Raw genomic sequence first — 57,671 nt, 5'->3', positions numbered from 1 at the left:
GCGCCAGTATTGAAACTGCCGTCCATGTTCAGAATCAGGGCGATCTGGGACCCTTTGCCATGGGCAGCGCCGCCGGTACCAGCGGCCTGGGGCTGCGGCTGGAAAATATTTGCCTGACCCTGACTAACCTGCCCGGCTATAGCCTGCGCTACAATGTCCACGTTCAGAACCAGGGCTGGCTGCGGGACGAAGCGGACCCCAGCAGCTGGTTTACCTCCGGCGAAGTAGCCGGAACGGCGGGCCAGAGTCTGCGGTTGGAAGGGATCCGGATGGTGCTGGTGGAGGATGAGTAATTGCCGCCAGTGGTGGCGGTAGTGCTTCCGCAAACGGCGACCAGTCTTGAGGCGCGCATCTTTTGTGATGACGCCGGTACCGGGACCAGAATAACCTAAAAAAATCCCCCCGCCCCAGCTGTTGCCGGGACGGGGGCACCATGGCGGCCCTTGGCCGCTATTTTTGTGCTGATTTTTTGATAAACAGAATCGGTCGGTGGCACTTTAAATCAGCGTCTCCACATTCTCCAGCAGATCGGTGCGGCTGTAGGGAATCAGCAGTTCGACCCGACCAACCACGCCGGGGGCGACTTCGTAGGGGTTAAAGTAGACACAGACGCCGGCATTGGTGAGGTAGTAGGGGGAGTTGGCGTTGTTGGCCTGGACCCAGCTGGCTTCGAGGTTGTCATAAAAGCTGTCCAACGTATTCTTGACCGCACTGTTGTCATAAAAGATCGGCCGTTCGTAGCGGGAGCCGTAGACCCAGCGGAGGGTGTCGATGTCATAATAGTTCTGTGACTGGGTCTGGCCGATGATCACGTTGTAGGGGCCGACAAAAGGCCGGGACGTTTTTTAAAACTGTGTTTGATTGGGGTGTTCATATTTCTAACCTCGCTTTCTTTTAATGGCAGCCCGTTACCGGGTTGCGGGGATGTTCCATCAATTTTCCAGGTCGGATCGGGATGCGACAAATTGCGGATTCAGGAGGCTGTTAAGGGCGTGTTTGAGTCATCGGTCCGGCGCTCTGGGAGACGCCCGGCAAACAGCCGCCGCGTTGTTACTAAAGATATACCTATTAATGAAGGGATTACGCAAAAAGCGTTGACATTTTAATAAAAACTGGCTGGCCGGCTGGCAGCGGCTCATTTTAATTATGAAGCAAAAAAGCCGCGACGGGCTAGCTGCGCTTTACAGTTTAGCGTAATTATGATAAGATAATCAAAAAAGGAGGTGCTGGCATGGAAAAAATCAGACCCGTTTCAGATCTTCGTAATCACTTTGCTACCATTTCAAAAGAGGTTCATGAAAGCGGCGAGCCGGTTTTTCTGACCAAGAATGGTTATGGTGATATGGTTGTGATGAGTTATGAAGCTTATGAAAAATTTCAATTTGACAGCGAAGTCTATTTCAAATTAAAAGAAGCGGAATTGGAAGCAGAACAGAGCACCCAGCGTTTCTCGCATAAAGATGTATTTGCTGACTTGAAGAAAACGCTTCATGGCAAAGCTGATAATAGTGATGGTTAAGATCACTTATCTGCCAATTGCGCAAAAGGATCTGCAGGAGATCCTTTTGTACATTGCTGATCAACTCAAAGCGCCCCAGGCGGCTGTGGATTTAATGGAATCATTAGAGCAGGCCATTGCCATGCTGGATCAGTTTCCCTATGCGCATCAGATTTACCCGTTGATAAAACCACTTAAAGCGGAGTACCGCTTGCTGTCAGTAAAAAATTATGTGGTCTTGTATGTGGTGAAGGAACCTGAAAAGATCGTTGAAATTCAGCGCATTCTTTATGCCAAAATGAATTTTTCAAAGACCGTCAAATCATGAAAGGACGACAAATGGTTTTCTGTTGCGCATCGATGCTTAAAATAAAATGAGTAAAATGATAGAAAATTCTTTTTCAAAATTGCCATTGATGATATAATGTAACCATCAATATCGAAAGGGGGTTGGGACATCATGGGACTGTCTTAATAAAAACGATAAAAGGAGGGCCCATTGGATATTTTTTTTAGTGATGGGATTAACTTAATGGATATGTCGTCGGAATTGCGGGGGGAGTGCTTCAAAGATTTTGTGCGGGTGGATTGTCCCCACCGGCTAACTTGCCGGTATGCGGATCTCGAGAAGAAGAAGCATTGTGTCGGGTACCTGTTTGATTATCGTCACCACGACGGTGCCAGCATGGTCGCGCTCAAATGCGCCAGGGCAAAAAAAGTGGTCATGGTCAGGATTGATAATCATCACCATTCTTTTCTTGAGTTAGGGTCGCCGGAGCTGCTTGATTTTGAAAGCCAACGCGAAAAAATTCGTTGCCCCAATTGTGATCAACGCCTGTTTGATGCGGTTGTGGAGAACAAACTGGATTTACGCTTTAAATGTTCCCGGGATAATCGACAGTTGGTTGTGTTGCTGTCGGAGAATCACGATGCCGAACCGGAAGTAACACAAAATTAAACGTTTAGCAAAATTGTCGTTGCGACAATCAGAAAACGGTGTCATCAGGCACTGAGAAAACGTGTGAAGACACGCCAACAAAGTTTATCGTTAGAAATGTTAATTTATTGAGGAGAGAATTCACCGACTTGTTCAAAATTCAGTGAATAATATTGAAAGATCGCACTCTGGCCGCTGGTCGGCCAGGGCATACAAATAGAATCGGATGTAACCACATTTCGAGTTAAATAGGGCCGTATGCGCCACTGACCTACCGAATGTTGTTAATTAACCTGCTAGCTGCAGGTATTAACTTCATTCGGTTTTTTTTGTCAAAATTCATGTGGACAATTGGTCAGTTAATTTAATGAGAAAGAGGTAAATGATGAAGATTCAACAAACACAGTATGACCTGGTCACCGATCTGGCGGTGCTGGATGCGTATCTGGCCGGTGCCACGGTGGTGGCGTTTGATTTTGAGACAGCGCCGCAGGCAACCTGGCGGGATGATGGGACGGCGGCGCTGGATCCCCACCGCGGCGAGATTGTCGGGGTTTCACTGGCGGTTGCCCCCACTATTGATACAATTGACGGCGAAAAAGCCATTTATATTCCGCTTGGCCACCACGATGCCGACGGGGTTGGGTTTAATGCTGCGGCCGATGCGGTGCTGGCATTGCTGCAAAGCCGGGTTTTTGAGAATCCGGCGGTGACTAAAATTGCCCACAATCTCGGCTTTGAGGCCAAGTTTCTGCTGGCCCGGGGGATCACGCTGGTGCCGCCGGTTTATGACACGATGGCCGGGGCGCTGCTGATCTACAAAGAAGAAGGCCACTTCCGGCGGCTGGCCGATGTCGGCCTGAAAACCCTGGCCCGGGACTGGTTCGGGCTGGAGTTGCCGGGCTTTGTGGCGGTGGTCGGGGTCGGCAGCTTTGCCGATCTGGATCCCCGGGACCCGGCCACCATCAATTATGCCTGTCATGACGCCGCTCTGGCGCTGCGGCTGTATCGGCTGGAAAACGACTGGTTCCAAGCTAACATCCCGGCTCATCAGCCCTTGACGGGCGCGATTGAAAGCCCGGTGGCCTTGTTTACGGCGCGGATGGAAGGGCGCGGCTTTTTGGTTGATGGGCCCGGTCTGGCAGCGGCGGGGGTGGCGGCGGCAGCCCAACTGGCGCAATATTTAAGCCAGCTGGAAACGATGGGCCGGCGCCCGGTGCGGGTCGGCAAAAACGCCGCCACCAATGATCTCAAGGCCTACCTGTTTGCCGATCTGGGGCTGCCGGTGTTAAAACAGACCGACACCGGCAAAGCTTCGGTGGATGCTGAGGCGATCCTCGGGCTGCGGGACTACTGCCGTGAGCATGCCCCGGAGCAATTGCCCTATCTGGAGGCGATCAGCGCCTATCGGGGGCTGGCCAAGCTGCACAAAACCTATCTGCTGGGGTTGCTAAGTAAGATCAATCCCGTCACCGGGGCCATCCACACCCAGTTTTTTCAGCTGGGGGCCGAAACCGGGCGCTTTACCAGTGCCCATCCCAATTGCCAGAACCTGCCGGCGGGGCCGCTCTATGGCGTCACAGTCCGGGATTTTCTGATCGCCCGGCCCGGTTTTACGCTGGTGGCGGTGGATTACAGTCAGATCGAACTGCGGATCGGCGCCTGGTTTACCCAGGACCCGAATATGTTGGCGGTCTATCAGACCGGCGGCGATATCCACGCGGTGACGACGGCGGCGATCTATCGGGTCAGTCTGGATGAAGCGCAAGACAGCAGCCATCCGGACTACAAGGCCCGGCGGACGGTGGCCAAGAATATTAACTTCGGGATTATTTACGGCCTCAACCCCCGGGGCCTGCGGGACATTCTGCGGCTGAAGGCGGGCCAGACGCTGAGTCTGGAGGCTTGTGAGGCGATGATTTTTAATCTCAAACTGACCTATCCGGAGCTGGCGCCCTGGCAGGAAAGGGTCCGCCAGGACGCCCGCTACCGCGAGACGGTGGACACGGCCCTGGGCCGGCGCCGCTGTCTGCCGGGGATCAACGCCCCGGATCTGGGTCTCCAGGGCCATTTTGAGCGGGCCGCGCTGAACCACCCGATTCAGGGCACGGCGGCGGATATCTTAAAGCTGGCGATGGTCCGGCTGGAGGCGGGGCTGAGCGACCGGCCGTTTATAAAGCCGCTGCTGACGGTCCACGACGAGATCGTCTTTGAGGTCGAAACCGACCGGCTGGGGGTGGCCATCCCCTGGATCGTGGCGGTTATGGAGGCCCGGCCCTTCGCGGCCTTTGACGTGCCCCTGGCCGTCGAAGTCACGGTGGGCCAGCGCTACGGAACGATGGCGGCGTGGCTATGAACACCCCGCTGGAGATCAGTCCGGCGGATTTTCTGGCGGCGTTTGGGCCGGGGCCGTATCGGTTGCGGACGTTTTGTGATCGGGGTGGTGGACCGGGGCAGAATATGACGGTGGCGGCGGCGCCGGACCCGGCTTTTGCGGCGGGGTTGGCGGAGCTGCATCGGGTTAATCAGGGTGAGCGGCGGGGGGTCTTTTTTGTGGTCAATGCCGGCGGCCATAAGGACGCGGAGATTACCCGGGTCACGGCGCATTTTGTGGAGGCGGATGATGTGCCGCTGGAAACCCAGTGGGATCAGCTGATGGCGTTCCCACTGCCGCCGTCGATTATAGTGCGGACGCGGAAGTCGCTGCATGGTTATTGGCTGATGGCAGACACCGCGACAGCCACCACCGACCCCAACCTCCTGCAGTTTCGCGCCGTCCAGAAACAACTGGCGGCCCACTTTGGCGGTGATCCGGTGATTGCCAATCCCAGCCGGGTGATGCGGTTGCCGGGGTTTTTCCATCACAAGGCCGAACCGGTGGCGGTGGTCTGTCTGCTGTTTGAACCGGAGCGGCGCTATACCCAGGCCGAGCTGGGGTTGACGCTGGCGGTGTTGCATCCCGCGGCAGGGACCGGCCCGGGAGCCGCGGTGACCTCGCCCGTGCCGGCCGGGACCGATCTGGCGGAGCGGGACAGTCAGCTGATTCTGAAAAACTGCGAGTTTATCGGTTACTGCCGCGACCACGCCGTCAATCTGCGGGAACCGCTGTGGTATGCGATGATCACCAATCTGGCCGGGACCCGGGGTGGGGAGGCGGCGATCCACCAGCTTTCGCAAGCGGATCCCCGTTATGATCCGGCTGCCACCGCTGCCAAAATCGCCCAGGCCGGGAAATCCGGCACCGGGCCGATCAACTGTCAGACGATCCGCGACTGGGGCTTTGCCTGCTCCCGGCTGGGCAGTTGTCCGGCCAAATGCCCCCAGAGTCTCGGGCGGCCGCCGCTGCCACCCTGGTATGAACAACATCCCCGCGGGCTGCGGCTAAAACCCGGGGTCCTGGCTGATTATCTGAGCCGCGACAAGCAGTTGATCTATGCCGGGGAAGCCTATTATCAGTTTATCGGCGGGGTCTATACGATGGTCGATGAAAACCACGTCAAGCGGCTGATCCGCAAGCAGCTCCGGGTTGATCACGTCACCATGGCGCAGATCAAGGATATCCTGGGGCAGTTGACGCTGCTGATTTCGCGGTCGCTGGATAAGCTCAATGCCTGTTGCCACCGCATCAATCTGCAAAACGGCCTCTACGATTTACGGACCGGGGCCCTCAGCCCCCACGATCCCGGCTATCTGTCGACGATCCAGATCGGCACCCAGTATGATCCCGACGCGACGGCCCCGCGGTTTATGGCGTTTCTCGAACAGTGCCTGGACCCGGCCACCCAGCGGCTGGTACAGGAGCTGTTCGGTTATCTGCTGATTCCCGAAACCTGTGCCCAGAAGGCCTTTGTGCTGGTCGGCGAAGGCGGCGCCGGGAAATCGACGCTGCTGTGGGTGGCCCAGGATCTGCTGCTGGGCCGGAGCAATGTCTCCAACGTGCCCTGGCAGAGTCTCGATGACCGCTTTAAAACCGCCGAGCTGGTCGGCAAGCTGGCCAATATTTTTGCCGATCTGCCGTCCAAAAACATTGAGGACAACGGTTTGTTTAAGAGTATTACCGGGGAGGACCGGATCACCGCGGAGCGCAAGAATCGCGATCCCTTTGCCTTTGTCGCCACCGCTCGGCTGGTCTTTTCCTGCAACGCGATCCCCAAAAATCTCGGAGATCGCAGCGCCGCCTTTTACCGGCGGCTGGTGATTGTGCCCTTTTTACCGGCGCGACCGGCCGCCCAGCGGGACCCGAAGCTGAAGGAGCGCTTTGTCGCCGAAGCCCCGGGGATTTTCAACTGGGCCCTGGCGGGACTGACCCGGCTGATGGCTAACGACTACAGCTTCAGCGAATCTGCAGACAGCCACGAGGCCCTGACCCGCTACCGCATTGATGGCAGCTCGGTGCTGTCGTTTGTGGAGGAGCTGTGCGTGGTGGACGCCGCCGCTCAGGCCTCGTCGACCCAGATTTATCATGCCTATACCCAGTATTGCCGGGATGGCGGGCTGAAGCCGGTCAGCCAGAAACGGTTTTTGCCTGAGTTGGAGGCGGAGTATCCGGAGATCAAACGGATCAAAGAATGCAAGACCAGGCGAAGCATTTATCAGGGGATTATGTTAAACGAGGAAGAGCTTTGCGATTATGCGTGATATTTATCACTAAAAAGAGAAGGGCTACACAAAAAGAGAAGCCTTTGAGAAGCCGAAGAGAAGGGGAAAAATCGCATTAATAAGCCAAAGGAAGGGGAAGAAGGGGTTATTTGTCTTTTGGCGAAAATCCTTGATTAGATTTTTCTAATCACGATATTACAAAAAAACACCCCTTGATCCTTTCTCCCCTTCTCTTTTTGAAAAAACCAAGGAGGTAACCCATGTCCATTAAAACCCTCAAAGCCCAGATCACCCAGCTCCAGGCCCAGATCTGGCGCAATAGCCAATATCTGCGCCACACCCAGAAACAACTGGCGCTGATCTACCGGGCCACCCCGGCCACCGGCCACCGCAGCCGCCAGCAGCTCCGCGCCCTCCGGGTCGCCATCAACCGCGACAGCCGCGCCCTGGAAGCGCTCAACCAATCCCTGCGGGCTGCCATCGACAACCAGGCCAGTCCCCAGATCCAGGAAATCCTGACCCGCCGCTACATCGGCGATGAACCCTTCGCCGCCATCGCCGCGGCCATGGACTACGACCTGCGCTGGGTCTACCGGCTGCACGCCCGGGGGCTGGCGGCGGAAAAAAAGATAACCCGGTGATAATCGCCGGGGGAAACGGGTATATATGTCATAATATTCTATTTTGATTATTAATCCTGATGAAAGAGGGAAAATCGAGATGAAAAATGAGAAGATCCGAATGGTCCGCCTGGGCGCCGCCCTGCTGGTGGGAGGGGTGCTGCTGCTGAGCGGCTGCACGGCCGCCAAGAGTCAAAAGAATGCGACGGACAGCCCGCCCGAGCCGCCCGTCACCACCACCATTAATCCGGCCACGGCGGCCGCCGCCCAGCAGGCCCTGAAATTTTATCAGTCGGTGACCCTGGATCAGCCCCGTGACCAGCTCGAAACAATGCTGGCGGTACCCGGCGAAGTCCAGGCTGACGGCCAGGTGGCTTACCGCGATCCGGTCAGCGGCTACGGCGTGCTGATCCAGTATGGCGATAATGACGCGGTCTTTGCCAAACGGCTGCTGCCGACGGTGCCAGCCCCGGAACTGGCGGCCCTCAATCCCCTGCCGGTCACCGATAAACAGGCCTATCGGATGGCTGCCGGGATGCCCTTTTATGAGGTCCAGGATGTGATGGGCAGCGACGGCATCGAAATCAGTTTAAGCAAGCCTGCCGCCGGCAACCCCAAACAGATCACCGGGCTGGGCTGGTTCAACCCCGACGGCTCCTACGCCGTGGTCTACCTCAACCTGCCCCAGGGCCAGGTGGTGGGCTCGGAATTTGTGACCGTCTAGCGGGCGTGACAGTTTTTTGAAAGTCAAGATGCCGATAAAAAAGCCGGTGGCAAGCAGACAGGTCTGCTTGCCACCGGTTATTTTTTTGCCTGCTCAAACCCCCGCCCGACACGCCATTTAAAGCCATCCCACCGCCATGCTACACTGGACTCAAAGCTAGGAAAGGAGGACAAACAATGGCAGTAAGTACCGATTTTCTGGACACTAAGATCCAGATCCGCTCCAACCACGGGATGGTTGATGGCAAGGAAAAAACCACCAGCCGGACCTACGGGGACGTGCGGGCCAGCGCCACCGACCAGGACATCTACGATGTCGCCGTGATCATTGCCGGGCTCCAGCAGCCGGTCATGGAAGAATGCATCAAACAGGAAATCAACCTGATTATGCCGGTCTAAACCGATGATTCAAATTACGTAAAGCCGTGCCGACCAATTGTTAATCTGTTGTTCGCTGCGGAATCGGACAGGCTCTGCCGTGTCCGCTCCGATGCGTACAACATGATGTAACAATTGTCGGCACTGGGGTTCGGCCGGTACAGGTTGGACTTCGCAAAGGCTGAATTTTAACTGAAAGGAGGAACCCTATGGCAGCAAATACTATTTTGCAACTGACGTTTAAGCGGTCGGATCTGAAGACCACGACGATGGCGATTACCTATCCCAAAACGGGCTTGACGGTGGATGCGGTGAATACCGCGATGGCGAATATTATCGCCAAAAACATTTTTGCCCCGGACGGTGCGGACCTGATCTCCAAGGCCAAGGCCGAACTGGTCGTCACGGACACCACCACCTTTACCATGAGCTAGGCCGGAGGGGCGGGCAACCGCCCCGGTTTAATAACGCGAAAGGATCAAAAATGAATGAATTTATTGCAAAAGTCCAGACCGCGCTGGCGGCCCGGGGCTATCATCCCGGGCCACTGGACGGGCGGGAGGGGCCGAAGACGCAAAAGGCGGTTAAGGCTTTTCAGCGGGATTCCGGGCTTAGCCCGGATGGGGTAGTGGGGACGCTGACGGCGAACCGGCTGTTTACGGAGCAGCTCAGTGTGATCTCCTTTGACAGCGACGGCTCCACCGCGCATTTTGCCCGGGCCGAGTTTGGCTGCGACTGTGGCGGGGCCTATTGCGATGGCTTCCCGGCGGAAATGAATCTGGAGTTGCTGCTCAAGCTGGAAGCGCTGCGCAATGCCTTAAACGTCCCGGTGATCATCACCTCCGGGGTCCGCTGTCAAAAGCGTAATGCCGAAGTCGGCGGGGTCGACAATTCTCAGCATCTGGTGGGCCAGGCCGCCGATCTCTACGCTCCCGGCATCGCCATTGCCACCGTCGCCGCCATCGCTGAAAGCCTGGGCCTGATGGCCATCATCTACGAGGCCGAAGGCTTTGTCCATCTGGCGATATAGCTGGGCCCTGCTCGGCGGCCTGATCGGTCAGTGGCTCGGCGGCTGGGACGGCTTCCTGCTGTGTCTGACCGCCTTTGTCGTGATCGACTACCTGACCGGGTTTCTGGCCGCGGCTCAGCAGCAGCGGTTGTCCAGCGCCCGGGGCTTTCGCGGCATCCTCAAGAAAATGCTGATCTTTATCGTTGTCGGCATGGGCCACCTGCTCGACACGGCCCTGCTCGGCGGTGCCGGTGCCCCGCTGCGCTCGGCGATGATTTTCTTCTACATCGCCAACGAAGGCCTGAGCATTTTAGAAAACCTCGCCGTCCTCGGCGTCCCGATCCCCCGGCGGCTCAAACAGGTGGTCGCCGAGCTGGGGGAAGAAGACCCGCCGGCCGGCTAGCACCGCCATCAATCCGGTCCCGAACCAACCCCTTCAACGCTTTTTTCCAGACCATCCGGCATCTCCACCGGATGGTATTTTTTATAAAAACGTTGATATTTCGTCCCTAAAACTATACAATAAATGGGACGAGGTGAATAAGATGGAAAGAACACAGGTTAAAGATATAATTGAACAAAGAATCGCTAGTTACCCAAACGGTTATTTATTTGTATCGTCAAATTTTCGGGATTGTGGAAATTATGAAGCCGTAAAACGAGCACTGGCAAGACTCGCAGAAGAAAAAAAAATAATCAGAATTATGCGTGGCATTTATAAAAAACCGAATTTTAGTGAATTTTTGCAAGAAGAAGTTGAAGCATCACCAATTGATGTGGCAAAGATTTATGGAACCGCTTATGGTTGGTCGATTGTCCCATACGGCGATACGGCCCTCAATTTATTGGGACTGTCAACCCAGGTGCCAAGTGTCTACACCTTTATCAGTGATGGACCCTATCGTAAAGTGGCGTTGGATAACGGAATTTTGCTGGAGTTCAGACATCGGGCTAACCGTGAAATTTCTGGGTTGTCTTACAAATCAGCACTTATTATTGAAGCCTTGCGGGCAATTGGTAAAGAAGGCGTGAGCGAAGAAATACGTCATACGATTCGCCATAAATCTACTGAAGAAGAATTAAAAAAACTCAAAGAAGAAAGTATTTATTCGAGAAATTGGATTATTGACGAAATAAAAAAAATTATCGGAGGTGCTGATGTTTAAAATAGCAAAAGAATCGTTAGATAATAGAAAAGAATTATTTATCAATACTGCCATAAAAAAGAAAATGAGTGAATCAATTATTGAAAAAGATTTTTGGGTTTGCTTTCTTCTGGAGTTAGTTTTTTACCAATGTGAATATGCACGATATTTTTCTTTTAAGGGCGGTACCAGTTTGTCAAAAGGTTATCATGTAATCGAACGGTTTTCAGAAGATATCGACTTAATATTAGATTGGAGAGCACTATCCTATCAACAAAATGAACCATGGATTGAACGCTCAAATTCAAAACAAGATCAGTTCAACAAGGAAATGAATCGAAAAACAGAGACGTTTTTAAAACAAGACTTGCTTCCAGTGTTAGAAGAAATTGTTGGTAATTATGTTAAAGACACCTTCGAATTTTATATAAATGACAATGATTTACAAACGATTCGATTCATTTATCCGCAGATTTTTAAAGATCAATCCATTCTTCAAGAAATCCGCCTGGAAATAGGCGCGCTAGCCGCATGGACACCAGTTACTGAAAAAATAATAACCCCTTACGTGGCGGAAGAATACCCCCATATTTTTGAAAAAAAGAACTCAAAGATTAGAATGGTAGAAGCAAAACGAACCTTTTGGGAAAAGGCGACAATCTTACATCGAGAAGGAAACCGAATAAATGGCCCCATCCCGGAACGATATTCAAGGCACTATTATGATCTTTATTTGCTGGCGAAATCCAATGTTAAAGAAGAAGCTTTCAGTGACTTGCAGTTGTTAAATAAGGTGATTGAATTTAAGATGCGTTTTTATCGTTCAAACTGGGCAAAATATCGAGAGGCAACTGAAGGAAAGCTAAAACTTTTGCCTCAAGCAAAGCATCAGGCTGAATTAGCAAAGGACTATGAAAAAATGCAAAACATGATATTTGGTGAAAAAGTTTCGTTTGAAAAAATCTTGTTAGGTTTGTCAAGCGTTGAGGAATTGGTCAATGCAAGGTTTAAACCATAAAACGAAGCTGTATCCTCAGGAAACCTCGATTATGCCGGCATCTCCAGGCCATCCGCCGTCTCCCCATCAATTAACAGCCCAATTAAAAAGCAGCTCCCACAGGGCTGCTTTTTCAATCGCTTCAACCAAACCAAATAATCCTACCGCCCCGATCCCGACCCCGGCGGCGGCGTTTGGTTTATTCCGGTGAAAAGACAAAGCCGTCATCTTTAAACAGATGCAAACAGGCATCGACAGGCGGTGGTATGTTGCACAAATGTAGGTTACACCCTTTAGTTATATCCCAAATCCCGGCACATAATCGTGACTTTCAAAAATTGACAACGATCCGGCCATAATTTCCCTGTCAATTGTTTTTCAGCAGCTGCTGGTCTGACGGTGAATGGCCCCTTTTGCTTAAGCAACCGCCCGATTGATGGCCATCGACCGGGGATTTTTTTAGCAGATGTCAAAGATTTCAGTAAAAGCATAAAAAGGCGATACTTTGCGCAAATATGATTTGAATAATTGACAAATTAGCGTATAATAAAATAATGCGTGAAAATTTACTAAAAATTCTGGGTTGAAATCGTTGACCTGAAAGGCGGATCCCATGGCTGATACCAAATTAAAATGTTTACGGATACTGGATATTTTAAATGAAACCGACATCAATAATCCCCTGACCACCGCTCAGATTGCCGACCAGCTGGCCTTGTTTGATCTCGAAGCCGGGTGCGAAGCGATCAATCGGGATATCAGCGTACTCAATGAAGCCGGCTACAACATCCGCCTCAGTCGTAACGACAAACGCGGTTATTATATGGCCAACCACCGCTTTGAAAATTGGGAACTGAAGGTGCTGATCGACGCCATCGTCAGTGCCGAATTTTTGACCGACAGCGACATCGCCGCCATCACCGCCAAAATCCGGGGCCTGGCCAGCAGCGACAGTGCCAGACTGCTGACCCGGGTCACCCCGGTAAACCAGCAGGTTAAACCCGATAACATGATGGTTAAATCCCACATCGATCACCTGCTGGAAGCGGTCCGCCGCATGAATAAGGTCGAGTTTCAGTATCAGTATACTGATGCCGAGATGAAAAAAAAGCGCCACAAAGACAGCTTCTTTTACGTGGTCAACCCCTACGCCCTGACCTGGCAGGACGACCACTACTACCTGATCGGCAATCGCGACAAATACGACAACCTCAGCTCTTACCGGTTGGATCGGATGACCAATCTGGCGATTCTGGATCAGCCCGTCACAGCCGCCGCAACCCTGCTCGGCGAAAACCCCGCCCAGCGCATTGCCGAATACGTCGCCACCACTGCTTTCAGCCACACTGACGAGCAGACCAACCGGCAGCTGGATTGATGAGCCGGAGCTGGTAAAGGCCCGGGCCGATCTCAAAAAGCGATACCAGAAGCGTTAACACCAATCCAGTTCTACCATCCACGTGATGGTGGGGCTGGATTTTTTTTACATTTGTCAATGTTTTCAGAAAAAACAGAAAAAGGCGATAATTTGCACCTGATAAGGTTTGAATAATGAGCAGGATGGCGTATAATTAAATAATGAGTTAAAATCGGCAATTCATTTAATCTATTTGGCAGTGTTTTTTGCCAAATAAACAGCAAATGCCGGGAAAGGGCCACGCCATGGACAAAAATCCCCACAAAGGCCACCGCCAACGGGTTAAGGCCCGGGTCATCAATGAGGGCATCGACAGTTTTGAGGATCATCAGATTCTCGAGCTGCTGCTGTTTTACTGTATTCCGATGAAGGATACCAACGAGCTGGCCCATGCCCTGATCCGCCATTACGGATCGCTGTCGGGGGTCCTTGACGCCGATCCCCGGGACCTCTGTGAGCTGGCCGGGGTCACCGAAAATACCGCGGTATTGCTGTCGCTGATGCCGTCGCTGGCCCGGCGCTATCAGCAGGGCAAGTTCAAGCAAAAGGCGGTCCTCGGCAGCACCACCGCCGCCGGCGAGTACACCATGGCGCTGTTTACCGGCCGCCTCAACGAGGCTTTTTATGTGATCTGCCTGGACAGTCAGAATCAGGTCAATCAGGCGACCCTGCTCCACGAGGGCACCATCAACGAAGCCCCGGTCTACCCCCGGCTGATCGTTGAAACGGCGCTGCGCCACCAGGCCGCCAGCATCATCCTGGCCCACAATCACCCCGGCGGCAGCCAGCAGCCCTCACCGGCGGATGTGGCCGTGACCAAAAAAATCAAAGCCGCCACCGAAGCCATCGCCATCACCGTGGTCGATCATATCATTGTCGCCGGAGACGGGTATTTCAGCTTTGCGGAGAACCGGATATTGTAACAAACAAAGACAGAAAGAGGAAACCATGGGTACATATCAGCTTGGCACTACTGCGTATAATCCAAATTGCGTCACCGGCGCCACCGACCATCTCTATCCGTACCTGAAGGAAGCGATGGCCGGGGCCGAGCAAATTGACATCAACGTGTCTTTTTTAATGGTGTCGGGAATCCGGCTGGTGCTGGAGGATCTTAAAACCGCGGCCGCCAGAGGGGTTGCGATCCGGATTCTGTGCGGCAATTATCTTAATATCACCCAGCCGGTCGCCCTCTATCTGCTCAAAGATGCCCTGGGGGAGCAGCTGGAGCTGCGCTTTTACGATGTCCCCAATCACTCCTTCCACGCCAAAGCCTATTTTTTCAAGTATCAGGATTACGAAGAAATCTTTGTCGGTTCCTCCAACCTGTCAAAATCAGCTCTCACCAATGGCATCGAGTGGAATTACCGCCTTAATTCCCGGGAGCAGCCCACCGATTGTGCCACTTTCCGGCAGACCTTTGACGCGCTGCTGGCCAATCATTCCCGGATCATTGATGATACTGTGCTTTTGCAATACTCCAAGCAATGGGTTCGCCCCAAAATCTACAATCAGATCGAAGCAAGTGAGGAAGCCAGCGCAGCGAACGCCGATTTGGCCGCCGCCCCCGACCGGGTCGCCCAGGGTCAGGCGCAATTCAGTGTTGATCCGGTCACCGCCAGCCCGGCACCGCTGATCGCCTTTCCGCAGCCCACCGGGGCCCAGGTGGAAGCCCTTTACGCCCTCAAAAACTTCCGCCGGGAAAACCGCGACAAGGGCCTGATCGTCGCTGCCACCGGCATTGGCAAGACCTTTCTGGCCGCCTTTGACTCCCGGGCCTTTTCCCGGATTCTGTTTGTCGCCCATCGCGACGAAATCCTCAGCCAGGCCGAGCACAGCTTCAAATGTGTGCGCTACGAACTGACCACCGGCCACTTCAACGGCACCCGCAAAGATACCGACGCCGACATTATTTTCGCCTCGGTCCAGACCCTGGGGAATCCCGCTTATCTGGAGAACGGTCCCTTTGCCCCGGATGCCTTTGACTATCTGATCATCGATGAATTCCATCACGCCGTCTCCGATTATTACCAGAACATCATCGATTATTTTAAGCCCAAGTTTCTGCTCGGCCTCACCGCCACCCCGGAACGGCTGGATAATCAGGATGTTTTTGCCCTCATCGATTACCAGCTGGTTTACGAGGTCCGCCTCAAAGAAGCCATCAATAAGGGCTGGCTGGTACCCTTCCGCTATTATGGCATCTATGATGATCTCGACTATGACCAGGTCGATATCCGCAAAGGGCAGTACGACGCCGGGCAGCTGGCCGAACTGGCCAGCGTCAATAAACGCGGCAACCTGATTTTTAAACACTACGCCAAATACGGCAGCCGCCGGGCCCTGGGCTTCTGCATCAACCGCCGCCACGCCCTCTATATGACCCGCTACTTCCGGGCCCAGGGGATCGCCTGCTGCGCCGTCATCAGCGGCACCGTCAATGACGACCAGCGCGAGCTGGTACAGGACCGGGAGACGGCCATCAGCGAGCTGAAAAGCGGGAAACTGGCGGTGCTTTTTTCGGTCGATATGTTCAACGAGGGACTGGATATTCCCGAACTGGATATGGTGATGTTTCTCCGTCCGACCCAGTCGCCGATTGTTTTTTTACAGCAACTGGGCCGGGGCCTGCGCAAGAGCCGGGGCAAAAGCTATGTCAACGTGCTGGATTTTATCGGCAACTACCAAAAAGCCAATCTGGTGCCCTTCTGGCTGAACAGCGAAACCCCGCCGGAAAACGCCGGTAAAAAGGGCTATCGGCTGCCTGTTGAGGACGACTACCCGGTCGACTGCCTGGTCGATTTTGATTTTCAGCTCATCGATCTGTTTAAAAAGATGGCCCGGGATCAGAAGAAAATTAGCGATCGGGTGGTGGATGAATTTTACCGCATCCAGGGTCAGTATGAGAAAAGACCGCTACGACTGGAAATGTATGTGCATCTGGATGACCAGATTTATAAGAATATCAAAAGCCGGCCGGAAATGAATATTTTTAAAGATTATCTGCGCTTTTTGGATGAAATAGGCGAAACGACGGCCGAGGAAAAGGAATTGCTGGGCACCGTGGCCCATGAATTTTTGAAAAATGTCGAGAATACGGATATGTCCAAAACCTATAAAATGCCGGTGCTACTGGCTTTTTATAATAACGGTAAGATGAAATTGGAAATTGATGATGACGATATTTACGAAAGTTTTAAGGCTTTTTTCGCCAAGAAGACAAATTTAATTGATATGCTCAGACACAAAAGCACCGCTGATGCTGAAAACTGGGGCAAAAAAGAATACCTCAGTCTGGCATATCGGATGCCCATAAGCGTTTTGTCTGAAACATCTAGTGATTATTTTTATCAAAAAGAAGGCTGGTTTTGCCTGATCCCGGAACTGGCCGCTTATTTTACCAACCCGGCTTTTGTTAAACATTTTAAAGACATCATCGATTACCGCACCAAGCGTTTCTACAAAGAGCAGTTGGAAAAACTGAACCCCACCGCAAATAACCAAACAGGAGTAACCCATGACAAAGAATCCCAATAAAACCCTGCAATACTATAACGAAACCGCCCAGACCTTTGTCCAGGGCACCATCGATGCCGACCTCCGCAAACTGCACCGCCGCTTTTTAAAGCTGCTGCCGATACAGGCCCACATCCTCGATCTGGGCTGCGGTTCCGGCCGGGATTCCAAAGCGTTTCTCGATGCCGGCTATCAGGTCACCGCCATCGACGGCTCAGTCGGCTGCTGCCACCTGGCCGGAGAATACATCGGCCAGCCCGTGCTCTGCCAGACTTTTGAAGAGCTGGATTTTGATGCGGCCTTTGACGGCATCTGGGCCTGCGCCTCGCTGCTTCATGTACCCTATGCCGAACTGACCGATATCCTCCGGAAAGTCGCCCGGGCCTTAAGACCCGGCGGTTATTTATACGCTTCCTTTAAATACGGCGATTTTGAAGGCGAACGCAACGGCCGCTATTTTACCGATCTGGATGAGGAACGGCTGGCGGCGCTGATTGAACCGGTTGTGGGGCTGGCGATGGTGGAGACCTTTGTGACTGGGGATGTAAGAGATGGCCGGGGCGGGGAGAAGTGGTTGAATGTGATCGGAGTAAGAGACTTGATCTGAACTTAACAGTTTCCAAGTCGCTCAGTAACCATGAAACACAACAAATTAAGAGCATTGATTACAACCATTCACACCCATATTTCACATGAACTTCCTATTGATATCAAATTCTTGTTTCGTTTTGATATCACAATAAATCATTCATATTACATTAATCCGCCAAACATCAGGTGAATAAGTGTTGATATAAAACAAAACGCGAAGGAGGACGAATTTGTGAGTCAAAGAATTCAGAAGTTATCCGTAGTATTGTTGGCGATATTGTTAATTGTGGGGGTGCTCCCCGCCAGTGTTTCAGCTGCAACAAACCCAAGTGTGCGTTATCGAACCCATGTTGAAAACATTGGATGGCAGAGTTGGAAAAGTGATGGGGAAATGAGTGGGACATCTAGCCAAGGGCTTCGTTTAGAGGGAATTGAAATTGACATGAATAACCAAGAATATGACCTCGGTGTCACTTATCAAACCCATATCCAGAACATTGGCTGGGAATCAGACACACCAAGTGGCTGGAAAAGCGACGGTATGATGAGCGGAACCGAGGGTCTTGGTTATCGTCTGGAAGCGATACAAATAAAACTAACTGGTGCTGACGCTTCAAAATTTGATATTTACTACCAGGTTCACGCCCAAAATATTGGTTGGATGGGCTGGGCTAAAAATGGAGAGAGTGCCGGTACGGCAGGTTTTGGATATCGGCTTGAAGGAATTGAAATTACAATTGTACCCAAAGACTCAGCCGCTCCAGGATCAACCGAACAACCATTTGTAAAAGATCCCAGTTTAATAACAAATGTAACCGCAATAAGTCTAAATAAATTAACCGATACGATAACAGTTGGCGGTTCAGATATGCTGGTAACAACCATCTTGCCTGAAGATGCCGATAACAAAACCGTTAAATGGTCATCATCTGATCCAAACGTCGCAACTGTTGACGCAACCGGTATCGTTACAGCCAGAAACATTGGAACCGCCACAATTACTGCGACCACCGTAGATGGCAATAAGACAGCAACTTGTGTGGTTACGGTAGATAATCCTAATATTCTTACGATTGATGATCTTTCAGCCACGGTTATGCAATATGATAGTTATAATTTACCCAAAACAGTATTAGCTAATATGAGCAATGATACAACCCGTGAAGTCGAAGTGGTCTGGAATCCGAATCAGGCGAACACAACAATAATTGGTGCATTCATATTTGAAGGTACCGTTGTGGGGTATAATGAAGTTGTTAAATTGACCTTGAATGTGCAGAAGTACCAACCCAATCTTAACATTTCTAATTATTCAGCGTTTACGATAAACAATCTCTGCAAACAATTGTCGCTTAATATACAAAATAATGGGTCAAAGCCGGTTACAATAAATAAAATCGAAGTATACGAGCAAGGCAAGCTTGCAAATACATATACGGCAAGCCAATTAACGGAAAATAATATTTCAACCAGTATTGCACCAGCACAAAATTGGGGAATGACCATTAGCTATAAGCTAGGGATATGGATTGACAATAGTTATGTGAAATATTACCTAGAAAGCGATGGCAGTCCCTACGAGTACACAGTCGATATAAAATAGCCGTATAGGTTTAATGATGATTATTTGCCGTACATAAAAAGACAGGTTCTTTTTATGTACGGCAAAACAAAACTGTAATCGTACACGTCTCGAAAGAGAAGTTCAGAAAAGTCCCCAAAGGGGAGGAAAGTGTGTATATATGAAAAAGATAATTCTAGTAACCGTATTGATTTTTGCATTGATGCTGACTGCATGTGGAAAAAGTTCAGAAACAAATTCATCAGCAAAACCACTTGATTTAACCGGAAACTGGGCACAGGAAGGAAAAGAATTTGATGATGGCTATCAGGCTGGTTATATTTCAGGTGACCGTATTGAAATCTTCTGGATGTCAGATGGCGGAAAGACCAGTTCTTTGTATTGGTCTGGTACCTATGAAGCACCAACGGAAGTAGCGGACGAATATACCTGGGATTCTAAGAATGACAAGACTCGGACAGATAAAGCGCTGCTAGCATCTGGTGATGACCAAAAAACATTTATTTTTAAAGATGGGAAAATCTCTTATGAGGCTTCAATAATGGGTAAGACGGCAACAATGCATCTAGTAAAAACTGAAACCGATTATATGAGCAATGGAAGCGGGACCGAATCAGCAGACACTTCAAATCTGCAGGAAATAAAATTAAACAACAGTGGACATAGTATACTTCAAAGTGGCGGGAGAACTACTATTCTATATGCGGTAGATATTTCAAATCCTAATGCAGAATATGCCATAAAATTTCCTAAAATTCTGATTACTGCAAAAGATGCCGATGGAAAAATATTAAAAACAGAAGAAATGGTTTTAAATGGCATTGCGGCAGGTGATCAATACACTTATGGTAGCAGTGTATCTTACGAAGGAAATATTCCGACAACGGTAGAAATATCGGTTGGTAACAGCGATGATGATTATGTAGCACAGTCCAGCTCTGAAATTATTAAGTCTAGCAGTTTATCAGTATCTAATATTTCTGATAATCCGGGAACATTTAAAACATTTACCGGAGAAGTTACTAATAATAGTACCGAAGAGCTAAGTAGTGTAGCTATAACAGTAATTTATAAATCTGGTGACCGAATTATTGGCGGTGAGACATCTTATATAAATGATTTAAAATCTGGAGAAAAGAAGCCTTTCGAAGTATCCTCATACTCCAATTTCAAAGACTACGATTCATATGAAATTCATGCGATTAAGTGGTAATGGTTATTTCAAATTAAAAGGAGGGCTGAGAAATGGCGAATTGGAATAAGATAGTAAAGAATGGAAAAGTTGTGTTTAAAATGATGGCACCGATGGCACCGAGTATTTTACCTTTTGTTGGTAAATTTGGCACTGAATTTATTGATAAGCAGAAGAAACTCATTAAAATTCCTGATTTAAAAGACGTTATTATTTCTGAAGCGTTACGGGTGCTAAAAGATGAACTTAAACTAACACCAACATCGGCTATCGCCAATCCTAGTGTAGCTTATGCTGAGGAAAGTGAAAATGAAGTGATGTATTCTGAGCCAAGATTTGGTTCGCGGGTAGAAATAGGTACGACAGTTAAGGTTTACTATCTCACGCAAGAAGTAATTGATAAGAGTAAAAAGCTTTTAGAAAATGTTGTTCAAGAATTTAAAATTCCAAGAGTCATTGGTCTTAATATCTATGAAGCACGAGAAGACTTAGAAAAAATAGGCTTGAAAGTCACTGAAAAATTAGAAAAACCGAGTTTGAGATTTGTTAGTAAAGAAGATGGACAGGTTACAAGAGTTACTTACCCTAATGATCAAAAAATTGGTTCAAAATTAAAAACCGGCGATCGAGTTTTGATTTATTATGTCAACGACGAAGTCATATTAGAGAGTAGAACTATAAAAGTTAAAAAAGATAAAGACAGACACGAAATAATAGATAAAATCGGCACAGTTACCAAAGATTTTTCAAAAAGCATTTGCGCCGAGGTTGTAGATGCCCCCCAAAAAGTTGTTAAAAAAATCGGGAAACCGTTCCCTAAGAAAAGATTAAGTTCACATAAGAGAAAAAAATACTAAAGGAATAGGCACACCGTATTAAAATACATATTTTCAGGAACAACTTTGATAACAAAAAATTTCACCGCTAAGAACATTATTTGAAGATGAAATTTTAATCCACTCACTAGCTACTTTACTGGTTAGTCACGAAACGTTTGAAACATTTAAAGGAGACCCCCTCATGCTAAAACCAGGCCTATACGAAACCGTCATCACCCAGACCTTACAAAAAGAACTCAAGATCAATGCCGGTTTTTATAGCGAAATCGGTCCCATCGATGAGGCTGAGGCAGCCAAGATCTTAACCAAGCATCTGACCGAGATCATCGAAAAAAAGCTGGAACGGGTTAAAGACCAAGGCATTAAAAGTCAAATCGCGCTGGTTAACAGAATCGCTGCAACCTTAAGTGAAGCTGAGGACGGCGTTGAAACTGATTTCGTCGACGAGACTGCTCAGCAATTATTTGGGTTGAGTGAGATCAAAAACAGTCTTCACGCCATCGATAAAAAGGTCAAGCTGATTCGTCCAGACACTTCCTTGGCCATGAGCTCTTTGTTTACCGGTGCCATCCATGAGCCCCAACTCTATACCGAGCTCAATAAGGAGATTGCCTCGAGCAATGCCATTGACCTTTTGGTGTCATTTATTAAATGGAGCGGGCTTAGACTCATCATCGATGAACTTCGCAGTTTTACCGAAAGAGGTGGGAAGCTTCGCATTGTGACGACCTCTTACATGGGCGCCACCGATGTCAAGGCCATCGAAGAATTGGAAAAATTAAATCATACCGAAATTAAAATATCCTTTGACACCAAACGAACGCGTTTGCATGCCAAAACCTATGTGTTTGTTCGGGAAACGGGTTTTACCACAGCCTATGTCGGTTCCTCAAATCTGTCCCATGCGGCGATGTCAACCGGTTTGGAATGGAATGTCAAAGTTACGGCTAAAGATTTACCAGAGACCATCGAAAAAATTAACGCCACCTTTGAAAGTTATTGGAACAGCCGAGATTTTGAAGCCTACGCAAAGACGGACCAAATCCGGCTTGAACAGGCATTGCGGGCTGAAAAATATCATGATGCCAATGAACAGCGGCTCTATCTGGTAGATATCCGCCCTTATCCCTACCAGCAGGAAATCCTCGATCGTTTGGAAGCAGAACGCACCATCCGTCAGCATTTTCGTAATTTGATCGTTGCGGCAACTGGAACTGGAAAAACAGTCATATCGGCACTGGATTATAAAAGGTTTCGGAAACAAAACCCGAAAGGCCCAAATCGTTTGTTGTTTATAGCCCATCGGGAGGAAATCTTAGACCAGAGCATCCATTGTTTTCGTAATGTTTTAAGAGATGAAAATTTCGGGGATCTTTTTGTGGGTAATCACCGACCTAGTCAAATCAGTCACTTATTTATGTCAATTCAAACATTTAACGCCCAAGCTTTTGCTGATAAAACAACGCCCGAATTTTATGATTATATCATCGTCGATGAGTTTCACCATGCAGCTGCCAAATCCTATCAACGGTTGTTAGATTACTACCAACCGAAAATTTTATTGGGTTTGACTGCCACGCCGGAGCGGATGGATGGACAAGATATTCTAAGCTTCTTTGATAACCGAATCGCTGCAGAAATTCGCCTGCCAGAAGCCATCGACCGAAAACTGCTTTCGCCGTTTCAATATTTTGGGGTGACGGACACCATCGACTTGGATACCCTAAAATGGAGTCGGGGCGGCTATGACGTTCGGGAGCTTTCTAATGTTTATACCATGGATGCGTTTGCGGCCAAACGGCGTGGGGAACTCATTGTAGCCGCGTTATTTAAATATGTTAGCGACATCAATGCGGTCAGAGGGTTGGGCTTTTGTGTTTCACAGGAGCATGTCAAGTTTATGGCTGATTTTTTCAACAAAATGGGAATTCCATCGATCTATCTCATTAGTTCATCCACTGATGAGGAACGATACACCGCAAAGACCAGGCTTTTAACCGGTGAGATCCGTTTTATTTTTGTGGTGGATCTCTATAATGAAGGGGTGGATATACCTGAGATTAACACGGTGCTGTTTCTAAGGCCGACCCAAAGTCTTACTATTTTTTTACAGCAGTTGGGAAGAGGGCTTCGACTTTCGGAAGAAAAAGACTGTTTAACAGTGCTGGATTTTATCGGTCAAGCCAATCACCATTACAATTTTGAAGATAAATTTAATGCGCTGCTTTCCAACGCCACCCGCAGCCTGACACATGAAATTAAAAACGGTTTTGTCAGTGTTCCAAAAGGCTGTTATATCCAATTGGAGCAAAAGGCCAAAAAAATGATTCTTGATAATATTGCCCAATCCTTTGGTAAAAAATCGGGGCTCATCACCAGGCTTGCAACCTTTACCGAGGATACTGGTCTGACCTTGAACATAGCGAACTTTGTGAATCATTATCATTTAGATGTCAGAAGCATTTATGTCAGAGGGAATTTTTCGCGGCTTTGTGTATTGGCAGGGGTAACGGATCACTTTGAAAGCCCCTTGGAAGTGGTACTAAATAAAGCATTTCCGCGGATCTGTGCCATCGATTCTCGTCGGTGGATTAGATTTTTGTTAGCGGCTTTGCCAAATATTGAAACACAGACGTTTACCGAAAAGCAATGGCGCTTACTCAACATGTTCCATTACACCATTTTTCAGAAATCGTATCAGGAATGTGGTTTTTCCGATCGAAAAGCGGGATTTTTGCAGTTAAAAAACAATGGTATTCTATTTGAGGAACTGCTGGCCTTGCTCCAATTGAATCTTGATAAAATTGACTTTGTGGATGAGCCGTTAAACCTAGGTTACGATTGTCCCTTAGACCTGCATTGCACCTACACCCGTGACCAGATTCTTGTGGGGTTGGATTATGACAAACCGGGCAACATTCGGGAAGGGGTAAAATACCTGCCAGATAAAAACATCGACGTCTTTTTTATAACCCTTAACAAATCGGATAAAGATTATTCACCCACCACCATGTATAAAGATTATTCCATCAACGACGTTCTTTTTCACTGGCAAAGTCAAAGCACCACCTCTGAGAGTTCGCCAACAGGACAGCGTTATCAAAAGCATCAAGAATGCGGCGGGAAGGTGCTGCTTTTTGTTAGAGAGTTCAGAAAGGATATAGGAGGGACTGCGCCTTATACCTGTTTGGGGCTTGCAAATTATGTGAACCACCAAGGTTCCAAACCGATGAACATTACTTGGCAGTTACATAAGAGTATTCCGGCCCGGTTTTTGAAGAAGACGAATAAGTTGGTGGTGGGTTAAGGTGTTTATGTTTTGGTGGAGGTTGTGAAACCGACTGTTTAGTACACAAATTTACAAATAAAAGGAGACTATCATGGGTTTAGATCTTATTCTCGAAGCAACTGAAAAGAAAAAGTTTTATGAAAACAGTGACTATTTTAATCAAGAGGCTGAAGACGAAATTCCCTTTAATGTCCGCTGCCAGATGCGTACCATCGAATCACTTAAAAACGAAGAAGAATTAATGGATGCCTTGGGTGATATGGAGGCCCGGGCGTTTAGGGAAATTGATAACTGTCACTATATTATCGTGGATAAAGCAGGTGTGCAGGAATTAATCCGCAACACAAGTCTTTCCGAAGAGGCACAGCAAGCGCTAAAGAAAGTCTTGGAAGAGGTCGATTTTGAAAAGGAAATATTTACCGTCTATCCCTGGTGGTAAGTGAGCTGATGGTGCCGGACGTTAATTTATAACGCTGGCGGTACCAGTCATCAATTTACTGTCATTTATCTGTTTTTATGTTTAATCAATTATAGTTTAGAAATATTTTGAGGTGCTGAGTGGAAGGAAACAAAGATAGTGTTAAAAAGATAGTCCTAATTTGCTTGATTTTATGGCCAATTCTGACGGTAATCATTTTTTTGATTGTAATAAACCTGGGATTATTGGATGTTGGATCGAAAAAAACAAGCGTTGCAATGCCTGTGTTTACGACGCAATTGTCAGAGGATGGAAAAACGGTCACGTTAAAAACTGATAAACCAAAGAGTGGTATTCTTTACTACACTTTAGATGGAAGCGACCCAACTGAGCAGAGTACAAAATATGAAAGAGAAATTACGGTGGATCGCAACGTGACACTAAAAAGGCTGTTTGTCGATGAGAATGGAACACATTCACGAATCGTAACGAATGTAATTTCGATAGAATCACAATCCGCAACGAATACGATTTTGACAGAGGAGAACAGTGAGAACAATAATGGCACGTCAGCTACAACTGAAAGTGCGAAGGCCAATGATCAAAAGATAATCAATGAAACAACCTATGTGCCGCTTCAGGTAATATATCAGGTGACCTATCAGGATGCCATCGTTGACCCGGACTACAATTACAAAACAGTTAACTTTTCTTATCAGCGTCCGGTTTTTCCCAAAACCAGCCAGGCTCTGGCCAAAATCAATGCGCTTTATGATGGGCTGGAAAAGGAATGGAAGGAAAAAATTCCAGAATTTACTACGAAAGCGATTAACTATTGGAATAACAACTCGGATAGCCGAAAAAACTCATTTATCAAATATGATACACGGAGTCAGATGGAGGTTGTTTGTTATGAGGTTTATAACAAAAATAACCTGTTATCAATACAGCAGGATGTTTATTCAAACTTTGTCGGTTCAACTCATGGCTATCACGAACTCACCGCCCATACCTTCAATACCAAAACCGGGGAAGAATTGCTGCTGGGGGATATTTTAAGTATTGATGAATCCCAGCTAAAGACACAACTAACCAATGAATTTGCCAATTTGAATAATAAAAATATCGACCTGAACAAGGTATACGAACTTTTAGGTGCCGATGCAAAATATTATCTGACCGATTCCGGGGTCTGCGTCTACTTCAATCAGTATGAAGTCGCCAGCTATGCAGATGGACGGATTACCATAACCATACCCTATTCCCGAACGGATTTACTCAAACCAATCGAAACAATGATCCTATAAATGGATCAGATTCCTGTGATCTGACGGTGCCTGACGTTAATTTATTACTGGCCGAAGAAGCATATGGTAGCGCCTGACATCAACTTATATTTACTGTCTATCCCTAGTGGTAAGCATAAAACAAGTTTTCAGAGATTTAGCACTAATTTAGAGGAGGTCCCGCCCATGTCCCTATTCACCCCCAACGCCACCCCCATCTTCCTGAAAGAAGATTCCGACACCACCCAACATATCGCCCGGCTCAAAGAACTTCATGAAAAAGCCACCGGCAAGGTCAAAGATGACATCGCCCGGGAAATCACCCTGGCCAGCTATGGCGAAGTCGGGGAGAAAAACATTGCCTTTGAATTGAAAAACGCCGGTATGCCGATGGTTATCATTCATGACCTGCGCCTGGAATTTGAAGACCTGACGGCACAGATCGACTATGTGGTGGTCACCCGGAAACTGATTTTTTTAATCGAATGCAAGAACCTCTACGGTAATATCGATATTGACAACCAGGGGAATTTTGTCAGGAGTTATCCCTGGAATGGTCGAACGGTTAAAGAAGGGGTATATTCGCCCATCACCCAGAACCAGCGTCATTTTCAAATTATGAAACAGCTTTATCGGGCAAGTCGCAAAAATTCGCTGTCCAGAGTATTTTCAGATAAGGCGTTTGATGACTTTTATCGCAGTATTGTCGTCCTTGCCAATCCCAAGACGGTCCTCAATGCCAAGTACGCCAAAAAAGAGGTAAAGGATCAGGTGATCCGGGCCGATCAGCTGATTACCCATATCAAGAATCAGAATAAGCTGTCAAAAGAACTGCCTAGTTCGGAAAAGATGATGAAAGAATGTGCCGAAAGAATTCTTGCGCTTCACAAACCCAATCCAACCGATTATACTCAAAAATATGCGGAACGGATCAACAAAACCCCAGAAACCATCGTTGTTGCAGCAGCCGTCCAACCAGTAACAAATGAAAAACCGACGGAATCCCACCCCGTGGCAAAACCACCATCGCCAGCCCAACCAGCCGATGCTGAATTGGTGGCAAAACTTAAAGCCTATCGCCTGGAAACCAGCCGCACAGAAAACGTGCAAGCCTATGTGGTTTTCAATAATAAGCAATTGGAAGATTTGATCAGTCAGAAACCCAGAACAATCGAAGAATTGCAGCAGATATCCGGTTTTGGGCCGATTAAGGCGGAAAAGTACGGCCCCGGCATTCTGACCGCGCTCAAATCCGGGCCGACAGTTGAACCCAGCGAAAAACAAAGCCAGAGCTGGTCGCCCGCTCAACTCATCGGCGAAAAAATCACCCATCAAAGTTTTGGCTCCGGGACAGTCAAAAGCGTCAGTCGCCATGAGATTGTCATCCAGTTTCCCGTGACGGCCAGGAGTTTTGATTTTCCGGCCGTCTTTGATACCACCATCTGGCTGTCAAACCCGGCCTTACAAAAGAAAGTGGAAGGTCTGATCAAAGCCTAAAAATCCCCCAAAAGGAGGTCCCCCCCCATGCTAACCACACCCCCAACCCCAGCCCTGATTGCCCACTGGCAGTCCGTCTTTAAAACCTACCAGTCGCGGCTGGTGCCCAATCGTAAAAGCACCGCTCAGGTGATTGCCTATCTGAGCGAACGCTATCCGCTGGAAGCGGTGGACACGGCCGCGGCGCTGGCCGTAGTCACCGGCAATATTACCGGCAATCGGCCCTTTGCCGAAAAATGTCCGCCGGGCCAGGATTTACGGCCGGTGGTCTTTCGCATCCCCCGGCAGGGTAGCGGCGTCCGGCTGTACGAACAGCGGGAGGCCCTTTATGGCGACGCCCCGATCATCGTCGGGCTGGAGCACGAAACCGCCTTTGTGATGGTGGAGGGCAGCACTGATCTGGCCGATGAACTGGTGGCCTTTGCCGGTCTGGATCAGGCCGATCTTGACAACTACTATCTGGTCGCCAACTACATTGCCTGTCTGGAAAAATTCGGTTTGTTAGCCCAGGTCGTCCCGGCGCAACCATAGCTGGTGTTGCTAAACCCGTTTCAGCCCATTAAATTTGTCGGTGCCTGTCCCTAATTTATTTAGCAAGTGGGATCAATATAGCATAGATGGCAATGATGGTTGCTAGAAAGAAATAGTGCGGCGCCGGTTTTTAACGATCTGGCCGAGGAAAGGCTGGCGGTGTTGATTGAGCCGGTAGCTGGACTTACGAACGTGGCGTCTTTAACGAGGGTAGAATATACTATATGGGGTGTCTCAATTGAAAAAACAACTAATCACCGCAGTAATTAATAATAAGGACAGGATCTCGTATATTAATTTAAACGAAGAAGCTCAATACCTGGGCTGGACTCATGATTTCAATATCATTTTTCCCGATGGGGTCAAGATGGACCTGGATTTAAAAACGGAAGAAGATCTGTTTTTGCTGTTCGTGCTGGCATCGGCCTGGTCGCGAACAGGTCAATGGGAAAATGCTGCTTATTTTGTGACCTATCTAAAAATCAAAAAAAAATACTACCGTGACCAATGGCTTGATATCGATTTTGTAAATAACGAAATGGCCGAAAAAGATAAAAATGCGGCTTGGATTGTTTCAGAATGTGGTGGCGTTGTGCCTCGGAAAAAAGTCTGCTTTCGGAAAGACGTTTATGCTAGTGTCGTCGTCATTGCGAAAAATTGGATCATGATTAAGGAAAAGCTTGAGCTGGCCGCCCGTTTAAATGATTATGCATTGTTCATTGACTACCTTGCCAGCCTTGATGGCTTGGGGACAGGTCAAAAACGGATGCGTATCAAGATTCCATTAATTCTCAGAGAACTCCGTTGTCAGGGTATTTACCCAAGTATCCCCGGTGAGTTTTGTTGCGTACCGGACGAGCGGGTCAAAACAGCATCAAAAGAGTTGGGAATCGTGCTACCAACGATTAATTCAATCGACAGTCTCTTTAAGGCTTCCGCCATTATTTATCAGCAGTTTGGTGATCTCTATGACATCCCACTCTTTGCCTATGAAGATTTGAAAGTGGTTTGGAATGCATACCGTGCCTGACATTAATTTATTAACTTATAAAAAAGCGCCATTTCGGTGGATGTAATGGAAAAACGGAACAGTCCCGCCAATTGATTGAAAAATCAGATGAATGGAATAATCGAGGTGTAAAAATGAACCAGAAAGTAACTCAACCAACGCAACCATTATCTTCTGAACCCCCGCTGTTGCTCCATCTTGAATTGACTAATCCGTGGAGCAGCCCGGCCGCAACCCGGCTGTTGATGCAACATGCCGATGCGACCAAACGGGGCACCATCACCCGGGATCTGCTGATTCCGGCGGAGATGACGCTGCATCAGCTCCATTATGCCGTTCAGCGACTATTTGGCTGGCAGAACTCACATCTCCGGGCTTTTCGTCTTGATGAAAAGGATTATGAGCGGCTGACTGATCTGCGTTTCCGGGAATGGGCGCAGCTGGCGGGGGTGCTGTTTCGGGGCATCGTCACGGATCTCAACGAGCAGTTCTGGGATGACGACTATACCGGTGGCAACATGAAAAGCTGGCTCCGGAAAAAATATACTGGTCCGTTTGTCAACGGTAACCGCAGCGAAGATTTTATAAACGCACAGGACAGCATTACAGAACTGCTGGCGCGCTTTCCGGTTATTGACGTATTGGAATCGTTTCATGATTTTTATGAACGGACCAAAGGTTTAACCGCGCTTCCCGGGGAAAAACCCAAAATTATCCGCACGGCACCGCCTCTGGATCTCAGCATCGCCGAGCTGGAGTCGACCATTTCCTTTGATTCCGGTTTTGATGAGCTGTTGGAACGTCTGGCGGTAAAAACCATTCTCGGCACCCGAAACCAACGGCTGGCGGAGTTTGATGAACTGACTCAGATCTTCGATGATGAGATCCCCCGACCGGTGACCAAAAAATTGATCTACAATTATGATTTTGGCGATAACTGGATCGTCGAAATCACCCGGCATACAACAACCAAAACCCTGCCGGAGCAGGATGGTTTAGATGAATACTGGGTTACTGAAGCGGCGGCCATCGTCACTGCCAAACACCAGCCCGTTTGCATTCAGAAAAAGGGCGGTTATGTCATGGATGATGTCGGGGGCATGGGCGGCTTTGCTGAATTGATTAACACCATCTATCAATCACCCGATCCCGCCGAACGCCAGGAATGCCGAAGCTGGGCCACTGCCATGGGCTGGAGTAATCGCAAAATCGAACTCGCCAAAATGCTGTAACGGTCGGCAGGGCATTTATCGTTGGCGATTGAAAATAACATCCTTCAATCAACTAAAATCACCATCATCATCAAAGAGAGGGTTAATTTATGGAAAAATTTCAAGCTACCGTCAATCATCAAATCCGCATCACCATCGTCGGCCTGTGCCTGCTGGGGACGATTTTTGTGGCGGTTTATTTTAATTATTTCAAGGGCATCGATGTGGTTTACACCCACCTGTTTTACGTCGTCATTGTGATGGTGGGGCTGTGGTACAAACGGTACGTGATCCAGCTGGCGATGTTTCTGGGCGCTTTCCATATCGTCATGGACTATCTCAGCAACGGTGCTTTTTTGATGGCGCCACTGCTGCGGGCCAGTATCCTGCTGTTTGTCGCGTCGGGGATCTATTTTCTGATCAATCAGTTGGAGTGCAGCCATAAGAATCTCGACCGGGTGATGAAAAGCGTCGGCGACGGCATCATCGTTGTCGATCTGGAGCAGCGGGTGACGATGCTCAATCGGGTGGCTGAAGAGCTGACCGGCTGGACTAACGATGAGGCCCGGGGCAAAAGCTTTAATCTGGTCTTTAACCTGTCCCACGAAAACGCTGAATATGAGGTCGTCAATCCGGTCGATACGGTGTTAAAAACCGATCACAGCACCGCTTCAAGCAACCATGCCATCATCACCGACCGCTATGGCAACCGCTTTCATATTGAAGACAGCGCCACTCCAGTCAAGGACGGCGAGGGCGCGACCACGGGGGTGGTGCTGATTTTTCGGGATATCTCGGAGCGCACGGCCCAAAGCGAACGGATTGCCTACTTGAGCTACCACGACCATCTGACCGGGCTTTACAACCGCCGTTATTTTGAGGAAGAACTCAAGCGCATCGACGGCCGCCGCCATTTTCCGCTGTCGATTATTATAGGTGATATCAACAACCTGAAAATGATCAACGACGCCTTTGGCCACCTGGCCGGGGACGAGGTGATTTACGCAAGCGGCAAAGTCTTCAAGAAATTCTGTCGGCCCAATGATGTGGCGGCCCGCTGGGGCGGTGATGAGTTTGTGCTGCTACTGCCCAACACTGATGCGGAAGCCACGGCGCAGATTGTTGAACGGCTGAACCAGGCGGTGGCGCTGGCCCCGGTTGACCAGGGAATCCTCTCGATCGCCTTTGGCTGGGACACCAAAAAACAACTGTCGGAAGAAGTCATGGTGGTGTTCAAAAATGCTGAAAACATGATGTACAAACATAAGCTGCGGCAAAAACCCCAGGTCCGGGAGGACACCATCCGCACGATTATGGGGTCGCTCTATCAGAAAAACGGGGCCGAGAAAAACCACGGCGACAACGTCAGCCGCTATGCCCGCCAGATCGGAGTGGCTCTGGAACTGAGCGAGGCGGAACTCGAGACCCTCAACTGGGCGGCGCGACTCCACGACATCGGCAAGGTCACTGTTGATCCGGCGCTACTGACGAAAAAAGAAGCGCTGACTGCCGCTGAGTGGGAGACCCTGCGGCGGCATCCTGAAATTGGCTATCATATTACCAATAACTCGGCCGAACTGTCAGAAATAGCGCTGGCAATTCTGGGCCACCACGAATGGTGGGATGGCAACGGTTATCCCAAGGGCCTGAGCGGCCGCAAAATTCCGCTGCTGGCACGGATTATCGGGCTGGCCGAAGCTTATGACGCACTGCTGACGGACCAGCCCTACCGCCCGGCGGTGACCACCAGCCAGGCCCTCGCTGTCATCGTCCAGGGCTCCGGCACCCAGTTCGACCCGACCATTGCGGCGGTCTTTGTCAATCGCGTGATCGGGGTTTAAGGTGGCATTAAAAGAGATGATTGAGAAAAGGAGCAGCGATGAACGATTCAACCTTTTATTTTAGTGGCACCGGCAGCATCCGCCTTAAGGGCGAGCGGTTTGTCTTTTCCACGGGCTGCACCGCCTGCATGCGCTGCTACAATTTCTGTCCCACCGGCGCCATCACCATCGACGGCGTCGTCGCTGATCCCCAGAAATTTCCGCGTTATCAGGGGCCGGAGGCGTAAGGGGAGGGGAATGGGCTCGACTAAACTAGTTTATCCAGAATCGCAGTGATGGTGTTGCAAGTGGCTTCATAGGTTATGTCTTTGGCGTAGTCAAAATCTTTCTGGTATTTCTTCCAGAAATTTTGCATTTGAGTACTGTCAAGAACCTTGGCCATTTATTCTGATACTGCGGTTATCAAAAAGAAGTGGTAAGCTATATTCAATTTCACGGGGGGTGATTTTATCACCGGTGGTGACATCGACAAATAAAGGCACACTCATCGGCGGATAATTAGCTTTTAATCCTACACGAATACCAGGATAATCGTCGGTTTCACGAATATCGGTTATATTGATAAGCTCAAAGTTAATATTATCGTCGATGTTGATCTGTAAAATCTCAGTAAAAATGTCTTGAATGGATTCATGAGTTAATGTGAGTCCTTTGATTGTTGTATCGAGGTCCATCGTCGTTCGCGTATCAAGACCGACAATCGCTTTTAACTGCATGGCATTAGTGGTGATCATAATAGTACCTCCATATAGTTTAATATCTTAGGTTTTACGCGCAGTTTTTCGGCTAGATCGATGAGTTTATTAATGTCTTTATTTTTAGATTCGGCGTAGGCCTTCATTGCCTGATTCACTATTTGAATGTCACAGGTGTTATTTCCCTTGACGATATCACACAAGGTACGTTCGATATCATAGACCCGCAGCGTATTGCCCCAGGGTGATCGCAATGCGGTGATTCCCAGATCGTAAATGTCCGAAATAACTCTTTTGATAATAACATTTTCATTTTTAAGCGAGGTAGCATGATAGCCGTGGGGGAAGGTCATATGAAATTTGATTGGGGTACGATCACTTATCCCGTGAAGATACAGGGCTGTTTCATGGGAAAAAATCCCTTTGTTATAGCGGTATTGAAGAACATACAGCTCATCTTCCCAGACATCCGGTCGCGCGTAGATACCCCGGCTGATTTTGTATAATTCGTTTTTATCCACCAATTCGGTCAGACAACGCCGGGGAATATTAGCCGCGGTGACCTGACTGGCGGTGATAAAACCATTGTTTTTATTTAATATTTCTTGAATGTTCGTGTTGCAGATCATAAATAGCACCCCCGATCTTGTACTTATACACTTCGTATTATAACACAATGATGTGTATGTGTACAAATAAACCGGGTCATTTTATCAAACATCTAAAAAATTAATCAGGAGGATTTATTATGGTAATTTATGCAAGTACCGCCATCACCCTGGCGCTGGTATTTTTTTTTGGGTGTCGTTTTAACGCCATTATGTTTAAAAAAGCTGTTAATCTACCCGGCTGATCGGGTATAATAAGACCAGCAACCCAGAAAAGGTTATAATCGAACAAACTAAGGAGAAAGTTATGAAACAAATGACCTGGTCCAGATCAACCAGCCCGGCGGGCGAAAAGCCCGTGATTGTCTCGGAATATCTGCTTAATGAGCTGGGTATTTTTGTCAAGCGTGAAAAACGGATGCCGAAAAAGCCCGGCCTGACCGCCCTGACGGGTTTTCGGGTTGGCTATGCGGCGGTGCCCGGTACCGACTACCGGGCGGCACCGCTGGATCGGACGGCGATTCTGTGGCACAAGATCACCGCCGTTAAAGAAGCTGGGCCTGACCGTTTGATTGTTTCGGGAAACCAGGAGGATCGCATCACCCTGTGCTTTGACCCGGATGACCGGGACATGGTGATGGATTATGTGGCCACCAAACGCCGAGAACACCCACCGGTTCGGGCGGCGGATTATGCTGCGGCTGCCTGGTTGTGTTGGCGGGACGACGATGACTGGGGTGATGCTCCGGGCATGTCCCTCGCGGCGATGGTCGCCCGGGAAAAGGAAACCGAGCGCTTTATTGAACCCGAAGTGCTGGCCGAAACACACCTGGCCGGGGTGCGCGAAGCACCGCTGCTGCAGCCCGCGGCAGTGGCTGATGATGGCCCGAAATGCTGTCAACACTGCGGTGCCGCGCTGATACCAGAGGGCAAGTTCTGTCCCCAGTGCGGCAGCCCCAACCCGGCGGTTTAGGCGTTACGGTAGTTTAAACAAAAACAGGCAGCGGTTAATCCCGCGGCCTGTTTTTGTTTTGTTTAATTGTCGTGTTTAATTCTCGTCCAGATCAAAGAAGCCCAGCCCATCCAGGGCGGCAATTGATTTGTGCATATAGGTTTCGTTGGTAATCGGCCAACCGTGCCCGATCCGGTACAGCACTTCGGTGGTGAAGCGGTTTTCGGGATCAATCGGGTAGATGTGGTTGGTGGTGTCGCTGGTCAGGTAGACAATCAGCCCGGAAATGGCCGGGGCCACCTCGGCATCGGCCATGCCGGCCTGAAGGGCGGCGCCGAAGTCGGCGTCAGAGACCACCTTAATGGCAAAGCCGTAGGCGTTCATTTCGGCCAGCACGTCGGCCATATAGACGGTATGGTTATTGTAGGGGTGGAACACGGTCAGCTCGCGGTTGGTCTGGGACAGCTTCAAAATGGCGTGGGCGGTGGTATCAATCGGCGAAAACTCAACCGCCTGACCCAGCGCGCTGACGGGGAACTGGCCGAGGATCTTATAGCCCTTGAGGCCCCGCATAAAGCCATTATGGAGGAAGTTGATCTGGAATTCGCCATCACTGTTGCGGCTCATCAGATTACCGACCCGCATGATCTTGGCGGCTAAGCCGGCATCGGCGACGGCAGCCAGCACCGCCCGTTCGGCCAGAAACTTGGAATGAACATAGGCGTTTTCGAGACTCTGATCAAAGTACAGCTCGTTTTCGCGGATCCGTTTGTCCTGGGGTGGGGCACCGTTGATGCCTTCCCCGGCGATGCTGACGGTGGAGACCTGAATCAGTTGCTGGCCGGTTTTGAGACACAGCGCAATCAGGTTTTCGACGCCGCGGACATTGATCTTTTCGAGGGTATCGTCGGCGACAAAATGCTTGACGCAGGCGGCGCAATTAATAACGGTATCAGCGGCCACCGCCTCCAGCGCCGTCAGGCTGTCGGGATTGGTGATATCGCCTTCGACACAGAAAATCCGGCTGCCGAACAGCTCATCATAATCGCGGTTGAAATAGTAGACCAGCATCGTTTTGATCCGCTGTTCCAGCGACCGGGCCTTGCCCTTGCGGATAAAGCAGGTCACCTTGCCGTCATAATGATCGAGGAATTCCTTTAAGATATGGGTCCCCAAAAAGCCGGTGGCGCCGGTCAGGATAATATCGCCCAGCTCACGGGTGGTCAGGCTGGCCAGGTTGCTCAGGTCGTTTTCGGCCAGCACCGGCGCCAGCTTGTTATAGTCAAAGTTTTTGACGACGTCGGCGGGGTCGATTGTTTCAGCAACGTGTTTTTCAACAAAGGCGGCTAGCTTCTGGACCGTTTTGTACTCAAACAGATCGGCATAGGCCAGTGGAATCTGCTGGCTCAGGCACTTCATCGCCACCTTGGTGGCGGAAATCGAGGTGCCGCCGATGGCAAAGAAATCGTCCAGCACCGAGACGGTTTCCAGTCCCAGGGTGGCGCCGAAGATTTCCGCCAGTTGTTTTTCCAGCGCCGTTTCCGGAGCCAGATAGTCGGCGGTCTTGATGCCGGTTTCCGGCTGGGGCAGGGCTTTTTTATCGACCTTGCCGCCGGGGGTCAGGGGCATCGTCTCGAGCAAGACATAAAAGGTCGGGATCATATACTCGGGCAGCTGCGACAGCAGCAGATGGTGCCAGACCTTAGGGTCAATGGCCGCGGCGGGCCCGGTGTAGTAGCCGATAATATACTGGTTGCCGCTCTGTTCCAGAACGGTCACGGCGGTTTCCTTAATGCCCGGGTGGGCCAGCATCGCCCCTTCAATTTCGCTCAGTTCGATCCGGTAACCGCGGATCTTGACCTGGGAATCGATCCGGCCGATGTATTCAATCAGGCCATCGCCCCGGCGTCTAACCATATCCCCGGTGCGGTACAGCAGCCCATCATCGGGCCCGCTGGCAAAGGGGTTGGGCACAAAGGCGGCGGCTGTTTTTTCGGGCAGGTTATGGTAGCCCCGGGCAATCTGGCGGCCGGCATGGCAAAGCTCGCCGGGCATCCCGATGGGCACCGGGCGCAGCTGCTCATCGACCACATAGGAGCGGACATTGATCAGCGACTTGCCAATCGGAATATTATGGTATTCCTGATCGACGTTAAAGCAGGTGGTTTCCACCGTGCTTTCGGTGGGCCCATAGGCATTGACGACGGTAAAGGGGCGGTCGTAATAATGCTTGAGTTTTTCGCCGCCGAGGATGATATGGGTCAGGTCAGACGGGCCGGTCATATTGTCGATGATGATCTCGCCCATCTGGGTCGGGAAGATGGCCACGTTAATGGCTTCGTCTTTTAAAATCTGACAAACCTTAACGGCGTCCTTGCGGTCGGCTTCGGCAAACAGATAGACCAGGGCGCCGTTGGCCAGATAGGGGAAGATCCCCAAGACTGAGGCGTCAAAGCAGAAGCTGGAATACTGGGCGCAGCGGGTCTGCTCACTGACCTGCTGATTAACGGTTTCGTTGAGGATCAGGTTGCTGAGATTAGCATGGCTGATCATTACGCCCTTGGGTTTGCCGGTGGAGCCGGAGGTGTAAATCATATAGGCCAGATCTTCGCCCTGGGGCTTACTGGCGGTCCAGCTTTGATCCGGTTGATGGCCGTCAGCGGCGGCAAAGGCATCGAGGTTGATGGTCTGGTTGGGGAAAAAGCGGGTCAGCTGTTGGTATTCGTCGACATAGAGGAGAATATCGGCGGCCGAATCTTCCAGCATATAGCGGATCCGGTCTTCCGGGTATTCGGGGTCCAGCGGCACATAGGCGGCGCCGGCTTTCATCGCAGCGATAACGCCGATGATAAAGGCCCGGGTGCGGCCGGACAGCACCCCGACAAAGTCCCCTTTCTTGACCCCGGCGGCCAGCAGCTGCACGGCCAGGGCGTCGGAAGCGGCATCGAGCTGGGCATAGCTGATGCTGCCGAGGCGGTCCTGAACGGCGGGGCGATCGGGGTATTGGGCCGCCGCGGCGGTGAACAGATCGACAAAGGTGTGGCCGTAGAAGCGGGGATCGTCAACCATCGCCCGGGGTTCATCAAAGAGCAGCGAGATCTGCTCAAGATCATCGGTTACCAGCACCTGTTCGGCGGCCCGGGCCAGATTTTTAAGCAGGGCCTCCATCGAGCTGTCTTCGTAGCGGTTGCTCTCGAAGCTGGCCCGGAAATAGTAGTGGCCTGCGCGGATGGAGACTTCCACCGAAATGGCGGCGATGACCCCTTCGCTCATTACTTCCAGGGCTTCGGTGGGCTGGCCGGCGAGTTGGTCAAACTCAAAATTATCACCCTGGTAGACAAACATCACCTCGGCGTTGATACCAAAGGCCCGGCTGATTTCGGCAAAGGAGTAGATATCGTGATCCATGCTGTCGATCAGCTGGTTTTTGGTGGTGGTAAACAGTTCGCTGGCGGGAACCCCCAGTTGACAGGTTACCGGCAGGGTTTTAACAAACATCCCCATGGCCCGGTCGGTCCGGGAATCGCTGCGGCCGTTGTAGATGGTGGTAAAGACGCTGTGGTTTTTATGATTGTAGCGGCCTAAAAGATAGCCGAACAAGCCGACAAAAAAGGCATTGGGGCTGAGCTTGTGGGCTTCGCAATAGCTGGCCACGGCGGCCACCTCCAGCTGCGCCGGGATCAGGCTGACGATGCCGAGGGTTTTTTCAGTTTCGTTTTTGTCCGGGCCGGGTAAAAAGTCGGTGTCGCAGCCGGCAAAGAGGTCGGCAAAATAAGCCTGAGCCTGGGGATACTCGGTCCCGGCCCGGCTTTGCTGTTCGTCCCGGGCGGCGTCAAAACTGCTGTAGCTTTCGGGCTCCAGGGCCGCCCCGCCATAGGCCCGGTTAATGTCCTCAATCAGAATTACCAGCGAGGTGCCGTCACAGATGCTGTGATGGATATCGATAAAGAAATAGTTGCCGTCCCTGGTCTGAAACAGGGCCGCGTTAAAGAGCCGGCCGTCAATCAGTTTAAAGGGCGTGACCAGCTTGTCTTTATCCAGATAATCGCGGATCCGCAGGGTAAAGGGGCTGTCATCCCGGCGCCGCTGCATGATTTCGCCGTCGTCATCCATAAAAAAGCGGGTCTTGATATAGGCATGGGCGTCAATCGCCGCTTCGATGGCGGTTTTCAGCCGCGGCAAATCGACATCGGGGTGGAGTTTAAACAGGAAGGGAATATGATAGAGCAGTTCTTCCGGTTTGGCCATCGATTCGACAAACAGACCCATCTGGGTTTGGGTCAGCGGGTAGGCGTCCTGCTTGGTCGCGGCCGTGGCCGGGGCGCTAGCGGCGGCACTGGTCAGGAAGGCTTCCAACTGGGCCACGGTCGGATGCTCCTTTAAATCCCGGCTCTTGACCACCACCCCAAAGGCCTGGGACAGCCGCACGTTGAGGGTCACGGTGCCAATCGAGGTCAGCCCGGCCTCCTGCAGGTCGGTGTTGATGCCGAACTGGTCGTGGCCGAGAATTTTGGCGACGCAGTCATAGATCTTCTGCTGGGTCGGGTTTTGTGGCGGGGTCAAATCGGTCTGCTGTTTAACCGGCTGGGGCAGGGCTTTTTTATTGACCTTCATGTTCTGGTTCAGCGGGATGCTATCTAACTGCATCGTCACCGCTGGCACCATATAGGGCGGCTTTTCGGCTTCGATAAAGGCGTTCAGCGCGGCGACGTCAACCGGGCTATCAGCCACCACATAGGCGACAATGTATTTAACCCCGCTGGGATCATCATAGGCGACGACGGTGGCGTCCTTGATGCCGGGGTACTGGCGGATCACCGCTTCGATTTCGGTCAGTTCGACCCGGAACCCGCGGATTTTGATCTGGGCATCGCGGCGGCCGACAAATTCGATATTGCCGTCGGGCAGATAGCGGACGATATCGCCGGAATAATAGATCCGGTCATAGGGGGCGACATCATCAAAGGGGTTGGGACCAAAGGCGGCAGCGGTGGCCTCGGGACGATTTAAATACCCCCGGGCGACGTGCATCCCGGCAATGCACAGCTCCCCGGGGACGCCAATCGGCACCGGTCGCTTAAAGCGGTCGAGGATATAGATCTTGACATTGTCCAGGGCCTTACCGATGGGGATATTATCATAGTCGTCGTCGACCAGAAAACTGGTGGCAATGACGGCGGTTTCGGTGGGGCCATAAAGGTTGTGGAAATGGTAACGGGGCGGGTGGATCGTGGCCAGCTTCTCGCCCCCGGTGGACAGGTGCTTAAGTGAATAATTGCTGATGGTATCGGCAAACTGGCGGCCCACCTGGGTGGTCATAAAGGCATGGCTGACGCCATTGGCTTCAAAATAGTCATTGAGCCGCAGCAGATCGAGGCGGATCTCATCGGCAATGATATGCAGGGTCCCGCCGACGGTCAAAATCGGATAGGTGTCCATCATATTGGCATCAAAGCCAAAGCTGGCATAGGCCGCCACCCGGGCGCTCTCATCGAGATCAAAGTAGCGGTTGTACCAGTGGCAGAAACAGACCAGATTGCGGTGTTCCAGCATCACCCCTTTGGGCACCCCAGTGGAGCCGGAGGTGTAGAGCATGATCATCAGATCCTCAGGTCGGGGATCAGTCAGTACCATATCGCTGTCGGGCAGGGCCTTGATGTCCTTAGTCAGGATCACCGCTCCGGCGTAATCTGGCACCAGGTCCAGCAGTTCGGCATCGGCAATCATCAGCCGGGCGCTGGTGTCGCCAATCATAAAGCTCAGCCGCTCGCTGGGGTAGGAGGGGTCCAGCGGTTGATAGGCGGCGCCGGCTTTCAGTACCCCGATTGAAGCAATTGTCATCAGCTCGCTTTTGGCCAGCAGAATCGGGACAATGTCTTCCTGGCCGATGCCAAAGCCTTTGATATGTTTGGCCAGGCGGTCGGTGACATCGTCCAGCTCGGCATAGGTCAGTTGCACGTCCTGATAGACCAGAGCAATGTTGTCCGGGGTGCGTTGGGCCTGATTGCGCAGCATCGTCACCATCGTCAGGCTGGTATCGTAGGGGACGGCAGTGCGGTTAAAGGCTTCACAGCGGAGGGCTTCGGCCGCGGAAATCAGGGTGATTTCGGAGAGTGTGGCAGCACTCAGAAAACCGTCGATGGTCCGTTCCAGCAGATCGGCCAGATTGAGGATGGTTTCTTCTTTATAGAGGTCACTGCGGTAGTGCAGGGCCAGGGCATAGCTGTCGCCCTTGGGGCTGATTACCGCGGCCAGATGGGCGTGGCCGAGCTCCGGGGCGGTTGCCGTGTCATTATAAACAAAGCGCAGATCGGCGCTGAGATCCAGTTCCCGGGCCAGCTCGGCAAAACTCAGCTGCTGATGGTTGCAGGTGGCCTGATAATGGCTCTGAACCGCCGCCAGATAATCCTCCGGCGACAGCTCTTCAGCAATCTTTTGATGCAGCGGCAGGATACCGTCGCGGTTGGGAGCCGGCTGAAAGCACAAAACCGTTTCGTCCTGGCCGCTGAACTTGGCCAGAACATAGGCAAAGGCCGCTAAAAAAAACACCGCCGGGCTGACCTGGGCGCTGGTCAGCAGGGCTGTGATCGCCGCCGGGTCAAAGCGCCGCGACCAATCGCTGCTGACCGCAGCATCGGGGCCGGCCGCCCGGCTGAGGTGCTCGGGAAAATCATAAATCGGGTGGGAATCCACTTCCAGCCCGGCAAAGATGGCGGTGAAATACTCATGGCTCTGGTTGATCAGGGCCTGCTGGTCGGGGGGCGTGGCGGCATTATGATGATTGGTGCTGAGATCTTTCATATTTAGGTTATTCCTTTCTGCAGCAGATATTAGAACTGAATGCGGGCGATAACGCACGGTTGCATCGCCATCATTATTTTATATTTCTTATATTATAGCACATCAACCGTTTGCAGTGATGGTTTTTCACATCGATATAGCGTAAATTTACTGAGGGTCTGGCCACTGTTTATAAAGAAATTTTACCGGTTGAACTGAAAACGGTTGAAATGGAGTAACTTTAATAGTATACTAAAGATAGGAAAGTGTCTACTAGAGTAAACATAACTCAAAAAATAAATCGACAAACTTTGGAGGGAAAGAGATGTTAAAAAATTACATGGAGGAAGCGGTGGATTCATTTTTACCGCATATGCTCAAACAGTATCCAGAAATATGCCGATGTGAGCTTTGTCTTGAAGATATTAAGGCGATCGCGCTCAATAAGCTGAAACCGGCTTATTTTGTGACCCACGAAGGGCTGCTATTTTCTAAAATCGATGAAATGACGACCCAACACAAGGCCGATCTGACCAGTGAACTGACCCGGGCCATTGACATCGTCTCAAAAAATCCCCGTCACCCCAAAAAACAATAACAGGAAGTTTCCTGAACCAATAAGCCCGCAATACCGACCTGTCCGGTTGGTATTGCGGGCTTATTTTTGTGGGCCTTATTTTTTAAAACAGGTCGTTCTTATAAATCAAAGGCGTCCGCAGTGGCGGTGACGGCTTTGTCCTTGTCCTTGGCGGGGATGATACAGCTGATCCGGATTTCGGAAGTGGTGATCATCAGCATCTGGATGTTGTTGTCGGCCAGCAGCGCAAAAAACTTGGCGGCGACGCCGGACTGGCTGCGCATACCGATCCCGACTACGGACAGTTTGGAAACCTGCTCATTGATGATCACGCCGATGCCGGGATGTTTGTCCTGAAACGCCGCGAGGATTTTCTGGGCGTCGTCAAGATCGGTGGCTGGGGCGGTAAAGGAAATGTTGATGAGATCATCGATGGGGGCACTTTGGCTGATCATATCGATGTTAATGCTTTTGGTGGCAAACTGACTGAAAAACTGGGAGGTGATATTCCGATCAAAGGGAATATCACGGATGGTAATCATAATTTCGTCATTGTCAATGGCCACGCCGGTGATGGATTGTCCTTCCATGTTGTTTTCTCCTTTTTTAATGATGGTGCCGGGGACCTCGAATTCGCTGGAGGCGACCCAGATTGGGGTGTCGTATTTACTGGCCAGTTCGATCGCCCGGGGATGCATGACCCCGGCGCCGAGACTGGCCATTTCCAGCATTTCTTCGTAAGAAACGGCAGTAAGCTTTTTGGCCTGGGGATAAAGCCGGGGATCGACCCCGTAGATGCCTTCGACATCGGTATAGATTTCGCAGGGGGCCTCCAGTACGCAGGCCAGCGCCACGGCACTGGTATCCGAGCCGCCGCGGCCGAGGGTGGTGACGTCGTCATTTTCATTGACGCCCTGAAAACCGGCAATGATGACGATCTTATCTTCATTTAATGACTCTAAAATCTTGGTGGTGTCAATGCCTTCAATCCGCGACTTGGTATGACGGCCGCTGGTGCGGATGCCCACCTGAGGGCCGGTAAAAGAAATGGCGTCGTGACCGAGTGATTGCAGCGCCATCGACAGCAGCGAAATGGAAATCTGCTCGCCGGTGGACAGCAGCCGGTCCAGCTCGCGCTTGGGTGGGGAGGGATTGATGGCATAGGCCAGCTTGACCAGATCATCGGTGGTTTTGCCCATGGCTGAAACCACCACCACAATCTGATGGCCGTCTTTTTTCTTGGCAATGATGCGCTTGGCAACATTTAAAATCCGTTCGGTGGAACCAACCGAGGTTCCGCCGTATTTCTGAACAACGATATTCATGAGATTAACCTCTAAATCAGTAGCAGCTATGATTAATCGACTGTTAGTTGATCCTTTCTGTGATGGTGTGGGGGGAGCGATGTGAAATACCGTATCGACCAATTGTTAATCTGTTGTTCGCTGCGGAATCGGACAGGTTTATCAACCTGTCCGCTCCGATGCGTACAACATGATGTAACAATTGTCGGTACTGGGTTATACTTTTTTTAAGGCGCCTGAATCAAGCGAAACTAGTCGTTGACGACCATGGCCATGTCGTAGCGGCCGGGGGCCTGGCCGACCAGGAATTGGGCGGCTTTGACGGCGCCTTCGGCGAAGACTTTTTTAGACAGGGCGATGTGGTTGACTTCGATGATTTCGTCGTTGCCGGCGAAGATCACCGAGTGTTCGCCGGGGATGGTGCCGCCGCGAATGGCGTGGATGCCCAGTTCGTTTTCGGTGCGTTTGGCATCTCGGCCGTAACGGCCGTAGGTGTAGTCCTTTTTGGTGACCAGGCCGTCGTTGATGGCGTCGGCCAATAGCAGGGCGGTGCCGCTGGGGGCGTCAAGCTTTTTATTGTGGTGCTTTTCGATGATTTCAATGTCAAAGCCGCTTTCCAGCTTGGCGACCATTTCGGTCAGCATCTTGGCAATCAGATTGATGCCCAGGGACAGGTTGGCGGTTTTAAATACCGGGAATTCTTTGGCCCCTTCATCAATGGCTGCCAGGTCGGCCTCAGACAGGCCGGTGGTGGCGATGACGATGGGGATTTTGTGGCTTCGGGCAAAACCGAAAATCGCCGGAAAGGCCGCAAAGTGAGAAAAATCGATGATCACATCGATCGCTTCGGTACACTTGGTCAGATCATTGTAGACCGGAAAGGGTAGGGTGGTCAGCGCCTGCTGATCAAAACCGGCCACCACCTGGGTATCGGGGTTGGCCGCAATGATCTGCTGCAGGGTGGCACCCATGGCGCCGGAGACGCCGCTGAGTAAAATATTGATCATGGTGGCCTCCTATAATAAGCCGTAGGCTGTTAAATCGGCGATCAGTTTAGCTTTGTTGGCGTCTTCCATCTCGATCAGCGGCAACCGCATTTCGCCGGAGTCCAGACCCATCAGGCCCATGGCGGTTTTAACCGGAATCGGGTTGGTTTCATAGAACATCGCCAGATTAACCAGGTTGGTGCTAAACTGCAGCTCCCGGGCCCGCGCCAGATCACCGGCCATAAAGCTGGCGACCAGATTGTGCATGTCTTCAGGAATAATGTTAGCGGAGACCGAGATCACGCCCTTGCCGCCGACGGCCAGTATCGGCAGGACATGGTCGTCGTTGCCGCTGTAAATATCAATATCATTGCCACAGACCCGGGCAATTTCGGTGACCTGGCTGATATCGCCGCTGGCTTCTTTAACCGCTGCCACGTTGGGGATCTTGCTCAATTCTTTAATGGTGGATACGGCAATATTCATCCCGGTGCGGCTGGGCACATTATAAATAATCACGGGAATCGTGATGGCATTGGCAATCGCCGAAATATGGGCGATGATCCCGCGTTGGGTGGATTTATTGTAATAGGGGTTAATGATCAGGCAGGCATCAGCGCCGGCTTTTTCGGCTTCTTTGGACAGCATGATCGAATAGGCGGTGTCATTACTGCCGGTGCCGGCCACAAAAGGCACCCGGCCATTAATGTACTTGCCGGCATCGCGGAGCAGTTCGAGATGCTCATCATCGGTCAGGGTTGAGGTTTCACCGGTGGTGCCGGCAATCAGAATGGCATCGGTTTTGTTTTCGATCTGCCAGTCAATCAGTTTGTGAAAGCGTTCAAAATCAACTTTCCCATCTTTAAACGGAGTCACCAGGGCGACACAGCTTCCTGTAAAAATACTCATTTCAATCTCCTTTGATTTGTGGTTTTATGTGAGATACCGTACCGACCAATTGTTAATCTGTTGTATGCTTGCAGCTCGGACAGGCTCTGCCGTGTCCGCTCTGATGCACACAACCCGATTCATAATTGTCGGTACTGGGTCATCTGCATCTCAAATAAACGTTAACGACTTAAGTAATTCTAAAATTCGAACATAGAATGATTTGCTCTTTGAAGAACAATAATTGAAAACACTAACCTAGTACCGACAATTGTTACATCATGTTGTACGCATCGGAGCGAACAGGTTGATAAACCTGTCCGATTCCGCAGCGAACAACAGATTAACAATTGTCGGTACGGTAGTCAGCCGTAACCCCAAGCCTAGATCAAGCCGCGTTTGCTCAGCTCGAAGGCGATTTGGACGGCGTTGGAGGCGGCGCCTTTGCGGATGTTGTCGGCGACGACCCAGAGGTTCAGGCCGTTGTCGATGCTGAAATCGCGGCGCAGCCGGCCGACATAGACCTCATCGGTGTTTTCAGCGGTGCGGGCCAGCGGGTAGACGTTGTTGGCCGGATCATCCTGGAGGATAATCCCCGGGGCGTTGCTGTAAAGGGTGCGGATGGCGTCCAGCTCAAACGGTTTTTTCAGCTCCACGTTGACGCTTTCGCTGTGGCTGTAGAAAACCGGAACCCGGACCGTGGTAGCGGTGATCCGCAGGCTGTCGTCATGGAGGATTTTCTGGGTTTCGTTGATCATCTTCATTTCTTCCTTGGTATAGCCATTGTCCAGGAAGGAATCGATGTGGGGCAGCACATTATAGGCAATCGGGTGGGGATAGAAGGCATTGTCTTCGCCCTTGATCCCGCCTTCCAGATCGGCATAGCCCTTGACCCCGGAACCAGAAACCGCCTGGTAGGTGGAATAAACAATCCGGTCAATCCCAAAGGCATCATAAAGCGGTTTTAACGCCACTACCGCCTGAATCGTGGAACAGTTGGGATTGGCAATGATGTTTTTATGCCAGTCCAGATCTTCGGGGTTGACTTCCGGCACGACCAGCGGTACCGCCGGATCCATCCGGAACGCGCTGCTGTTGTCAATGACGATGACGCCTTTGGCCGCCGCTACCGGCGAGAACCGTTCGCTGGTGTCACCACCAGCCGAGAACAGGGCAATATCAATATCCTGGTCAAAAGCTTCGTCACAAAGCTCCTGCACCACGTAGGGTTTCCCGTTAAAAATAATTTCTTTGCCAGCCGACCGTTTCGATGCCATCGGATACAGGTTCTTGACCGGGAATTTAAGTTCCGCCAGGACCTGAAGCATTTTCTGTCCCACCATACCGGTGGCGCCAACAACTGCAACATTATAAGATTTCATAGTACCTCCAAGAATTGAAATTAAAAAAAAGCCGGTAACGGGTACCGGCTAAAAAACAAAGAAAACACTCAAAAAAGCTTCCATTGGGTTTTAGATAGCACTCCATCATAAAAAATGATGACAGTCTCACTGCTCTTAACAGTAAGCCCAGGAACAGGTTGGCAAAACATGATCCTTCGGCGAGCTTTCCTTTCACAACGCTTCAACCCATTAGCCATGGTCACCGCCGTTAATCTTAAAGTCCGCACCTCTATCGTTATATTTGATTCTGACCATTGTAACAATTATCCCTGATGATTTCAAGGGGGAATTGTTAAAAAATTAAATAAAGATAAAAAAAAGCAACGTATTAATTAAAATACGTTGCTAATTTCGCTTATACTATTTTGTTAAATCAACTGCGTCGATGGCGTCATTGATTGATTTAATCAAGTTGTCAACATCGATGCCGTGGGCGATAGCACCTTCTTCAATACTTTCAAAACGTGCCGCCATACAACCAAAGCAATGCATGCCATATGCCTGGAATACGTTGACAGAATCCGGATATGCGTTAACAGCATCTAAGATGCCCATATCTTTAGTAACTTTCATTCTTTTCACCTCCGCAAAGTGTTAATCTCATTTTACATATCATACATTATAAAACTTAAAAAAAGATTTGACAAGTTAAAAAGAAATAAAAGTCGTTTACTTGCTAAAATAGCATACTGAGGTTATAATAGTAACATAGGGGAATTTTAAAGTAAAGGGGTGGATTATAGTGATAGTTGATAAAGTAATCGTTAATAACAAGGCCGGACTCCATGCAAAACCAGCCTCACTGTTTGTACAAAAAGCCAATCATTTCAAAAGCGAAATTTATATCAAAAAAGACGCAACCCGGGTTAATGCCAAAAGCATTATGGGTGTCATGATTTTAGCCGTTCAAAAAGGCGACGAGATACAAATAGAAGCAACGGGTGACGACGAAAAAAAAGCGGTTGAGCAATTAAAAGAACTGATTGAAAATCGTTTCGATTTTGTGGATGAAGTTTAGTTATTAAAAATGATATTAATTAAAAAAACAAATTCAGAAACCACGAATGGATAAAGTATGAATGCAAATTCATGCTTTTCTTTTTTCTGGGTTAAACCAACCCGGATCTATTTTTAATTTGGAGAATAACATGCGAAAAATCTTAATAGCAATTTCTTTTTTTACGCGGATCCCGATCAAGCTTGCGGATGTCAGTGCCGAGGAATTTTATGAATCGATGATTTTAATCCCCCTGGTGGGGGTTTTTATTGGTTTTATCCTGTGGGGCGCAGCCGTTTTATTCTCGTTGATCCACTTTGTCCAGCTCCAGGCGCTGCTGATGGTGATTGTCTATATCTGGCTCACCGGCGGCCTCCATCTGGACGGCTTTGCGGATACCACCGACGCCCTGTTTTCGGCCCGGGACCGGGAAAAAATGATGGAAATCATGAAAGACAGTCGTTTGGGAGCCTTTGGTGCCATCGGTCTGATTTTAATCATTTTAACCAATTGGATGAGCTATACCATTATCCTGCCCGAATACAGCACCGCTCTGCTGGTGATGCCGGTGTTCGGCCGGACGATGGCGATCATGTCCACCTGTTTTTCCAGCTACGCCCCCGGCGGCGGCGGTTTGGGCAAACGCTTTGTGGAAATGACGCAGCTCCACCATTTTATTATTTATCTGGTCCTATTACTGGGTTATGCCACCCTGATCCTGGGCCTGCCCGGTCTGCTGACCGCCGTGATAACGCTGTTGCCGGCGTTGCTGCTGATGAAAAATCTACAACACAAAATCGGCGGTATGACCGGCGACACCATCGGCATGACCATCGAACTCAACCAGACCTTTTTTCTGGTCATCTTTGCGGTGATCCTGATTAACTTTCCGGTTTATTTTAAAATATTTTAGAAAAGGTCGAACAATGGTTGCTTTGATGGCTGTTTCCACAACACACTTGTGTAACGTGTAGGCGAACAGGCGGTAGCCTGTACGCCGTACAGTGTAACAAGTGTTTGTGGGAAACGGGCAGCGAAGCTCACGAACGTTTTGGCTAACTATAAATCTTTTTAGCGGTTTGTTATAAATAGATGTGAAAAATTATTAAGAAAGGGTATGAATGAATAAGTCAATCAACGATTCCGGCAAAAAAGCCCGAATCGATACCTCTCCCAAAGAAAATAAGGCTTTTCTGCCGATGTCCAAAAAAGAGATGAAAGCCCAGGGCATTGCCCAATGCGATTTTATTCTCGTGACCGGGGATGCCTATGTCGATCACCCCTCGTTTGGGGCGGCTATCATCGGCCGGGTCCTCCAGGCCCGGGGTTTTTCAGTGGGTATCATTGCCCAACCCAACTGGCAGGAAAACGACGATTTTAACAAGCTGGGCGCCCCGCGACTGGGCTTTCTGGTCACCGCCGGCAATCTCGATTCGATGGTGAACCATTTCACCGTCAACAAAAAACGCCGTCGCGAGGACGTCTATGCCCCCGGCGGCCAGGCCGGACTGCGACCGGACCGGGCCACCATTGTTTATTGCGGTAAGATCCGGGAAAACTTCGGCGAAATTCCGCTGATCATCGGCGGCATCGAAGCCAGTCTGCGGCGTTTTGCCCACTATGATTACTGGCAGGAAAAAGTCCGCCGGCCGATTCTCTTTGATTGCCGGGCCGATCTGCTGGTTTACGGCATGGGCGAACGGGCGGTCCTGGAGATTGCTGAAGGCTTAAGTGCCGGCATCCCGGTCGAGCAGCTGACCCATATCAAAGGCACGGCGGTGATCAGCCGCGAAGCGGAAGCCGGCGATGCGGTGCTGCTACCGACGACCGAAGCAGTGATCGCCGATACCGCGGCCTATGCCCGGGCCACGGCATTGATTTACCACAGTAACAATGCCCATGATCCGCGTATATATTACCAGCCCACTGGCAACCGCTACCTGCAGCAAAACCCGCCGCAGCCACCGCTGTCGCAGCCCGAGTTTGATGATCTTTATGATCTGCCCTTTACCTACCGCTGGCATCCCCGCTATGATGCGGTCGGCGGTGTGCCGGGGCTGGAGGAAGTAAAGTTTAGCATCACCGCCAACCGTGGCTGTTACGGTAATTGTACTTTTTGCGCGCTGGCCATTCACCAGGGTAAATACGTCCAGATGCGCAGCCGTGATTCGATTGTCCGGGAAGCTGGACGAATGGCCAAAGATCCTGCTTTTAAAGGTTATATCCATGATATTGGCGGACCGACGGCCAATTTTTCGCATCTGGCCTGTAAAAAGCAGGCCACCCGGGGCTATTGTCCGGACCGCGAATGTCTGGCACCGGAACCCTGCAAAAACATTGATGCCAGCCACAAACCCTATCTGGAGACCCTCCGGGCGGTCCGAAAACTGCCGGGTATCAAAAAAGTTTTTATCCGCTCGGGCATCCGTTATGACTATCTGGCGTTGGATCAGGACAAGGCGTTTTTCCGGGAACTGGTTGAACACCATATCAGTGGACAGCTACGGGTCGCGCCGGAACATGTCTCCGATGAGGTGCTGCGGCATATGGGCAAACCGGCCTTTAAGGTCTATGAAAACTTTGCCCGCCATTTTAAACAGATTGACGAACAATTGGGCAAGAACCAGTTTGTGCTGCCTTATTTCATCACCGGTCATCCCGGCTGCAGTCTTCAGGATGCCGTTAAGCTGGCCGAATATATCCGCGATATGGGCTTTTTTCCGGAACAGGTTCAGGATTTTTATCCGACTCCGGGCTCAGTCGCCACGGCCATGTATCATACCGGGGTCAACCCCCTGACGATGGCGCCGGTCTATGTTCCCAAGGGCCGCGAAAAGAACATGCAGCGGGCCCTGGTGCAGTACAATAAGCGGGAGAACTATCTGCTCGTCCACGAGGCGCTGACCAAAGTCTATCGCGAAGATTTGATCGGCAGCGATAAAAAAGCACTGATTCCGGCCAAGGTAAAAAGTGCCGATCATCAAACCGCTAAGTTTAAGAAAACGAAACAAACCAGTAAAAACAGATCGGGCCAGCCCGCTCCGGCGAAGCGGTCAAAAAATAAACCGAAAAGATAACAGCAGAGGTAGAAATGGAAAAAAAATTAACGGAATCCATTGAGGATTATATCGAAACCATTTATCTGGAAAGCCAAAAACACGGCAGGGGGGTACGGATTACTGACGTGGCCCTGGAACTCAATGTCAGCAAGGCCAGCGCCAATGATGCGGTCCGCAAACTCAAGGAGTTGGGTTATGTGGAACATGAACGCTATGGCCAGATCTACCTCACTGAAACGGGCACGAACCGGGCGGTGAAGGTCTATGAGAAACACCGGCTGATCACGGAATTTCTGGTCCGGGCGCTGGATGTATCACTACCAAACGCGGAAAAGGATGCCTGTGGCATTGAACATATTATCTCGGAAGAAACCTTCGATAAAATGAAGGCCTATCTCGAACAATAAAAAATAAGAAAATTAAGGAAGTAAGAATGAACGAAACAAGCAACCAGATTAAAGTTGGCGAGCAGTATACCATGGAATTAATGGACATCACCCACAGTGGCGAAGGAGTCGGACGACTGGAGAACATGATCGTCTTTGTTGAAGGCGGCCTGCCCGGGGATGTGGTGGAAGTTGAAATCAAGAATGTCAAAAAAACCTATGCCCAGGCGAAACTGCTGGCGATTACGACCCCCTCCCCAGAACGGGTCACCCCGGCCTGTCCGTATTTTCTGCAATGTGGCGGCTGTCAGATCCTGCATATGAGTTATCAGGGACAGTTGCGGGCCAAAGCCAAGATGGTGGCAGATGCCCTGCAGCGGATCGGCGGTCTCAAAGAGATTGATATCGCTCCGATCATCGGGATGGACGATCCCCAGCGTTATCGTAATAAAGCCCAGTTTAAACTCGATCATAAAGGGATGGGCTTCTATGCCAAAAAATCTCATCATCTGGTCCATATCGAGGATTGTCTTAACCAGCCGGAGTCGGCTGCCGATGCAATTAAAACCATCAACGCCCTGATCAAGGAGCTGAATTTAAGCATCTATGATGAACGGACCCACAAGGGCTATATCCGCGGTGTCCTGCAACGGACCAATCTGCAGGGCGAAAACATGATCACCCTGATCATTAACGGCAAGGATTTAAGTCAGCGTCAGGCGATTGTCGATGGTATTCTGGCCGGGATTCCCAATGTCAAAAGTATTTACGTCAATATCAACCGCGAAAAAGGCAATGTCATTCTGGGCCGCAAAAGCCTCTGTGTCCACGGCGCCGCCCGGTTGGTTGAACAGATTGGGGATCTCAATTTTTCAATCTCACCGAATTCTTTTTTCCAGGTTAATTCTAAACAGACCGTCAAGCTTTATGACACCATCAAGGCCTATGCCAACCTGACCGGCAGCGAAACCGTCTTTGATCTGTATTGCGGCACCGGCACCATTGGCCTTTATCTGGCTGCTCAGGCGAAACAAGTGATCGGAATCGAAAGCATCAATGATGCCATTCTCGATGCCCGCGAAAACGCCGGACTCAATCAGATTGAAAATGCCAGCTTCCATCTCGGTCGGGCCGAAGATACGATGCTTACGATCATCAAAGAAGAAGGTCTTAAGCCGGATCTGATTGTTCTGGATCCACCTCGCAAAGGCTGTGAAGAAACTTTGCTGGAAGCGATCACCGAACTAGAAACACCGCGGGTCATTTATGTCTCCTGCAACCCGTCAACTTTGGCGCGAGACCTGAAATTCATGACAGAGGCCGGTTATGCTATCAAGGCCGTTCAACCGGTGGATTTATTCCCTGGTACCGGCCATGTGGAGTGTGTTGTGTTGATAACGAGAAAGTGAAGTCGTGAAAGTCTTGAGAATACTGGATTTCATAAAATGAAAGTAAATCTGTCCACTCGACTCAAACCCTCTATATGCGTATAAGGGAACATATCGAGGGTAATTTTTTAGCAAAAAAAGACATAAATTTAGGTAGGGTTGAGTTGACAGATTAGATAAATTCGTAGGGTTGAGGAGATAGGATGGATGTAATATGGATGTGGTGTATAAATATGAATAGCTTAGAAACATATTAAAAATGAAAGGGAGTGTATATCTTATGGCAGGACCAGATAAGAAAAAACTATATCCAAATGAAAACATAAAAACAGTTTGTTATATAAAAAATCTCCCAAAACGCTTCAATGTAGAAATTGGCGAATATACCTATTATAGCGATAATAAAAAGTCTCCAGAGAAATTTTATGATAATATAGAGCATCACTACGAATTTCTAGGGGATAAACTGATAATAGGCAAGTTCTGTGCAATTGCAGAGGGTGTTAAGTTTATTATGAATGGTGCAAATCATAGAATTGATGGAATTACAACCTATCCCTTTAATATCTTTGGCTGTGGTTGGGAGAAGGTAACTCCAACAATAGAGCAGTTACCATTCAAGGGTGATACAGTGATTGGAAATGATGTATGGATTGGACAGAATGTTACCATTATGCCGGGTATTAAAATTGGTGATGGTGCGATTATTGCTGCTAACTCAACAGTAGTAAAAAGTGTTGAACCATACACAATATATGGTGGGAATCCAGCTAAATTTATCAAAAAACGATTTAGTGATGAAAAGGTTGAATTCTTGCTAAAGCTCCAATGGTGGAACTGGGGCGAAGAGGAAATATTTAATAATCTTGAAATGTTAACATCCGAAGAAGGGCTAGAGCAATTAATGAAAAATCATTAGACACGGGGCATTTCTACCACGGCACAAAAGGGGACTTAAATCTGGGGGGTTGCTGGAGCCTCGATTTAGTTCTAATTATGGCGAGCAAAAAAAGGCAAACTTCATCTTTAGCATAATAGCTTCGAGATTTATCGCTTATAAATTTTAATTTGAACGGAGGGGTTGCATGGTAAATAAAACAGATGCCATTGAGATAATAACATATGCTGAGGAAAATAAAATTAACATTTGGATAGATGGCGGTTGGGGAGTAGATGCATTATTAGAAGAAGAAACAAGAGTACACAACGATATTGATTTATTTGTGGAAGAAAGTAATGGAAGAAAGTTTATTGAAATATTAAAAGAAAAAGGTTTTGCTGAGGTTACCGAAGCATATACCACCACATCCCACACGGTTTGGAAGGATAGTAAAGGCAGGATAATTGATCTTCATATATTTAAATTCAACGAACAAGGATACATTGTTTTTGAAGGGGAAGCATATCCTCCAGAAGTGTTTAGCGGCATTGGGAAAATAGGCGATAAAACGGTAAGATGTATTGATGCTGAAAATCAAATATTATTTCACTTGGGCTATGAGTATGATGAAAATGATGTGCATGATGTAAAACTATTGTGTGAGAGATTTAATATTCCTGTTCCGAGTGAATACAAGTAACCAAGAGATTCTAATTTAAATAAGCAAAAATTTAAGTAACAAAGGAAAGCATGTGGTCTTCCCAACTAATGGAAAACATGCAATTGAAAAGTTAAGCATGAATTAGATTTCGTTTCTTAAGTCTCATAAGAGAATATTTTAAATAATAGCCGACTATACTGTGCACAGATTGTCGGATTGGTAAGCACATCCTTTGATAATATTGACGATGAAAGGAGGTTGTTTGATGGATTCGTTAAGTAGTATGAATAATGCAATGGTATACATTGAAGAGCACTTAACTGAGGATATTGATTATAGTGAAGTCTCTAAAATTGCTTACTGTTCAGAGTATCATTTTAAGCGGATGTTTTCTTTTTTATCAGGTATAAGCTTATCAGAATATATTCGGAGAAGAAGATTAACGCTGGCAGCACTTGATTTGAAAGATAAGGATTTGAGAATAATTGATGTAGCCGTAAAATATGGCTATAATTCGGCTGATTCATTTTCCCGTGCTTTTCATTCCCTGCATGGTATTCTCCCTTCTGAGGCAAGGAGTGAGAATACACAATTAAAAGCTTATCCTCGAATGACCTTTCAATTATCAATACAAGGAGGATGCGAAATGAACTATCGTATTGTTGAAAAAGAGGCATTTAAGTTAGTAGGATTTAAGAAGAGAGTTCCAGTTATTTTTAAAGGTGTTAATCCAGAGATTGCAAAAATGACTGAACTTTTAACCCCGGAGGTTATTAAACAATTAAAAGCAATTTCAAATGTAGAACCAACTGGTATTATTAGTGCTTCCACTAATTTCTCGGAAGGAAGAATGGAAGAAAGAGGAGAACTAGATCATTACATCGGTGTAGCAACTTCAAGTGATGAAACAGCAGAACTTGATGTATTAAAAATAGAAGCCAGTACCTGGGCAGTTTTCGAATCCATTGGACCCTTCCCGGAAACACTTCAAAATGTATGGGGAAGGATATACTCAGAGTGGTTTCCGTCTTCAGGGTATGAGGCAGTTGAAGGTCCTGAAATTTTGTGGAACGAGAGTCCAGACACTGGAAATCCAAAGTATCGAAGCGAAATCTGGATTCCAGTAAAGAAAAAAGACTATTAATTACATTAATGTTTATTATTGAGGGCCCTCCTAGCAAGAGTGCCCTTTTCATAAACGGTACGATTGGTGGATATGTTCCCGTCTACCGATAGTGCCAAAAACGCAGTGGATATGTTTCCGAGAACGGACACACTTATATGACATTCATTCTGTCCTCTCGAGCCACGTTGAGACGGTGGTATTGATGTCAAAAGAAAAATAAACGATGTGTGGAAAGCCCGGTATTACTGGGCTTTTTCTTTTTTGTGGTATAATTTTATTATCTGAAACATGTTAAATTTTGCTTCGTGGGAATCGATCTAAAGGGCTGATTTTGGCCCGTACAGTACGATTTAGATAACAGTGCTTGATGAGAAGTCGATTTAGATGTTTTTGGCTTTTGGGGCTGGTTGAGTGGTTGATTTAGATGTTTTGTTAACAAGGCCTTGTATTGAATTTCGAGATAAGAAAGGCGAGGTGCTATGTGAATTTAGTAGATCAATGTAGATCATCAGATATGGAAGGGCTGAAAAAATGGGCAAAAATACCCGTGGACATGCAGCAACGGCTCTTAAATAATGTGTTTTGCTCAAAATGTGGGGTTACGACAATTGTCGATTATGGTATTCAAAATGATCAATTCGGTTTGGTTTTGCAAGGACATTGCAAGAAGTGCGGTGAGAGCGTAGCAAGATTTGTCGAAAATGACTAAAGGTAACCAATGAACTGATAGGGGGTGATTGAGATGAGCAAAATCTCCATTCGTTTTTTTGATGATAAAGAAGTGCGGGCTGTCTGGGACGATGAAAAAGCCAAGTGGTGGTTTTCTGTGCTGGATATCATCAGTGTGCTGCGTGGTGAGGACGACTACACAAAAAACAGAAATTATTGGAAATATTTAAAGACGAAACTTAAAAAAGAAAACAACGAGTTGGTTAGTGCCGCTAACCAACTGAAATTGATTGCTGCTGACGGGAAAAAATATCGAACCGATACATTTGATCATGACGGTATCATCGAACTTGCGAAAAATTTTCCAAGCAAACAAGCAAATCGTTTTATTGAATGGTTTAGTTATAGCGATGAAACGATTGATGGGAAGAGCAAATCAAAGGCATATGCTCTTTTCGACAGTTCCTTGTTTGATACAATCGAAGTCGGTACTGTCAAAGGCTTACAGCAGATTCACGGTTATTTATTCGGAGGGCTATATGACTTTGCCGGGCAAATCAGGACGCTTAATATTGCCAAGGGTGGTTTTCAATTTGCGATGGCCCGTTTCTTGCCTGAAACGCTGAATAAAATTGAAAAAATGCCAGAAAATTCTTTTGAAGAAATTGCAGATAAGTACGTAGAAATGAATGTCGCTCACCCCTTTATGGAGGGCAATGGCAGAAGTATGCGCATTTGGCTTGACCTGATTCTGAAAAAGAACCTGAAATTGTGCGTGGACTGGAGCAAAATTAATAAAAAAGACTATCTTACTTCGATGGAAAAGAGTGTGTCAAATCCAACGCAAATAAAAGCACTTTTGCAGTTTTCCTTGACAGATAAGATAAACGACCGAGAAATGTTTATGAAGGGTGTCGATTATTCCTACTATTATGAACAGGAAAATGAAATCACTGAAGGGGAAGGTGAATAAAAGTACATTGGAAACGTCCGATGCTTAGACGATGGCAAGCACGATTCGTACTATTTAATAGAGGTTTATTAATTCAATTTTATTAAAAAGGGGTGATGAGCGAATGGATTATAAAAAGCTATTGGATCACAGCAACAATTGGCTGAAATACGCGATTCTACTTCACTTGTTCCATGAACCAAAGGACAGTCTTGTAGAAATCAGAAATGTAGCATTAGTGGATGATCGTATTCAAAAACACCTTTCTAGTGTTGCGAATTTTCACGCGAGTCTGGTGAGAAATCATAAAAATCCTGATTTGCCGATACACAAGCTCATGTTTCTTCTAGATCTCGGATTCGATATGGAAGTACCTGAAATAAAAACGGCAGTTGATGAAATTCTTAAGCATCAGGATGAGCACGGCATTTATCAGTCTCTGACAAACGTACCGAAGCATTTTGGCGGAGCGGGTGTGGATGTTTTTAGCTGGTGCCTGTGCGATGCCCCGCTGCTTTTGCTTGCGCTGATAAAAGCAGGCATGGATTATCATGAACATATTAAGCCTGGCGTTGACTATTTGGTTTCGTTGTGCCGTGATAATGGCTTCCCGTGCGCCGTTTCTTTAGAACTCGGTAAATTCCGTGGTCCCGGGAAAAAGGCCGATTGCTGCCCATATGCAACGATGATAATGGCCGATTTATTATCATACATACCAGAGTATCGGGATTCCCAGGTCGCTCATTGCTGCGTTAATGCGCTACTAAGTCTCTGGGAAAACAGCCTTGATCAGCATCCGTATGTGTTCTATATGGGGACGGACTTCCGTAAGTTGAAAGCGCCATCGTGCTGGTATGACATTGTCAGCATGGCAGGAGTTCTTAGTAAATACAAATTCGTGCATCAAGATCCGCGATTAAAGGAAATGATAACCCTGATAAGAAACAAACAGGATAAAGATAAATATTTTACGCCTGAATCGGTGTATATGAAATTGAAAGATTGGGATTTTGGGCAAAAAAAAATACCGTCTCCTTATTTGACCTACTTATGCTATCGTATTTTTGAGCGTCTGGAATAATGACAGTAAGAAACTGAAATGAATCTTAATTCTACTTTACCTATAGACATAAACACGAAAACAAGGCACCCTACGACCATTTTTCGTAGAGTGCCTTAATTATGTGCGCCCGGCATGGGCGCAATCTAACGGGTGAAAGTCCCGAGCACGGGTA

General features: G+C 49.1%; 53 protein-coding genes, 1 pseudogene and 1 riboswitch (1 of these 55 running past the window's edge). Of the genes and pseudogenes, 44 read left to right on the top strand and 10 right to left on the bottom strand.

The window, feature by feature from the left end:
• Positions 1–293: the 3' portion of a GLUG motif-containing protein gene (locus ABGU93_RS03050; protein WP_347412036.1), read on the top strand. Its footprint begins 2,512 nt before the window's first position; only the last 293 of its 2,805 coding nucleotides appear in the window; its start codon lies off the left edge, out of view; its stop codon occupies positions 291–293.
• Positions 294–497: 204 nt separating this feature from the next.
• Here ABGU93_RS03050 and ABGU93_RS03045 read toward each other — a convergent pair whose 3' ends face one another.
• Positions 498–812: an RsiV family protein gene (locus ABGU93_RS03045; protein ID WP_347412035.1), complete on the bottom strand. Its 315-nt coding sequence runs from the start codon at positions 810–812 to the stop codon at positions 498–500.
• A gap of 419 nt (positions 813–1,231) precedes the next feature.
• On the opposite strand from ABGU93_RS03045, the gene ABGU93_RS03040 reads away from it, so the two are divergent.
• From ABGU93_RS03040 to ABGU93_RS02980, 13 genes are all read left to right on the top strand, one after another.
• A complete protein-coding gene (locus tag ABGU93_RS03040; RefSeq protein WP_347412034.1) occupies positions 1,232–1,519 on the top strand; it encodes a type II toxin-antitoxin system Phd/YefM family antitoxin in 288 nt (95 codons plus the stop codon).
• Positions 1,491–1,826 (top strand): type II toxin-antitoxin system RelE/ParE family toxin, encoded by a 336-nt coding sequence (locus ABGU93_RS03035; RefSeq protein WP_347412033.1) that lies wholly within the window; start codon positions 1,491–1,493, stop codon positions 1,824–1,826. The genes ABGU93_RS03040 and ABGU93_RS03035 overlap by 29 nt, the downstream gene beginning before the upstream one ends.
• Positions 1,827–1,997: 171 nt before the next feature.
• Positions 1,998–2,456, top strand: a complete 459-nt coding sequence (locus tag ABGU93_RS03030) for a hypothetical protein (protein ID WP_347412032.1) — start codon at positions 1,998–2,000, stop codon at positions 2,454–2,456.
• Positions 2,457–2,820: 364 nt separating this feature from the next.
• Entirely contained in the window at positions 2,821–4,791 is a 1,971-nt protein-coding gene (locus ABGU93_RS03025; RefSeq protein WP_347412031.1) for a DNA polymerase, read from the top strand.
• The gene (locus ABGU93_RS03020) at positions 4,788–7,073 is read left to right on the top strand and encodes a phage/plasmid primase, P4 family (protein ID WP_347412030.1); all 2,286 of its coding nucleotides are present in this window, start codon (positions 4,788–4,790) and stop codon (positions 7,071–7,073) included. Before ABGU93_RS03025 ends, ABGU93_RS03020 begins: the two co-directional genes overlap by 4 nt.
• 221 nt (positions 7,074–7,294) lie before the next feature.
• Complete coding sequence (locus ABGU93_RS03015) at positions 7,295–7,675, top strand: hypothetical protein (RefSeq protein ID WP_347412029.1); 381 nt, start codon at positions 7,295–7,297, stop codon at positions 7,673–7,675.
• A 79-nt stretch (positions 7,676–7,754) separates the two neighbouring features.
• The gene (locus ABGU93_RS03010; protein ID WP_347412028.1) at positions 7,755–8,378 is read left to right on the top strand and encodes a hypothetical protein; all 624 of its coding nucleotides are present in this window, start codon (positions 7,755–7,757) and stop codon (positions 8,376–8,378) included.
• 176 nt (positions 8,379–8,554) lie between these two features.
• Complete coding sequence (locus ABGU93_RS03005; protein ID WP_347412027.1) at positions 8,555–8,776, top strand: DUF1659 domain-containing protein; 222 nt, start codon at positions 8,555–8,557, stop codon at positions 8,774–8,776.
• Between the two features lie 188 nt (positions 8,777–8,964).
• The gene (locus ABGU93_RS03000) at positions 8,965–9,189 is read left to right on the top strand and encodes a DUF2922 domain-containing protein (RefSeq protein WP_347412026.1); all 225 of its coding nucleotides are present in this window, start codon (positions 8,965–8,967) and stop codon (positions 9,187–9,189) included.
• Between the two features lie 50 nt (positions 9,190–9,239).
• Positions 9,240–9,785: a D-Ala-D-Ala carboxypeptidase family metallohydrolase gene (locus ABGU93_RS02995; protein ID WP_347412025.1), complete on the top strand. Its 546-nt coding sequence runs from the start codon at positions 9,240–9,242 to the stop codon at positions 9,783–9,785.
• On the top strand, positions 9,766–10,167 hold the full coding sequence (locus tag ABGU93_RS02990) for a phage holin family protein (RefSeq protein WP_347412024.1): 402 nt from the start codon (positions 9,766–9,768) through the stop codon (positions 10,165–10,167). The genes ABGU93_RS02995 and ABGU93_RS02990 overlap by 20 nt, the downstream gene beginning before the upstream one ends.
• Before the next feature lie 142 nt (positions 10,168–10,309).
• Positions 10,310–10,930 carry a DUF6088 family protein gene (locus ABGU93_RS02985; protein ID WP_347412023.1) on the top strand — a complete coding sequence of 207 codons (621 nt, stop codon included), beginning with the start codon at positions 10,310–10,312 and terminating at the stop codon, positions 10,928–10,930.
• The gene (locus ABGU93_RS02980; protein ID WP_347412022.1) at positions 10,923–11,927 is read left to right on the top strand and encodes a nucleotidyl transferase AbiEii/AbiGii toxin family protein; all 1,005 of its coding nucleotides are present in this window, start codon (positions 10,923–10,925) and stop codon (positions 11,925–11,927) included. The genes ABGU93_RS02985 and ABGU93_RS02980 overlap by 8 nt, the downstream gene beginning before the upstream one ends.
• 66 nt (positions 11,928–11,993) lie before the next feature.
• Here ABGU93_RS02980 and ABGU93_RS02975 read toward each other — a convergent pair whose 3' ends face one another.
• On the bottom strand, positions 11,994–12,134 hold the full coding sequence (locus ABGU93_RS02975; RefSeq protein WP_347412021.1) for a hypothetical protein: 141 nt from the start codon (positions 12,132–12,134) through the stop codon (positions 11,994–11,996).
• A 385-nt stretch (positions 12,135–12,519) separates the two neighbouring features.
• On the opposite strand from ABGU93_RS02975, the gene ABGU93_RS02970 reads away from it, so the two are divergent.
• The 16 genes from ABGU93_RS02970 (at position 12,520) to ABGU93_RS02895 (ending at position 32,352) form a co-directional block, all read left to right on the top strand.
• Complete coding sequence (locus tag ABGU93_RS02970; protein WP_347412020.1) at positions 12,520–13,284, top strand: WYL domain-containing protein; 765 nt, start codon at positions 12,520–12,522, stop codon at positions 13,282–13,284.
• 284 nt (positions 13,285–13,568) lie between these two features.
• Complete coding sequence (gene radC / locus ABGU93_RS02965; protein ID WP_347412046.1) at positions 13,569–14,246, top strand: DNA repair protein RadC; 678 nt, start codon at positions 13,569–13,571, stop codon at positions 14,244–14,246.
• 25 nt (positions 14,247–14,271) lie between these two features.
• Positions 14,272–16,860: a DEAD/DEAH box helicase family protein gene (locus ABGU93_RS02960; protein WP_347412019.1), complete on the top strand. Its 2,589-nt coding sequence runs from the start codon at positions 14,272–14,274 to the stop codon at positions 16,858–16,860.
• The gene (locus ABGU93_RS02955; RefSeq protein WP_347412018.1) at positions 16,841–17,446 is read left to right on the top strand and encodes a class I SAM-dependent methyltransferase; all 606 of its coding nucleotides are present in this window, start codon (positions 16,841–16,843) and stop codon (positions 17,444–17,446) included. Before ABGU93_RS02960 ends, ABGU93_RS02955 begins: the two co-directional genes overlap by 20 nt.
• A 216-nt stretch (positions 17,447–17,662) precedes the next feature.
• Positions 17,663–19,033 (top strand): Ig-like domain-containing protein, encoded by a 1,371-nt coding sequence (locus ABGU93_RS02950; RefSeq protein WP_347412017.1) that lies wholly within the window; start codon positions 17,663–17,665, stop codon positions 19,031–19,033.
• 139 nt (positions 19,034–19,172) lie between these two features.
• On the top strand, positions 19,173–20,225 hold the full coding sequence (locus ABGU93_RS02945) for an FxLYD domain-containing protein (protein ID WP_347412016.1): 1,053 nt from the start codon (positions 19,173–19,175) through the stop codon (positions 20,223–20,225).
• Positions 20,226–20,257: 32 nt separating this feature from the next.
• The gene (locus ABGU93_RS02940; RefSeq protein ID WP_347412015.1) at positions 20,258–21,061 is read left to right on the top strand and encodes a PASTA domain-containing protein; all 804 of its coding nucleotides are present in this window, start codon (positions 20,258–20,260) and stop codon (positions 21,059–21,061) included.
• 163 nt (positions 21,062–21,224) lie between these two features.
• A complete protein-coding gene (locus ABGU93_RS02935) occupies positions 21,225–24,350 on the top strand; it encodes a DUF3427 domain-containing protein (protein WP_347412014.1) in 3,126 nt (1,041 codons plus the stop codon).
• A 73-nt stretch (positions 24,351–24,423) separates the two neighbouring features.
• Complete coding sequence (locus ABGU93_RS02930) at positions 24,424–24,771, top strand: hypothetical protein (protein ID WP_347412013.1); 348 nt, start codon at positions 24,424–24,426, stop codon at positions 24,769–24,771.
• Between the two features lie 200 nt (positions 24,772–24,971).
• On the top strand, positions 24,972–26,057 hold the full coding sequence (locus ABGU93_RS02925) for a chitobiase/beta-hexosaminidase C-terminal domain-containing protein (RefSeq protein ID WP_347412012.1): 1,086 nt from the start codon (positions 24,972–24,974) through the stop codon (positions 26,055–26,057).
• A 165-nt stretch (positions 26,058–26,222) separates the two neighbouring features.
• Complete coding sequence (locus ABGU93_RS02920) at positions 26,223–27,533, top strand: NERD domain-containing protein (RefSeq protein WP_347412011.1); 1,311 nt, start codon at positions 26,223–26,225, stop codon at positions 27,531–27,533.
• Between the two features lie 27 nt (positions 27,534–27,560).
• A complete protein-coding gene (locus ABGU93_RS02915; RefSeq protein WP_347412010.1) occupies positions 27,561–28,064 on the top strand; it encodes a hypothetical protein in 504 nt (167 codons plus the stop codon).
• 238 nt (positions 28,065–28,302) lie between these two features.
• Positions 28,303–29,094: a hypothetical protein gene (locus ABGU93_RS02910; protein WP_347412009.1), complete on the top strand. Its 792-nt coding sequence runs from the start codon at positions 28,303–28,305 to the stop codon at positions 29,092–29,094.
• A 113-nt stretch (positions 29,095–29,207) separates the two neighbouring features.
• Positions 29,208–30,305 carry a hypothetical protein gene (locus ABGU93_RS02905; protein ID WP_347412008.1) on the top strand — a complete coding sequence of 366 codons (1,098 nt, stop codon included), beginning with the start codon at positions 29,208–29,210 and terminating at the stop codon, positions 30,303–30,305.
• Between the two features lie 89 nt (positions 30,306–30,394).
• A complete protein-coding gene (locus tag ABGU93_RS02900; protein WP_347412007.1) occupies positions 30,395–32,125 on the top strand; it encodes an HD domain-containing phosphohydrolase in 1,731 nt (576 codons plus the stop codon).
• A gap of 38 nt (positions 32,126–32,163) precedes the next feature.
• Complete coding sequence (locus tag ABGU93_RS02895; protein ID WP_347412006.1) at positions 32,164–32,352, top strand: 4Fe-4S binding protein; 189 nt, start codon at positions 32,164–32,166, stop codon at positions 32,350–32,352.
• Between the two features lie 138 nt (positions 32,353–32,490).
• On the opposite strand, the gene ABGU93_RS02890 is transcribed toward ABGU93_RS02895, so the two are convergent.
• Both ABGU93_RS02890 and ABGU93_RS02885 read right to left on the bottom strand, forming a co-directional pair.
• The gene (locus tag ABGU93_RS02890; protein WP_347412005.1) at positions 32,491–32,859 is read right to left on the bottom strand and encodes a nucleotidyl transferase AbiEii/AbiGii toxin family protein; all 369 of its coding nucleotides are present in this window, start codon (positions 32,857–32,859) and stop codon (positions 32,491–32,493) included.
• On the bottom strand, positions 32,856–33,449 hold the full coding sequence (locus tag ABGU93_RS02885; RefSeq protein WP_347412004.1) for a type IV toxin-antitoxin system AbiEi family antitoxin domain-containing protein: 594 nt from the start codon (positions 33,447–33,449) through the stop codon (positions 32,856–32,858). The genes ABGU93_RS02890 and ABGU93_RS02885 overlap by 4 nt, the downstream gene beginning before the upstream one ends.
• Before the next feature lie 286 nt (positions 33,450–33,735).
• Between ABGU93_RS02885 and ABGU93_RS02880 the strand changes: the two genes are divergently transcribed.
• Positions 33,736–34,401, top strand: coding sequence for a hypothetical protein (locus ABGU93_RS02880; RefSeq protein WP_347412003.1), 666 nt, complete (start codon positions 33,736–33,738; stop codon positions 34,399–34,401).
• Positions 34,402–34,476: 75 nt separating this feature from the next.
• On the opposite strand, the gene ABGU93_RS02875 is transcribed toward ABGU93_RS02880, so the two are convergent.
• Positions 34,477–41,181 (bottom strand): amino acid adenylation domain-containing protein, encoded by a 6,705-nt coding sequence (locus ABGU93_RS02875; RefSeq protein ID WP_347412002.1) that lies wholly within the window; start codon positions 41,179–41,181, stop codon positions 34,477–34,479.
• Between the two features lie 304 nt (positions 41,182–41,485).
• Between ABGU93_RS02875 and ABGU93_RS02870 the strand changes: the two genes are divergently transcribed.
• Positions 41,486–41,758, top strand: coding sequence for a late competence development ComFB family protein (locus ABGU93_RS02870; RefSeq protein WP_347412001.1), 273 nt, complete (start codon positions 41,486–41,488; stop codon positions 41,756–41,758).
• Positions 41,759–41,856: 98 nt separating this feature from the next.
• Here ABGU93_RS02870 and ABGU93_RS02865 read toward each other — a convergent pair whose 3' ends face one another.
• The 5 genes from ABGU93_RS02865 to ABGU93_RS02845 all read right to left on the bottom strand — a co-directional run bounded on the left by ABGU93_RS02865 (position 41,857) and on the right by ABGU93_RS02845 (position 46,891).
• Entirely contained in the window at positions 41,857–43,062 is a 1,206-nt protein-coding gene (locus ABGU93_RS02865; RefSeq protein WP_347412000.1) for an aspartate kinase, read from the bottom strand.
• Between the two features lie 230 nt (positions 43,063–43,292).
• The gene (gene dapB, locus ABGU93_RS02860; protein ID WP_347411999.1) at positions 43,293–44,048 is read right to left on the bottom strand and encodes a 4-hydroxy-tetrahydrodipicolinate reductase; all 756 of its coding nucleotides are present in this window, start codon (positions 44,046–44,048) and stop codon (positions 43,293–43,295) included.
• Positions 44,049–44,057: 9 nt separating this feature from the next.
• Positions 44,058–44,936 carry a 4-hydroxy-tetrahydrodipicolinate synthase gene (gene dapA / locus ABGU93_RS02855; RefSeq protein WP_347411998.1) on the bottom strand — a complete coding sequence of 293 codons (879 nt, stop codon included), beginning with the start codon at positions 44,934–44,936 and terminating at the stop codon, positions 44,058–44,060.
• Positions 44,937–45,298: 362 nt separating this feature from the next.
• Positions 45,299–46,297, bottom strand: a complete 999-nt coding sequence (locus tag ABGU93_RS02850) for an aspartate-semialdehyde dehydrogenase (RefSeq protein ID WP_347411997.1) — start codon at positions 46,295–46,297, stop codon at positions 45,299–45,301.
• Between the two features lie 87 nt (positions 46,298–46,384).
• A riboswitch (Lysine riboswitch) is annotated at positions 46,385–46,558 on the bottom strand.
• Positions 46,559–46,678: 120 nt separating this feature from the next.
• Positions 46,679–46,891: a DUF1858 domain-containing protein gene (locus ABGU93_RS02845; protein ID WP_347411996.1), complete on the bottom strand. Its 213-nt coding sequence runs from the start codon at positions 46,889–46,891 to the stop codon at positions 46,679–46,681.
• A 169-nt stretch (positions 46,892–47,060) separates the two neighbouring features.
• On the opposite strand from ABGU93_RS02845, the gene ABGU93_RS02840 reads away from it, so the two are divergent.
• The 12 genes and pseudogenes from ABGU93_RS02840 (at position 47,061) to ABGU93_RS02785 (ending at position 57,517) form a co-directional block, all read left to right on the top strand.
• A complete protein-coding gene (locus ABGU93_RS02840) occupies positions 47,061–47,336 on the top strand; it encodes an HPr family phosphocarrier protein (protein WP_347411995.1) in 276 nt (91 codons plus the stop codon).
• Positions 47,337–47,466: 130 nt separating this feature from the next.
• The gene (gene cobS, locus ABGU93_RS02835) at positions 47,467–48,228 is read left to right on the top strand and encodes an adenosylcobinamide-GDP ribazoletransferase (RefSeq protein ID WP_347411994.1); all 762 of its coding nucleotides are present in this window, start codon (positions 47,467–47,469) and stop codon (positions 48,226–48,228) included.
• A 208-nt stretch (positions 48,229–48,436) separates the two neighbouring features.
• A complete protein-coding gene (locus tag ABGU93_RS02830) occupies positions 48,437–50,392 on the top strand; it encodes a YgiQ family radical SAM protein (RefSeq protein ID WP_347411993.1) in 1,956 nt (651 codons plus the stop codon).
• 14 nt (positions 50,393–50,406) lie between these two features.
• The gene (locus ABGU93_RS02825; RefSeq protein WP_347411992.1) at positions 50,407–50,781 is read left to right on the top strand and encodes a metal-dependent transcriptional regulator; all 375 of its coding nucleotides are present in this window, start codon (positions 50,407–50,409) and stop codon (positions 50,779–50,781) included.
• Positions 50,782–50,807: 26 nt separating this feature from the next.
• Positions 50,808–52,169 (top strand): 23S rRNA (uracil(1939)-C(5))-methyltransferase RlmD, encoded by a 1,362-nt coding sequence (gene rlmD, locus ABGU93_RS02820; protein WP_347411991.1) that lies wholly within the window; start codon positions 50,808–50,810, stop codon positions 52,167–52,169.
• Between the two features lie 259 nt (positions 52,170–52,428).
• The gene (locus tag ABGU93_RS02815; protein ID WP_347411990.1) at positions 52,429–53,067 is read left to right on the top strand and encodes a Vat family streptogramin A O-acetyltransferase; all 639 of its coding nucleotides are present in this window, start codon (positions 52,429–52,431) and stop codon (positions 53,065–53,067) included.
• A gap of 166 nt (positions 53,068–53,233) precedes the next feature.
• Positions 53,234–53,728, top strand: coding sequence for a nucleotidyltransferase family protein (locus ABGU93_RS02810; RefSeq protein ID WP_285215429.1), 495 nt, complete (start codon positions 53,234–53,236; stop codon positions 53,726–53,728).
• A 226-nt stretch (positions 53,729–53,954) separates the two neighbouring features.
• A complete protein-coding gene (locus tag ABGU93_RS02805) occupies positions 53,955–54,833 on the top strand; it encodes an AraC family transcriptional regulator (protein ID WP_285215430.1) in 879 nt (292 codons plus the stop codon).
• A gap of 463 nt (positions 54,834–55,296) precedes the next feature.
• Positions 55,297–55,524 (top strand): hypothetical protein, encoded by a 228-nt coding sequence (locus ABGU93_RS02800; protein ID WP_242825030.1) that lies wholly within the window; start codon positions 55,297–55,299, stop codon positions 55,522–55,524.
• 33 nt (positions 55,525–55,557) lie between these two features.
• Positions 55,558–55,872, top strand: a pseudogene (locus ABGU93_RS02795) (BRO family protein); the annotation flags it as partial.
• Positions 55,873–56,457 carry a Fic family protein gene (locus ABGU93_RS02790; RefSeq protein ID WP_347412045.1) on the top strand — a complete coding sequence of 195 codons (585 nt, stop codon included), beginning with the start codon at positions 55,873–55,875 and terminating at the stop codon, positions 56,455–56,457. It abuts the pseudogene before it with no gap.
• Positions 56,458–56,560: 103 nt separating this feature from the next.
• Positions 56,561–57,517: a hypothetical protein gene (locus ABGU93_RS02785; RefSeq protein ID WP_347411989.1), complete on the top strand. Its 957-nt coding sequence runs from the start codon at positions 56,561–56,563 to the stop codon at positions 57,515–57,517.
• The last annotated feature ends 154 nt before the right edge of the window (positions 57,518–57,671 follow it).

The sequence above is a fragment of the Acetobacterium sp. genome (assembly GCF_039830195.1).
GTDB lineage: Bacteria > Bacillota > Clostridia > Eubacteriales > Eubacteriaceae > Acetobacterium.
The sequence above is the reverse complement of the archived record's forward strand: the minus strand, read 5'-3'. Positions and strand labels throughout refer to the sequence as shown.

Coding starts and splice junctions, on each gene's coding strand:
- ABGU93_RS02915 (WP_347412010.1), top strand. CDS start 27,561: ATGCTAACCACACCCCCAACCCCAGCCCTGATTGCCCACTGGCAGTCC.
- ABGU93_RS02850 (WP_347411997.1), bottom strand. CDS start 46,297: ATGAAATCTTATAATGTTGCAGTTGTTGGCGCCACCGGTATGGTGGGA.
- ABGU93_RS02880 (WP_347412003.1), top strand. CDS start 33,736: ATGAAACAAATGACCTGGTCCAGATCAACCAGCCCGGCGGGCGAAAAG.
- ABGU93_RS02935 (WP_347412014.1), top strand. CDS start 21,225: ATGCTAAAACCAGGCCTATACGAAACCGTCATCACCCAGACCTTACAA.
- ABGU93_RS02970 (WP_347412020.1), top strand. CDS start 12,520: ATGGCTGATACCAAATTAAAATGTTTACGGATACTGGATATTTTAAAT.
- ABGU93_RS02885 (WP_347412004.1), bottom strand. CDS start 33,449: ATGATCTGCAACACGAACATTCAAGAAATATTAAATAAAAACAATGGT.
- ABGU93_RS02995 (WP_347412025.1), top strand. CDS start 9,240: ATGAATGAATTTATTGCAAAAGTCCAGACCGCGCTGGCGGCCCGGGGC.
- ABGU93_RS02980 (WP_347412022.1), top strand. CDS start 10,923: ATGTTTAAAATAGCAAAAGAATCGTTAGATAATAGAAAAGAATTATTT.
- ABGU93_RS02975 (WP_347412021.1), bottom strand. CDS start 12,134: ATGACGGCTTTGTCTTTTCACCGGAATAAACCAAACGCCGCCGCCGGG.
- ABGU93_RS02870 (WP_347412001.1), top strand. CDS start 41,486: ATGTTAAAAAATTACATGGAGGAAGCGGTGGATTCATTTTTACCGCAT.
- ABGU93_RS03020 (WP_347412030.1), top strand. CDS start 4,788: ATGAACACCCCGCTGGAGATCAGTCCGGCGGATTTTCTGGCGGCGTTT.
- ABGU93_RS02920 (WP_347412011.1), top strand. CDS start 26,223: ATGTCCCTATTCACCCCCAACGCCACCCCCATCTTCCTGAAAGAAGAT.
- ABGU93_RS02815 (WP_347411990.1), top strand. CDS start 52,429: ATGGCAGGACCAGATAAGAAAAAACTATATCCAAATGAAAACATAAAA.
- ABGU93_RS02865 (WP_347412000.1), bottom strand. CDS start 43,062: ATGAATATCGTTGTTCAGAAATACGGCGGAACCTCGGTTGGTTCCACC.
- ABGU93_RS02845 (WP_347411996.1), bottom strand. CDS start 46,891: ATGAAAGTTACTAAAGATATGGGCATCTTAGATGCTGTTAACGCATAT.
- ABGU93_RS03035 (WP_347412033.1), top strand. CDS start 1,491: ATGGCAAAGCTGATAATAGTGATGGTTAAGATCACTTATCTGCCAATT.
- ABGU93_RS02945 (WP_347412016.1), top strand. CDS start 19,173: ATGAAAAAGATAATTCTAGTAACCGTATTGATTTTTGCATTGATGCTG.
- ABGU93_RS03010 (WP_347412028.1), top strand. CDS start 7,755: ATGAAAAATGAGAAGATCCGAATGGTCCGCCTGGGCGCCGCCCTGCTG.
- ABGU93_RS02890 (WP_347412005.1), bottom strand. CDS start 32,859: ATGATCACCACTAATGCCATGCAGTTAAAAGCGATTGTCGGTCTTGAT.
- ABGU93_RS02930 (WP_347412013.1), top strand. CDS start 24,424: ATGGGTTTAGATCTTATTCTCGAAGCAACTGAAAAGAAAAAGTTTTAT.
- ABGU93_RS02940 (WP_347412015.1), top strand. CDS start 20,258: ATGGCGAATTGGAATAAGATAGTAAAGAATGGAAAAGTTGTGTTTAAA.
- ABGU93_RS03000 (WP_347412026.1), top strand. CDS start 8,965: ATGGCAGCAAATACTATTTTGCAACTGACGTTTAAGCGGTCGGATCTG.
- ABGU93_RS02900 (WP_347412007.1), top strand. CDS start 30,395: ATGGAAAAATTTCAAGCTACCGTCAATCATCAAATCCGCATCACCATC.
- ABGU93_RS03015 (WP_347412029.1), top strand. CDS start 7,295: ATGTCCATTAAAACCCTCAAAGCCCAGATCACCCAGCTCCAGGCCCAG.
- ABGU93_RS02895 (WP_347412006.1), top strand. CDS start 32,164: ATGAACGATTCAACCTTTTATTTTAGTGGCACCGGCAGCATCCGCCTT.
- ABGU93_RS02810 (WP_285215429.1), top strand. CDS start 53,234: ATGGTAAATAAAACAGATGCCATTGAGATAATAACATATGCTGAGGAA.
- dapB (WP_347411999.1), bottom strand. CDS start 44,048: ATGATCAATATTTTACTCAGCGGCGTCTCCGGCGCCATGGGTGCCACC.
- ABGU93_RS03040 (WP_347412034.1), top strand. CDS start 1,232: ATGGAAAAAATCAGACCCGTTTCAGATCTTCGTAATCACTTTGCTACC.
- ABGU93_RS03005 (WP_347412027.1), top strand. CDS start 8,555: ATGGCAGTAAGTACCGATTTTCTGGACACTAAGATCCAGATCCGCTCC.
- ABGU93_RS02825 (WP_347411992.1), top strand. CDS start 50,407: ATGGAAAAAAAATTAACGGAATCCATTGAGGATTATATCGAAACCATT.
- ABGU93_RS02905 (WP_347412008.1), top strand. CDS start 29,208: ATGAACCAGAAAGTAACTCAACCAACGCAACCATTATCTTCTGAACCC.
- ABGU93_RS03025 (WP_347412031.1), top strand. CDS start 2,821: ATGAAGATTCAACAAACACAGTATGACCTGGTCACCGATCTGGCGGTG.
- ABGU93_RS02960 (WP_347412019.1), top strand. CDS start 14,272: ATGGGTACATATCAGCTTGGCACTACTGCGTATAATCCAAATTGCGTC.
- ABGU93_RS02985 (WP_347412023.1), top strand. CDS start 10,310: ATGGAAAGAACACAGGTTAAAGATATAATTGAACAAAGAATCGCTAGT.
- ABGU93_RS02785 (WP_347411989.1), top strand. CDS start 56,561: ATGGATTATAAAAAGCTATTGGATCACAGCAACAATTGGCTGAAATAC.
- dapA (WP_347411998.1), bottom strand. CDS start 44,936: ATGAGTATTTTTACAGGAAGCTGTGTCGCCCTGGTGACTCCGTTTAAA.
- rlmD (WP_347411991.1), top strand. CDS start 50,808: ATGAACGAAACAAGCAACCAGATTAAAGTTGGCGAGCAGTATACCATG.
- ABGU93_RS02830 (WP_347411993.1), top strand. CDS start 48,437: ATGAATAAGTCAATCAACGATTCCGGCAAAAAAGCCCGAATCGATACC.
- ABGU93_RS02955 (WP_347412018.1), top strand. CDS start 16,841: ATGACAAAGAATCCCAATAAAACCCTGCAATACTATAACGAAACCGCC.
- ABGU93_RS02805 (WP_285215430.1), top strand. CDS start 53,955: ATGGATTCGTTAAGTAGTATGAATAATGCAATGGTATACATTGAAGAG.
- ABGU93_RS02875 (WP_347412002.1), bottom strand. CDS start 41,181: ATGAAAGATCTCAGCACCAATCATCATAATGCCGCCACGCCCCCCGAC.
- cobS (WP_347411994.1), top strand. CDS start 47,467: ATGCGAAAAATCTTAATAGCAATTTCTTTTTTTACGCGGATCCCGATC.
- radC (WP_347412046.1), top strand. CDS start 13,569: ATGGACAAAAATCCCCACAAAGGCCACCGCCAACGGGTTAAGGCCCGG.